This is a genomic window from Enhydrobacter sp., assembly GCA_025808875.1.
Taxonomy (GTDB): Bacteria; Pseudomonadota; Alphaproteobacteria; order Reyranellales; family Reyranellaceae; genus Reyranella.
This window is the reverse complement of record CP075528.1, coordinates 3100244-3157582: the sequence shown is the minus strand read 5'-3', so window position 1 is coordinate 3157582 and position 57339 is coordinate 3100244. Positions and strand designations below refer to the sequence as shown.

The 57339-nt window shown below is 68.4% G+C and carries 49 protein-coding genes, 1 tRNA gene and 1 CRISPR repeat array (2 of these 51 only partly in view); of the genes, 25 read left to right on the top strand and 25 right to left on the bottom strand.

The genetic code is table 11. From position 1 onward, the window contains the following. The 3 genes in view from folP to thiD are tightly spaced (at most 12 nt apart) and all read left to right on the top strand, a layout consistent with a single transcriptional unit that may run on beyond the window. Positions 1-124: the end of a dihydropteroate synthase gene (gene folP / locus KIT25_15655; protein ID UYN93486.1), read on the top strand. 650 nt of this gene lie to the left of the window's left edge; the window shows 124 of its 774 coding nt (coding positions 651-774); the start codon falls outside the window, past its left edge; its stop codon occupies positions 122-124. 12 nt (positions 125-136) lie between these two features. Continuing rightward, a complete protein-coding gene (locus KIT25_15650; GenBank protein ID UYN93485.1) occupies positions 137-1486 on the top strand; it encodes a phosphoglucosamine mutase in 1350 nt (449 codons plus the stop codon). A 10-nt stretch (positions 1487-1496) separates the two neighbouring features. Then, positions 1497-2294, top strand: a complete 798-nt coding sequence (thiD, locus tag KIT25_15645; GenBank protein ID UYN93484.1) for a bifunctional hydroxymethylpyrimidine kinase/phosphomethylpyrimidine kinase — start codon at positions 1497-1499, stop codon at positions 2292-2294. Positions 2295-2328: 34 nt separating this feature from the next. Here the strand turns inward: thiD and KIT25_15640 are convergent, their stop codons facing one another. After that, a complete protein-coding gene (locus KIT25_15640; GenBank protein UYN93483.1) occupies positions 2329-3201 on the bottom strand; it encodes an alpha/beta hydrolase in 873 nt (290 codons plus the stop codon). A 9-nt stretch (positions 3202-3210) separates the two neighbouring features. After that, positions 3211-4515 (bottom strand): aminotransferase, encoded by a 1305-nt coding sequence (locus KIT25_15635; GenBank protein UYN93482.1) that lies wholly within the window; start codon positions 4513-4515, stop codon positions 3211-3213. 141 nt (positions 4516-4656) lie between these two features. On the opposite strand from KIT25_15635, the gene KIT25_15630 reads away from it, so the two are divergent. The 5 genes from KIT25_15630 (at position 4657) to KIT25_15610 (ending at position 9822) form a co-directional block, all read left to right on the top strand. After that, entirely contained in the window at positions 4657-6000 is a 1344-nt protein-coding gene (locus KIT25_15630; protein ID UYN93481.1) for an extracellular solute-binding protein, read from the top strand. An 80-nt stretch (positions 6001-6080) separates the two neighbouring features. Then, the gene (locus tag KIT25_15625; protein UYN93480.1) at positions 6081-7010 is read left to right on the top strand and encodes a sugar ABC transporter permease; all 930 of its coding nucleotides are present in this window, start codon (positions 6081-6083) and stop codon (positions 7008-7010) included. Next, positions 7010-7918, top strand: coding sequence for a carbohydrate ABC transporter permease (locus KIT25_15620; protein UYN93479.1), 909 nt, complete (start codon positions 7010-7012; stop codon positions 7916-7918). Before KIT25_15625 ends, KIT25_15620 begins: the two co-directional genes overlap by 1 nt. 6 nt (positions 7919-7924) lie before the next feature. Further along, positions 7925-9025, top strand: coding sequence for a sn-glycerol-3-phosphate ABC transporter ATP-binding protein UgpC (gene ugpC / locus KIT25_15615; GenBank protein ID UYN93478.1), 1101 nt, complete (start codon positions 7925-7927; stop codon positions 9023-9025). A 32-nt stretch (positions 9026-9057) separates the two neighbouring features. Then, complete coding sequence (locus tag KIT25_15610) at positions 9058-9822, top strand: SDR family oxidoreductase (GenBank protein ID UYN93477.1); 765 nt, start codon at positions 9058-9060, stop codon at positions 9820-9822. Positions 9823-9849: 27 nt separating this feature from the next. Here KIT25_15610 and KIT25_15605 read toward each other — a convergent pair whose 3' ends face one another. The 8 genes from KIT25_15605 to KIT25_15570 all read right to left on the bottom strand — a co-directional run bounded on the left by KIT25_15605 (position 9850) and on the right by KIT25_15570 (position 21270). After that, the gene (locus KIT25_15605; GenBank protein ID UYN93476.1) at positions 9850-11535 is read right to left on the bottom strand and encodes a hypothetical protein; all 1686 of its coding nucleotides are present in this window, start codon (positions 11533-11535) and stop codon (positions 9850-9852) included. A gap of 77 nt (positions 11536-11612) precedes the next feature. Further along, positions 11613-12191 carry a hypothetical protein gene (locus tag KIT25_15600; protein UYN93475.1) on the bottom strand — a complete coding sequence of 193 codons (579 nt, stop codon included), beginning with the start codon at positions 12189-12191 and terminating at the stop codon, positions 11613-11615. Positions 12192-12401: 210 nt separating this feature from the next. Beyond that, a CRISPR array of direct repeats spans positions 12402-13376; the repeat unit is 37 nt; unit sequence GTCCGGTTGACCTCGCAGCTACCAAGTCGATAGCCTC. 68 nt (positions 13377-13444) lie between these two features. Next, positions 13445-13750, bottom strand: coding sequence for a CRISPR-associated endonuclease Cas2 (gene cas2, locus KIT25_15595; GenBank protein UYN93474.1), 306 nt, complete (start codon positions 13748-13750; stop codon positions 13445-13447). Between the two features lie 22 nt (positions 13751-13772). Beyond that, positions 13773-14675, bottom strand: coding sequence for a type II CRISPR-associated endonuclease Cas1 (cas1, locus tag KIT25_15590; protein ID UYN93473.1), 903 nt, complete (start codon positions 14673-14675; stop codon positions 13773-13775). Then, positions 14593-18273 (bottom strand): hypothetical protein, encoded by a 3681-nt coding sequence (locus KIT25_15585; GenBank protein ID UYN93472.1) that lies wholly within the window; start codon positions 18271-18273, stop codon positions 14593-14595. The genes cas1 and KIT25_15585 overlap by 83 nt, the downstream gene beginning before the upstream one ends. Positions 18274-18534: 261 nt before the next feature. Next, on the bottom strand, positions 18535-19464 hold the full coding sequence (locus KIT25_15580; GenBank protein UYN93471.1) for an AAA family ATPase: 930 nt from the start codon (positions 19462-19464) through the stop codon (positions 18535-18537). A gap of 654 nt (positions 19465-20118) precedes the next feature. Beyond that, positions 20119-20194, bottom strand: a tRNA-Glu gene (locus KIT25_15575). Positions 20195-20247: 53 nt separating this feature from the next. Next, positions 20248-21270, bottom strand: a complete 1023-nt coding sequence (locus tag KIT25_15570) for a methyltransferase domain-containing protein (protein UYN93470.1) — start codon at positions 21268-21270, stop codon at positions 20248-20250. A gap of 36 nt (positions 21271-21306) precedes the next feature. Between KIT25_15570 and KIT25_15565 the strand changes: the two genes are divergently transcribed. Continuing rightward, on the top strand, positions 21307-22104 hold the full coding sequence (locus tag KIT25_15565) for a class II aldolase/adducin family protein (GenBank protein ID UYN93469.1): 798 nt from the start codon (positions 21307-21309) through the stop codon (positions 22102-22104). Between the two features lie 14 nt (positions 22105-22118). Here the strand turns inward: KIT25_15565 and KIT25_15560 are convergent, their stop codons facing one another. Genes KIT25_15560 through KIT25_15545 form a run of 4 tightly spaced genes read right to left on the bottom strand, consistent with a single transcriptional unit; the run spans position 22119 to position 26692 of the window. Continuing rightward, positions 22119-22952 (bottom strand): phytanoyl-CoA dioxygenase family protein, encoded by an 834-nt coding sequence (locus tag KIT25_15560; protein ID UYN93468.1) that lies wholly within the window; start codon positions 22950-22952, stop codon positions 22119-22121. Positions 22953-22970: 18 nt separating this feature from the next. Further along, entirely contained in the window at positions 22971-25271 is a 2301-nt protein-coding gene (locus KIT25_15555) for a molybdopterin-dependent oxidoreductase (GenBank protein ID UYN93467.1), read from the bottom strand. A 9-nt stretch (positions 25272-25280) separates the two neighbouring features. Continuing rightward, on the bottom strand, positions 25281-26324 hold the full coding sequence (locus KIT25_15550) for a low specificity L-threonine aldolase (protein UYN93466.1): 1044 nt from the start codon (positions 26322-26324) through the stop codon (positions 25281-25283). A gap of 38 nt (positions 26325-26362) precedes the next feature. Continuing rightward, positions 26363-26692, bottom strand: a complete 330-nt coding sequence (locus KIT25_15545) for a hypothetical protein (protein ID UYN93465.1) — start codon at positions 26690-26692, stop codon at positions 26363-26365. Positions 26693-26713: 21 nt separating this feature from the next. On the opposite strand from KIT25_15545, the gene KIT25_15540 reads away from it, so the two are divergent. From KIT25_15540 to KIT25_15530, 3 genes are all read left to right on the top strand, one after another. Next, positions 26714-27682, top strand: a complete 969-nt coding sequence (locus KIT25_15540; protein UYN93464.1) for an RluA family pseudouridine synthase — start codon at positions 26714-26716, stop codon at positions 27680-27682. A 133-nt stretch (positions 27683-27815) separates the two neighbouring features. After that, positions 27816-28751 carry an RNA polymerase sigma factor RpoH gene (rpoH, locus tag KIT25_15535; protein ID UYN93463.1) on the top strand — a complete coding sequence of 312 codons (936 nt, stop codon included), beginning with the start codon at positions 27816-27818 and terminating at the stop codon, positions 28749-28751. Between the two features lie 45 nt (positions 28752-28796). Further along, a complete protein-coding gene (locus tag KIT25_15530) occupies positions 28797-29690 on the top strand; it encodes an enoyl-CoA hydratase (protein ID UYN93462.1) in 894 nt (297 codons plus the stop codon). Here KIT25_15530 and KIT25_15525 read toward each other — a convergent pair. Next, on the bottom strand, positions 29669-30340 hold the full coding sequence (locus KIT25_15525; protein ID UYN93461.1) for a class I SAM-dependent methyltransferase: 672 nt from the start codon (positions 30338-30340) through the stop codon (positions 29669-29671). The genes KIT25_15530 and KIT25_15525 overlap by 22 nt on opposite strands. A gap of 154 nt (positions 30341-30494) precedes the next feature. Between KIT25_15525 and KIT25_15520 the strand changes: the two genes are divergently transcribed. Beyond that, positions 30495-31550 carry an aspartate-semialdehyde dehydrogenase gene (locus KIT25_15520; GenBank protein ID UYN93460.1) on the top strand — a complete coding sequence of 352 codons (1056 nt, stop codon included), beginning with the start codon at positions 30495-30497 and terminating at the stop codon, positions 31548-31550. A 69-nt stretch (positions 31551-31619) separates the two neighbouring features. Then, positions 31620-32957 (top strand): Rieske 2Fe-2S domain-containing protein, encoded by a 1338-nt coding sequence (locus KIT25_15515; GenBank protein ID UYN93459.1) that lies wholly within the window; start codon positions 31620-31622, stop codon positions 32955-32957. A gap of 7 nt (positions 32958-32964) precedes the next feature. On the opposite strand, the gene KIT25_15510 is transcribed toward KIT25_15515, so the two are convergent. The 5 genes from KIT25_15510 to KIT25_15490 are packed head-to-tail and all read right to left on the bottom strand — an operon-like array spanning position 32965 to position 40172. After that, the gene (locus KIT25_15510; protein UYN93458.1) at positions 32965-33579 is read right to left on the bottom strand and encodes a glutathione S-transferase family protein; all 615 of its coding nucleotides are present in this window, start codon (positions 33577-33579) and stop codon (positions 32965-32967) included. Positions 33580-33585: 6 nt separating this feature from the next. Then, positions 33586-34839 (bottom strand): hypothetical protein, encoded by a 1254-nt coding sequence (locus KIT25_15505; GenBank protein ID UYN93457.1) that lies wholly within the window; start codon positions 34837-34839, stop codon positions 33586-33588. Further along, complete coding sequence (locus KIT25_15500; protein ID UYN93456.1) at positions 34836-37403, bottom strand: response regulator; 2568 nt, start codon at positions 37401-37403, stop codon at positions 34836-34838. Before KIT25_15500 ends, KIT25_15505 begins: the two co-directional genes overlap by 4 nt. Beyond that, complete coding sequence (locus KIT25_15495) at positions 37400-37804, bottom strand: response regulator (GenBank protein ID UYN93455.1); 405 nt, start codon at positions 37802-37804, stop codon at positions 37400-37402. The genes KIT25_15500 and KIT25_15495 overlap by 4 nt, the downstream gene beginning before the upstream one ends. Next, the gene (locus tag KIT25_15490; GenBank protein UYN93454.1) at positions 37797-40172 is read right to left on the bottom strand and encodes an MASE4 domain-containing protein; all 2376 of its coding nucleotides are present in this window, start codon (positions 40170-40172) and stop codon (positions 37797-37799) included. Before KIT25_15490 ends, KIT25_15495 begins: the two co-directional genes overlap by 8 nt. Positions 40173-40343: 171 nt before the next feature. Here KIT25_15490 and KIT25_15485 point away from each other — a divergent pair, with 171 nt between their 5' ends. Further along, on the top strand, positions 40344-41123 hold the full coding sequence (locus tag KIT25_15485) for a hypothetical protein (GenBank protein UYN93453.1): 780 nt from the start codon (positions 40344-40346) through the stop codon (positions 41121-41123). Between the two features lie 51 nt (positions 41124-41174). Here KIT25_15485 and KIT25_15480 read toward each other — a convergent pair whose 3' ends face one another. The 3 genes from KIT25_15480 to KIT25_15470 all read right to left on the bottom strand — a co-directional run bounded on the left by KIT25_15480 (position 41175) and on the right by KIT25_15470 (position 44855). Continuing rightward, positions 41175-42482 (bottom strand): DUF3987 domain-containing protein, encoded by a 1308-nt coding sequence (locus KIT25_15480; GenBank protein UYN93452.1) that lies wholly within the window; start codon positions 42480-42482, stop codon positions 41175-41177. 148 nt (positions 42483-42630) lie between these two features. Further along, on the bottom strand, positions 42631-43122 hold the full coding sequence (locus KIT25_15475) for a hypothetical protein (protein ID UYN93451.1): 492 nt from the start codon (positions 43120-43122) through the stop codon (positions 42631-42633). Between the two features lie 23 nt (positions 43123-43145). Then, positions 43146-44855 carry a thiamine pyrophosphate-binding protein gene (locus tag KIT25_15470; GenBank protein UYN93450.1) on the bottom strand — a complete coding sequence of 570 codons (1710 nt, stop codon included), beginning with the start codon at positions 44853-44855 and terminating at the stop codon, positions 43146-43148. Between KIT25_15470 and KIT25_15465 the strand changes: the two genes are divergently transcribed. The 6 genes from KIT25_15465 to KIT25_15440 all read left to right on the top strand — a co-directional run bounded on the left by KIT25_15465 (position 44854) and on the right by KIT25_15440 (position 50567). Then, a complete protein-coding gene (locus KIT25_15465; protein ID UYN93449.1) occupies positions 44854-45693 on the top strand; it encodes a phosphotransferase family protein in 840 nt (279 codons plus the stop codon). The two genes, KIT25_15470 and KIT25_15465, sit on opposite strands and share 2 nt — an antisense overlap. 92 nt (positions 45694-45785) lie before the next feature. Beyond that, positions 45786-46571: an alpha/beta hydrolase gene (locus KIT25_15460; GenBank protein UYN93448.1), complete on the top strand. Its 786-nt coding sequence runs from the start codon at positions 45786-45788 to the stop codon at positions 46569-46571. A gap of 4 nt (positions 46572-46575) precedes the next feature. Continuing rightward, complete coding sequence (locus tag KIT25_15455; protein UYN93447.1) at positions 46576-47817, top strand: LLM class flavin-dependent oxidoreductase; 1242 nt, start codon at positions 46576-46578, stop codon at positions 47815-47817. A gap of 6 nt (positions 47818-47823) precedes the next feature. After that, positions 47824-49005, top strand: coding sequence for an LLM class flavin-dependent oxidoreductase (locus KIT25_15450; GenBank protein UYN93446.1), 1182 nt, complete (start codon positions 47824-47826; stop codon positions 49003-49005). Positions 49006-49017: 12 nt separating this feature from the next. Then, positions 49018-49641: an NIPSNAP family protein gene (locus tag KIT25_15445; GenBank protein UYN93445.1), complete on the top strand. Its 624-nt coding sequence runs from the start codon at positions 49018-49020 to the stop codon at positions 49639-49641. Positions 49642-49652: 11 nt separating this feature from the next. Then, positions 49653-50567, top strand: a complete 915-nt coding sequence (locus KIT25_15440; protein UYN93444.1) for a TauD/TfdA family dioxygenase — start codon at positions 49653-49655, stop codon at positions 50565-50567. Here the strand turns inward: KIT25_15440 and KIT25_15435 are convergent. Both KIT25_15435 and KIT25_15430 read right to left on the bottom strand, forming a co-directional pair. Beyond that, the gene (locus tag KIT25_15435) at positions 50542-52686 is read right to left on the bottom strand and encodes a xanthine dehydrogenase family protein molybdopterin-binding subunit (GenBank protein ID UYN93443.1); all 2145 of its coding nucleotides are present in this window, start codon (positions 52684-52686) and stop codon (positions 50542-50544) included. The genes KIT25_15440 and KIT25_15435 overlap by 26 nt on opposite strands. Then, a complete protein-coding gene (locus tag KIT25_15430) occupies positions 52683-53153 on the bottom strand; it encodes a (2Fe-2S)-binding protein (GenBank protein UYN93442.1) in 471 nt (156 codons plus the stop codon). Before KIT25_15430 ends, KIT25_15435 begins: the two co-directional genes overlap by 4 nt. A gap of 119 nt (positions 53154-53272) precedes the next feature. Between KIT25_15430 and rfaE1 the strand changes: the two genes are divergently transcribed. From rfaE1 to KIT25_15410, 4 genes are all read left to right on the top strand, one after another. After that, a complete protein-coding gene (gene rfaE1 / locus KIT25_15425) occupies positions 53273-54784 on the top strand; it encodes a D-glycero-beta-D-manno-heptose-7-phosphate kinase (GenBank protein ID UYN93441.1) in 1512 nt (503 codons plus the stop codon). Between the two features lie 7 nt (positions 54785-54791). Beyond that, complete coding sequence (gene rfaD, locus KIT25_15420) at positions 54792-55772, top strand: ADP-glyceromanno-heptose 6-epimerase (protein ID UYN93440.1); 981 nt, start codon at positions 54792-54794, stop codon at positions 55770-55772. Between the two features lie 126 nt (positions 55773-55898). Continuing rightward, positions 55899-57059: a phytanoyl-CoA dioxygenase family protein gene (locus KIT25_15415; GenBank protein ID UYN93439.1), complete on the top strand. Its 1161-nt coding sequence runs from the start codon at positions 55899-55901 to the stop codon at positions 57057-57059. Next, positions 57043-57339 carry the beginning of a hypothetical protein gene (locus KIT25_15410; protein ID UYN93438.1) on the top strand. Its footprint extends 1386 nt past the window's final position, so only the first 297 of its 1683 coding nucleotides appear in the window; its start codon is at positions 57043-57045; its stop codon lies beyond the right edge, outside the window. The genes KIT25_15415 and KIT25_15410 overlap by 17 nt, the downstream gene beginning before the upstream one ends.

Below are 57339 nucleotides of genomic sequence, written 5' to 3'. Positions count from 1 at the left end.
GCGCCGCGATCCGGCGTCGGTGTGGCTCGCCGTCGAGGCGGTGCGGCGCGGCGCCGCCATCGTGCGCGTGCACGACGTCGCCTCGACCCGGCAGGCCCTCGCCGTTTCGGCGGCGATGCTGTAAATTGCGCGCGACATGTCGCGAACTCTCTTCGGCACCGACGGGGTGCGTGGCCGCGCCAACACCGCGCCGATGACCGCCGAAATCGCCATGCGAATCGGCATGGCGGCCGGCCTGGTGTTCAACCGCGGCGACCACCGCCACCGCGTCGTGGTCGGCAAGGACACCCGGCTTTCCGGCTACATGATCGAGCAGGCGCTGACCGCGGGCTTCCTCTCCGTCGGCATGGACGTGCTTCTGCTCGGGCCGCTGCCGACGCCCGCCGTCGGGTTCCTCACGCGCTCGATGCGGGCCGACGTCGGGGTCATGATCTCGGCCTCGCACAACCCCTACGAGGACAACGGCATCAAGCTGTTCGGGCCCGACGGCTTCAAGCTCTCGGACGCGGTCGAAGGCACGATCGAGAGGCTGGTCGCCGCGCCGGGCGACGCGGAACTCGCGGCGCCCGCCGCGATCGGCCGCGCCAGGCGGCTCGACGACGCCGAGGGCCGCTACATCGAGGCGGTCAAGGCCTCGGCCCCGCGCGGCCTCGATCTCACCGGCCTGAAGATCGTCGTCGATTGCGCCAACGGCGCCGCCTACAAGGTGGCGCCCACCGTGCTGTGGGAGCTCGGCGCCGACGTCGTTCCCGTCGCGGTCTCGCCCGACGGCTTCAACATCAACGGCAATTGCGGCTCGACGCATCCGGCCGTCCTGCAGGAGCACGTCGTCCTGCACGGCGCCGACATCGGCATCGCGCTCGACGGCGACGCCGATCGCGTCGTGCTGGTCTGCGAGCACGGCAACCTGATCGACGGCGACCAGTTGATGGCGACCATCGCCGATCAGTGGAAGGACGACGGCCGGCTGAGGGGCGGCGGCGTGGTGGCGACCGTGATGTCCAATCTCGGCCTCGAGCGCTTCGTCGGCGCCCGCGGCCTTTCCCTGGTGCGCACAAAGGTCGGCGACCGCTACGTGCTGGAGCGCATGCGCGCCGACGGCTTCAATCTCGGCGGCGAGCAGTCGGGCCACATCATCATGACCGACCATGCCACGACCGGCGACGGCCTCATGGCGGCGTTGCAGGCGCTGGCGGCCCTGAAGAAGAGCGGCCAGCCGGCCAGCCGCACCTTCCGCGCCTTCGAGCCCGTGCCGCAGCTTCTCAGGAACGTCAGGGTCGGCGACGCCGGTGCGGCGCTCGCCGCACCCGCGGTGGTGTCGGCGATCGCCGCCGCCGAGCGCGAGTTGGGCCGCGGCGGCCGCGTGCTGGTGCGCAAGTCGGGCACCGAGCCGCTGGTCCGCGTCATGGCCGAGGGCGACGACCCGGAGCTGGTGAAGCGCGTCGTCGGCCAGATCGTCGACGCGATCCCGCGGCCCGCCGCGTGAAGAGGTTGGCATGAAGGGCCGCGTCCTGATCGTCGCCGGCTCCGATTCGGGTGGCGGCGCGGGGATCCAGGCCGACATCAAGGCGGTCACCGCGATGAATGCCTTCGCCGCGACGGCGATCACGGCGCTGACGGCGCAGAACACCGAGGGCGTGCACGGCGTCGTGCCGGTCGAGCCGGCCTTCATCGCGCAGCAGATCGAGGTCGTCCTGACCGACATCGGCGCCGACGCGCTCAAGACCGGCATGCTGCACAGTGCCGAGGTGATCGACACGGTCGCCGGGGCGCTGCGCCGGCATGCGCCCGATGTGCCCCTGGTCGTCGATCCGGTGATGGTCGCCAAGGGCGGCCATCGCCTGCTGCTGAGCGCGGCCGAGCAGGCGCTGCGCGACGTGCTGCTGCCGATGGCCGCCGTGGTCACGCCCAACCTGCCCGAGGCGGAGGTGCTGGCGGGCTTCCCCGTGCGCGTCGAGGCCGACATGCGCCGCGCCGCCGAGGCGCTCGTCGCGCTGGGCGCGCGCGCCGTGCTGATGAAGGGCGGCCATCTCGCGGGCGAGCGCGTGGTCGACCTGCTGTTCCATGACGGCAGGGTCGAGCGCTTCGAGGATGCCCGCATCCCGAGCCGCAGCACGCACGGCACCGGCTGCACGCTCGCCTCCGCCATCGCCGCCGGGCTCGCCCAGAAGATGACCCTGCGCGATGCGGTGGTCCGCGCGCGCGCCTATGTCCGACGCGCCATCGAAACCGCGCCCGGCTATGGCCGCGGCCACGGCCCGCTCAACCACTCGGTGACGGTGAAGGCGGAGTAGGGAGACCTGCCGGGCCGCGCCCCGGCGATGCGAGTCAGATCAGGCTGGCGCCGGGCGCCATGGCATGGCCCGGCGTCCACTTGCCGGCCTCGGCCAGCGCCAGGAAGTTCCACAGCTCGCGATTGAAGGCGTCGGGCTCCTCGATGTTCACCGTGTGTCCGGTCTTGGCGAACATGGCGAGACCCGCGTTCGGCAGCACGCGCTTCAGCCACAGGCTGGGCTGCAGGCAGGGCTCGTCCTCGTCGCCGCAGACGATCAGGGTCGGCACGTCGAGCTTCTTCCACTCGTCCTCGAAGTCGTAGAGCGACGGCCGCTTGCCCTGGTAGTTCTCCATCGTGTTGGCGGCGCCCGTCACCGGGTGCTCGCCGAGCTGCCTGACGAACTCGGCGAAGCCGCGCGGATCCTTCTGCTTGAAGCGCGAGCGCGTCGGGTTGGTGGTCAGTCCCTCGGCGTATTTCAGCGTGCCCTCGGCGCGGATTCGCTGCGCCGTCGCCTGGGCATCCTTCTTGAACTGCTCGTGCCCGGCGCGGTCGGCGCCGGAGCCGATGCCGGCCAGGGTGAGGGTGGTCGCACGATCCGCGTGGCAGCGGCCGAAGTGCGCGGTGGCGAAGGCGCCCTGCGAGAGCCCGACGACGTGCGCCTGGGCGATCTTCAGATGGTCGAGCATGTGCTTGACGTCGTCGACCGCGTGCTGCTGGCCGTACTTGTCGGCGCTCTCGGGCACGTCGGAGCCGGGGTAGCCGCGGAAGGAGTAGGTGATGCAGCGATACTTGCGCGAGAAATGGCGCATCTGCGGCTCCCAGCTCCGCCAGTCGCCGCTGTATTCGTGCACGAACAGGATCGGCGCGCCGCTGCCGGCCTCCTCGTAGTAGAGCTTCACGCCGTCGGGGGTGGTCGCATGCGGCATATCCGTCTCCTACGCGCCGAAGCGCTCGAGCCGTTCGAGCACGGCGGGGATTTTGTCGTCGCTGACGTTGGCGAAGGCGAGGCGGATGAAGCGCTCCTGGCCGGCGCCGAACATGTCGCCGGGGATGGTCAGCAAATTCTCCTCGTCGGCCAGCCGCCGGGCGACGGCCGTCGAGCGCTCGCCGCCGAAGGGATGCTCGACATAGGCAAAGTAGGCGCCGATGCTGACCAGCCGCCAGCGGTTCGAGCGCTGCAGCCCGTTGCCCAGCAGATCGGCGCGCGCCTTCAGCCCCTCGGTGTTGCGGCGCGCCCACGGCAGCAGGGTGCGCAGCCCGTACAGCGCCGCCTCCTGCGCCAGCCGCGGCGGGCAGATCGACACGCAGTCCATCGCCTTCTCGATCTCGGCGATCAGCGCCGGCGCCGCCGTCACCGCGCCGACGCGGTAGCCGGTCAGGGCGAACACTTTGGAGAAGCTGTAGAGATGGACCAGCGTGCCGCGCCACTGCGGGTCGGCGAAGAGATCGTGCGGCCGCTCGCCCTCGGGCAGGAAGTCCTTGTAGGTCTCGTCGAGGATCAGCGCGATGCCGTGTCGCCGCGCCACGTCGTGGAAGGCGCGGATCGTCGCCGCCGGATAGACGGCACCGGTCGGATTGTTGGGCGAGATCAGCACGATCGCGCGCGTCTTCGGCCCGATCAGCCGGGCGGCGTCCTCCGCCGACGGGATCGCGCCCGAGCCCGGCCGGAAGTCGAGCGGCACCGGCTCGATGCCCTGCATGCGCATCCACATGTCGTGGTTGAAGTAGTGCGGGCGCGGCAGGATCACCTGGTCGCCCGCCCGGGCGAGGCTCATCAGCGCGAGGCAGAAGGCCTGGTTGCAGCCCGACGTGATGCCGACCTCGCCGGCGGCGATCGGCGCGCCGTAGAACGACGAGAGATGCGCGGCATACTGCTCGCGCAACGCCGGTATGCCGAGGATGGGGGTGTAGCCGTGCATCGCCGGATCGAGCAGCAATTCGCCGAGATGCCGGCGCAATTCGAGTGCCGGCGGATAACCCGGCACCGCCTGGCTGAGGTCGATCAGCGGCCGGTCGGCGGGAAAGCTGCGCCCGAGTACCCAGCGCTTGGTCTCGCCGATCGGCGAGGGCTCGACGGCGGACAGCCAGGGGTTGGCGATCGGAACGGTCCTCGACGACTCGACGCTGTCCTTCACTCCCTGCACCTTGCGTCCCTTTCGTTGCGCTGCGGCGGCGCGAGCATCTGGCGGCTTTCGTTTCGTGTCAAACACAAGGGCTGCAGTCACAAGGGCTGCAGTCATGCGGGGTGGTTTGGCATTGCCGGGTCCGCGCGTTTGCGCTTAGAGTTCGCGCAAGGCTCCGCTCGAGAGTCACCGCGCCGTGTTCGTGGCGATCGACATCCAAAACTGGCCGCACAAGACGGCCATCACGGAGGAAACCCCATGGCTTTCAGAAAAGTCGGGCGTCGTCGTTTCGTGGGCGGTACCGCCGCCCTGTCCACCGCCTTGGTCGCCGCTCCGTTCGTGCGCGGTGCCCACGCCGCGGGCAAGCTCTCGGTCGGCATCTGGGACCATTGGGTGCCGGGAGCCAACAAGGCGAGCGAGGCCGTCGCACGGAAGTGGGCCGAGAAGGAAAAGGTCGAGCTGCAGCTCGACTACATCACCTCGCAGGGCAACAAGCTGGTTCTGACGGCGGCGGCCGAATCGCAGGCGCGATCGGGCCACGATATTCTGAGCATTGGAAGCTGGGATTGCGCCCGTTACGCCGAGCAGCTCGTGCCCGTGGACGATCTCATGGGACCGCTGATCAAGCAGAACGGCGAGGCCAGTGCGATCACGCAGTACCTCGGCAGGATCGGCGGCAGGTGGCTCGCCGTGCCGCAAACCCCCGGTGCCCAGTTCAAGGGACCCGCGTCGCGTATCGATTTGATGAAACAGCATGCCGGCGTCGACGTCCAGGCGATGTATCCGGTCGGTGCCGCTCCCAAGGCCGACAACTGGAACTACGACACCTTCCTCAAGGCCGCCGCCGCCTGCCACAAGGCGGGCTTCCCGTTCGGCATCGGGCTCGGCACGACACCGGATTCGGTCGATACCTGCGGCGCCATCTTCCAGGGGTTCGGTGCCGAGCTGGTCAATGCCAAGGGCGACATCACGGTCAAGAGCGACAACGTCAAGAAGGCGCTCGAATACTGGAAGCAGCTCGTCCAGTATCTGCCGCCCGACGCGCCGTCGTGGGATGACGCCACCAACAACCGGACATTCGTCGCCGGAAAGACGGCGCTGATCATGAATCCGCCGAGTGCCTGGGCGGTGGCAAAACGCGACAAGCCCGAGATTGCCGCGCAGACCTGGCACCACGGCATGGCGGCCGGGCCGGCCGGGCGTTACGGCCCGTTCACGACGAACTTCTGGGGAATCTGGAATTTCGGCAAGAACCAGTCGGCGGCCAAGGCGCTGGTGAACGAACTCTCGCAGCCCGCGGCGATCGAGGAGATGGTCAAGGCCAGTGCGGGCTACGACATCCCGGCTTTCGCCAACCTGACGAAGCTCAAGGTGTGGGAAGAGGTGGAGCCGCCCAAGGGCACGCTCTATCACTATCCCAACCCCTACAATCACCAGATCCTCTCGATCGCGGCGGCGCCCGCGCCGCACAAGATCGCCGTGCAGATCTACCGCCAGGGTCTGCAGACCCAGATGGTGGTCCGCTACGCCATGAGGGGCGAGAAGATGGACCAGGTGCTGAACTTCGCCGCTGGCGAGCTCGAAGGCTACATGCGCACCTGAGCCGGGCCGACGGGTGGGGCGGCGGCCATCCGGCGGCCGCCCCGGCCCCGTGCGGTGATGGACAGCAAGCGGAGTAAGCGATGGCCAATATCGCCGTTAGAGGGGTCGGCACCGCAGCCGCGGACAGCCGCAGCGGGCTGCACAAGCTTCTCCAGCGCAAGTCGACCATCGCCTTCCTGATGACCCTGCCGCTGCTGGTGCTGATCTTCGCGCTGGTGGCCTATCCCGCCGGCTACGCCATCTATCTCGCGATGCTCAACAAGGGCATGACCAGGTTCGTGGGTTTCGCGAATTTCGAATTCCTGTTCGGTCGCGACACCTTCTGGATGGTGGTCTATCAGTCCTGCCTGTTCGCGATCACCGCGGTGATCTTCAAGGCAATCATCGGCTTCATCGTGGCGCACCTCGTCCACAACATTCCGGCCAAGGGGCAACGGAAGTGGCGCGGCATGCTGCTCGTGCCGTGGGTCATCCCGGCGGCGATGAGCACGCTTGCCTGGCTGTGGTTGTTCGATCCGGCCTACAGTGCCTTCAACTGGCTGCTGGCGCCGCTCGGCATCGGCCCGATCCCGTGGATCGGCGAGACCGGCTGGGCCCGCTTCTCGGTCATCCTGGTGAACGTGTGGATCGGCGCGCCATTCTTCATGATCATGTACCTGGCCGCGCTGAAATCGGTGCCGGAGCAGCTGCACGAGGCGGCGGCGATCGACGGCGCGAACTGGTGGCAGCGCATCTGGTACATCAACCTGCCGATGATGCGCAACATCATCGCCATCACGGCGCTGTTCTCGACCATCGTCACCTTCGCCAACTTCGATATCGTGCGCGTGCTGACGCGCGGCGATCCGCTCAACACCACCCACATTTTCGGCACCTGGGCCTTCCGCCTCGGCATCGAGAGCGGCGACATTCCCCTGGGCGCGGCGGTCTCCCTCTTCATGGTGCCGATCCTCGCCGTGGGCGCGGCTCTCATATTGCGGGATGTCAGCAAGCGCGGGAGCGAGGTCTGATGGCCAATCTTGCGATCGCGGCGGGGGCCGCCAGACGCCCGGGATACGGCAGCATCAGCCGGGACCGGCGCTGGGCGCTGCGCTGGTCCTACTTCTTCCTGGTGCTGTTCGCGATCTTCTTCCTGACGCCCCCCGTCTACATGTTCATCACCTCGCTGAAGACGAGCGCGGAGATCTCGGCCGAGACCAATCCGTGGTGGGTGTTCGACCCGACGCTTGGGAACTACGTCGCGCTGCTGACCGACAACGTCTTCATCACCTTCTTTCGCAACTCGGCGCTCATCTCGGTGTGCGTCGTCGCGGTCACCATGCTGATCAGCGTGGTCGCCGCCTTCGCGCTGGCGCGCATGAAGTTCTGGGGCTCGGCGACGCTCGCGACCGGCGTCTTCCTGACCTACCTGATCCCCGAGACCCTGCTGTTCATTCCTCTCTTCAAGATGTTCGCCTGGGTGAACGAAACCCTCGGAATCCAGTTGCTCAACAACTGGTGGACGATGATCATCCTCTACCCGACGCTCACCGTCCCGTTCTGCACCTGGATCATGATCGGCTATTTCGCCTCGATCCCGAAGGAGCTCGACGAGGCGGCGCTGATCGACGGCGCCACGTGGTTCCAGACGCTCACTCGGATCTTCATCCCGGTGGCGCTGCCCGGCATCATCGCCGCGACGATCTTCGCCTTCACCGTGTCGTGGGCCCAGTTCCTCTATCCGCTCGCCTTCACCACCTCGACCAGCGAGCTGGTGCTGCCGGTCGGGATCATCACGACGCTGATCAAGGGCGACGTGTTCAACTGGGGTCAGATCATGACGGGCGCGCTGCTCGGCGCGGCGCCGCCGCTCGTCATCTACGCCTTCCTGATGGACTACTACATTTCCGGCCTGACGGCGGGCGCGACCAAAGGGTAGGGGACGATGGCTCAAGTCACGTTGCGTAAGGTCGTCAAGAAGTACGACGAGGTGCTGGCGGTCCGCGGCATCGACCTCGACATCGTCGACAAGGAGTTCATCGTCCTGGTCGGGCCGTCCGGCTGCGGCAAGAGCACGACGCTCCGCATGATCGCCGGGCTGGAGGAGATCTCCGACGGCGACATCGCCATCGGCGGGGACGTGGTCAACGACGTGCCGCCCAAGGACCGCGACATCGCCATGGTGTTCCAGAACTACGCGCTCTATCCGCACATGAACGTCTACGAGAACATGTCGTTCGGTCTGAAGCTCAAGCGCACGCCGAAGGACGAGATCGACCGGCGGGTCAAGCAGGCGGCGCAGATTCTCGACATCACCGAACTGCTCGACCGCAAGCCCAAGCAGCTGTCCGGCGGCCAGCGCCAGCGCGTCGCCATGGGCCGGGCGATCGTGCGCGATCCCAAGGTGTTCCTGTTCGACGAGCCGCTCAGCAACCTCGACGCCAAGCTGCGCGTGCAGATGCGCACCGAGATCAGGAAGGTGCACCAGAAGGTGCGCACGACGACGGTCTACGTCACGCACGATCAGGTCGAGGCGATGACCCTGGCCGACCGCGTCGTGGTGATGAACGCCGGGCTGATCGAGCAGGTCGGCACGCCCAACGATCTCTATCATTCGCCGGCCACCAAGTTCGTCGCGGGATTCATCGGCTCGCCGGCGATGAACTTCATCCCCTGCCGGCTCGAACGGGCGGCCGGTGCGCTGCGCGTGCGGCTGACCGACACGCTGGCCTTTCCCGTGCCGGAGGCGCGCAGCGCCCGCTACGACGGCCATGTCGGCAAGCCCGGCCTGCTGATCGGGCTGCGGCCCGAGCACATCGCCGAGACGCGCCCGCACGTCGAGCCCAACCAGCACGACTTCGAGCAGATGATCGACGTCGTCGAGCCGATGGGCATGGAGACGCTGGTTTATTTCACCATCGCCGGCACCGAACTGTGCGGCCGGGTCAATCCCAACGCCGGCGCGACCGAAGGGAAGGCGATGAAGCTGCGCGCCGATCTCAACAACATGCACCTGATCGACGACGGCAGCGGCAGGGTGCTCTAATCGCGGCATTCGCGTCGCTCGGGGGAATTTCGATGGTGTCGTTGAAGGGCAAGGTCGCCTGGGTGACCGGTGCGGGGTCGGGGATCGGTCAGGCGGCGGCGATCGCTCTGGCGCGGGAAGGCGCCACGGTCGTGCTGACCGGCCGGCGCCGCGAGCCGCTGCAGGAGACGGCTTCGGTCATCACGAAGGCCGGCGGCAGGGCCGAGGTCAAGCCCGGCGACCTGATGAAGGCGTCGGCGGTGGCGCGCATCGCCCGCGACATCGAGAGAAAGCACGGCCGCTGCGACGTGCTGGTCAACAACGCCGGCCTCAACATCCTCGAGCGCAAGTGGAGCCAGCTCACGCCGGCCGCCGCCGAGCAGGTGATCGACGGCAACCTGTCGAGCGCCTTCTACTGCGTCAGCGCGGTGCTGCCGATGATGCGCAAGCGCGGCGACGGCGTGCTGATCCACACCTCGTCGATGGCCGGCCGCAACCCCAGCATCCTCTCGGGCGCGGCCTATTCCGCCGCCAAGCACGGCGTGGTGGCGATGAGCCACACCATCAACATGGAGGAGTGCGTCAACGGCATCCGCTCCTGCGTCGTCTGCCCGGGCGAGGTGGCGACGCCCATCCTCGACAAGCGGCCGGTGCCGATCACGCCGGCCGAGCGCAAGCGCATGGCGCAGTCGGAGGATGTCGGCGACCTCATCCGCTACGTCGCCTGCCTGCCGCCGCATGTCTGCATCAACGAGGTCTGGATCACCCCGACCTGGAATCGCGGCTACGTCGCCAGCCTGCAGCGCGGCAAGTCGTAGGCTTCGGGCCCGGCGGTCGCCCTTCCGCTATCGCGCGGCCGGCCGCAGCCGGTGCACCGGGCCGGCCATCGGGTCGTCGAAGGCGGGCGTCGCGGTGTAGCGCTCGTGCAGCAGCGCGCGCAGCGCCTCGAGCTGGCGGCTCGACGCGATCATGCCGGTCGCGGTCTCGAGCTCGCCCAGGCTCATGCCCCACAGCCGCACCACCAGCACGTCGTAGCCGAGCGCCAGGGCGCGGTCGATCTGGTCCCGCAGCGCCGCGACCTGCCGCTCCACCGTCCAGTCGGGATGGCGCAGCACGTCGCCGGTGAAGCCGATCCACTTGAAGCGCGGCCGCGCCTGCGGCGCCGGGCCGAGCGTCTCGCTGCCCGGCTCGGCGAGGCCCCAATGCAGCGCCGCATGGACCATGGTCCAGTCGAAATCGTGCAGCAGGAACACCGTGCGCGACGGGTCGGCCTCGCGCTCCAGCCGCTCGACCGTGTGGCGCCACTTGGTGTCCTGGCCGCGCAGCGGCGCCAGGCTCCACAGATTGTGGGTGAGCAGCAGCATCGTGGCGCCGCCGGCGATCGCCAGCCCGCGGATGCCCCAGCGCCGCCGCGCCGCGACCAGCGCCAGCACCCAGCCCATGGTCAGCCAGGCCATGACGTTGACCTGCATCTGCGGATCCTGCGGCTGGGCGTAGAGGTTGAAGATCTCGCCCGCCACGAAGGTGCCGCCGAACACCGCGAGCGGCGCCCGCACGCGGCTGTCGTGGCGCCGCGGCCAGGCCAGGCGGAGCGCGGCCGCGGCGATGGCGGCGGCGGCGGCCAGCGAGAGCACGCGCCAGGTGTCCCAGCCCGCGGCGCCCAGCACGCGCGTGAGGCCGGTGCCCAGCAGGTAGGCCGCCATGCCGTCCCACAGATAGCCGACCTTGGCCGAGCTGAAGCCGGCCCACACCGAGATCACCGCCTTGCCGGTCCACAGCAGGCCGAGCGGCCCGACGGCGCCGGGATGGCCCGAGGCGGCGAGGGCGGCGATCGAGGCGCAGGCCGCCATCGTCGAGACGAACAGCGCCGGCCACAGCACGCGGTGCCGCGGCCGCGCCTCGCACAGCCACAGCGCCAGCAGCATCGCCGGCAGGGTGGGGAACATCAGCCGCCATTCGAACAGCCAGCCGAGGCTGAACAGCGCCGCCACCGCCACCACCCGCGGCGCGCTCGGCGCGGCGAACCACACCGCCGCCAGCGCCATCGACGCGAAGGTCAGCGTGTAGGACGGCATGATGTCTTCGTTGGTGATGGCGAGCAGCAGCACGAAGCTGCAGGCGCCGTGGAACAGCGCCGCCAGCAGCGCGATCGCGCGGTCCTCCGTCAGCCGGCGCGCCATCAGGTAGACCGCGACCAGGCAGAGGCCGGCGCTCGCCGCGTTGAGCACGGCGATCTGGCGCCGCGGGTCGCCGGCGAACACGCCGAGCCCGTCCAGTACCCGGCAGAGCGCGCCGTAGACCGGGTAGAACAGGAAGTTGGCGGGATAGAGCGGCGCGTTGGCCGGATCGTCGATCCACGGCCTGAGCTCCATGCTCTTGAACACGCCGTTGCCGGTCAGCCCGCCCTGGGCGTTGTCGAGCCACAGGATGACGCCGATCAGGAAGCCGGTGCCGCCCAGCAGCAGCAGCGCGGCGTCGGCGACGTGGCCCGACTCGCGGGACGACGGCGCGGGACTGGGGGCGAAAACCAAGGAGGTCGGCTGCTCTTCTGTCTCTTCCGGCAGCCGACCCTTAGCACGAATCGGGCGCGGGCGGGGGCCCGCCGCCGCTACAGCGGCTTGATGTCGACGATGGTGCGTTCGGTGAAGACGAGGTTGGCCTTGTCGCCGGGCTGCAGCGTCTTGAGCGCCGCCAGCCCCGCCTCCGAGCGGATGGTCGGCGACAGATAGATCATGCCGCCGTTGGCGACCGCGACCTTCTTGCCCGGCAGGTCGACGCGGGCGACCATGCCGGCGACGCCCCACAGCCGCGCGCGGCGCTGGGTGCCGGGCAGCGTCGGCGCCTGGTTGGGGTCGGACAGCAGGGTGCGGACCTGCGCCAGCACCGGCGGGCTCGTCTTGCCGACCAGCACGTCGACGATGCGGTAGTAGCGCACCTCGACCTTGGCGCCCGGCATGAGCCGGGAGAAGTTGGGCGCGCCGTCCATCACGTTGAAGGCGAGCTCGCCGCCGCGCGCCTCGAAGTTGACGACGACGGTGCGGGTCTCGAAATCGAGCGCCAGCACGGTGCCCGTCTCGGTCCTCAGGTCCTTGGGCCCGAACGGCTGGGCCACGGCGCCGAACGGCGCCAGCACGAACGCGATCAGCGCGCCCACCGCGACGCGGCGGGCCATTCTCGATGTCGGCATGTCCACCCCTTTCAGGCCGCGTCTCGAGGCGCGGTTCCCGGTTCCCACGGGGCAAGCTTAGCAGAAGGGCACCCCGCTTCGGCAAGGGAACGCCGATGCGCTCGCGACTCACTTGCGTTGACGGGAGGAAGAGGGCGAAAGGACGAAAGACCTTGGCGAGCCGCGCAACGCGCATGATCGAGGCGGCCCTCAATGGGCCACCTCGATCATGTCCGGTTGACCTCGCAGCTACCAAGTCGATAGCCTCTGATACGAGCCGGCGGTTGATGTACCCCATGTCCGGTTGACCTCGCAGCTACCAAGTCGATAGCCTCCAATTCGGCCGGCTCATCGCAGCACCACCGGTCCGGTTGACCTCGCAGCTACCAAGTCGATAGCCTCTGGCAGGCGATGCCGGCGGCGCTCAAGGTGGTCCGGTTGACCTCGCAGCTACCAAGTCGATAGCCTCTAAGGAGACGCGCAAGATGCGGGCCGCCCAGTCCGGTTGACCTCGCAGCTACCAAGTCGATAGCCTCCGCAGAGGCGCGCCAGCAGCGCGCCGACTTGTCCGGTTGACCTCGCAGCTACCAAGTCGATAGCCTCTCAGCGTGAGGCCGGTGTAGCCGCTCGGCCGTCCGGTTGACCTCGCAGCTACCAAGTCGATAGCCTCCGGACGCATTCGAGGCCCTTCCTACGCTCTGTCCGGTTGACCTCGCAGCTACCAAGTCGATAGCCTCCTTTGCCATCAGCGGGTCCTTCTTGATCAAGTCCGGTTGACCTCGCAGCTACCAAGTCGATAGCCTCCATCCAACCGCACTCCTTGGCGAGCTGACTGTCCGGTTGACCTCGCAGCTACCAAGTCGATAGCCTCATACGGACGGTGGTTACCCCACCCCAAGAGGTCCGGTTGACCTCGCAGCTACCAAGTCGATAGCCTCGCGCCGACGGCGCGAGCGCGAGGCCGCTGGGTCCGGTTGACCTCGCAGCTACCAAGTCGATAGCCTCGCGTGCGCGGATCGGGCCTGTCGCCATAGAGTCCGGTTGACCTCGCAGCTACCAAGTCGATAGCCTCAGGTTGCCGTGCAAGGCGCCCATGATCGCAGTCCGGTTGACCTCGCAGCTACCAAGTCGATAGCCTCGAACACGTTGGGTTCCACCCATGCGAACAGGTCCGGTTGACCTCGCAGCTACCAAGTCGATAGCCTCAAGCCGGCCACAACCCATTGGCCGGCTTGAGTTTTCTGGGTCGTGGCGAACTGCATTCATGTCATCAGTCAGATAAGCACGAGTTGTTCGGGACGTGGTTTCTCGGTTTGTTTCTCACCGTTCCACATCGTGGTCATGCGTCCCATCTGCTTTTCCGTTACCTGCATCACCGAGATCGCCCCTTTCTCGGGGCAGATCCGCGTCAGACGCTCCAACTCACGCTCTGCGCGATCCGCTGTGCCGACGAACTTACGATAGACGGAAAACTGCATCATCTCATATCCGCTCTTGCGGATACGCTTGTGGAAGCGAGCATAAATTTTCCGATCGGCCGCCGTTCCCACGGGCAGATCGTAGAAGACCATGGACCACATGAAGCGGGGTCTCCCCGAAACTTCAGGCGACGAGCGGGCGGTCTGGATAGGGGACGCGGGACTCGTTTCCATGATCGAGGAACTCCCGATAACCACGCACAGTTTCGACGATCTGCGATTTCGCCGGACCGTCGAGCGCAAACAGCGCGAGGATATTTGCCTTCACGATTTTTGGATCGCTGAATAGGCCACCCCGACCGGCGTCGGCGACAAGGCGGTCGATGCTGGGGCGATAAGGCTCCATGAGATCGCAAGCCAACGCCCAGGAGTTCGATTGTCCCGAATGGCCGAAGCCGAGGGCTGGATCGAGTCCGAGGGATGTCAAAGCCCTGCCTATGCTGGCCAATAGGACGGCGTATCCCCAGTTCAGAATCCCGTTACGGGGGTCGCCTTCGTTCTGGCGTTCGAAGCCGACGAGCAGCTCCCGCCAGTAGATTGCGGCCGCTTGTGCCTCGACCGTTTCGGCGCCGTCGAGTCGCACGGAGTCGGCGAGCCGCTTGAGCCGCGCTACGGCGCCAGCGCCAATCATGTCCAAGGCGCCGGCTTGCGCGAATATCTTGGCGCGGACCGTTCGTCGCCACAGGCGGCGGGCGGCGGCTTCGCCGCGCAGCGCATGAGATTGAAGGCGTCTAACCTCCGCGGCATTCCAACTCGCGTCCAGTGGCAACGACATGCCGACGGGCAGGTGCTTGCGGCAGACCACGACCGGAATTGCGCGCTCCGCGCAGGCGGCGAGGACAGCAGAGGTCACGGTCGATTGTTCGCTCTCTAACATGATCACGAGAACATCGTCGCACGGCACCTCGAACTGCGCATTGTCGTCGCGGCGTTCGATTGCGAATCTATTTCCCGAAAAGGCGATATGGCACCGGCTGGATATCTCCAGCACTCTTTCGGCGCCGATGAAGTCGTTGACCGAGGACATCGTTATGAATCTTTCGGACAGGATTTTGCTTGCCAACTTTCGCGGGAATCGTGACGCGCTCTTCTTTGTCTCGGAGAGTGCTATCGACATGAAACAGCGAGACGCGTCCATCGCCTCGTAGTGCGGTCACCACCCACGCAGCGAGGCAACCTTCCTTCAGGAAGGACACGGTATCCCCTGGTCGAAAGACCGAGCGGTCCCGGGGAAAAATAGCACGGCGCTCTACGTCTGTTCGCTGAGAGAAGTCGGCGACCCCGACGATCTCTCGTCCATGGTCGGCGCTCGGTGCGGCAATTGCGAACTTTGCTTCGATGTTGACGAAGGTGTTTTTCGTCGATTCGATGGTCTGTGAGATGTCGCGAGCGGCTCCCGTTATACGACCAGGGCCATCGGCTCTCGTCCGATATCGGAGTTTTACGTTCTCCTGAAGGACGCGCTTCACCTTCGATCCGTCTGGATCGTTGTGTTTGGAAACGTCGCGCTCCATCAGTTCCAGGAGTTCGGCCTTGGAGAGAAGCTCATCGCTTTTGGACTTACTTGCCTTCCAAACCAAGGCCGATAGCCGTGCTCTTTCGGTCTTGTCAGGTCGAAATGCGTAGATATTCTCGCCGCCGAACGATCCGTAGCTGCCGCCGGTAGTGTCGCCGGGATTCCACTTGTGATCGGGTCTGTGGGCGGTGGCGATATAGCGCAGCGTCGCATCCAGCGACGTCAGGTTGTCCTTCAGGGCCTGAAACACGCCATCCGAAGCCGAGACGCCATCGAGTGCAACACGCAGGAACTCGCTGTTGTATAGATCTTCGTAGTGCTGACCGCGGAGTTTCTGAAAGGCAGGGCGCATCACGCGTTCGTCGAAATGCGCAATCAGGAAAGCGTCGATGGCGTGATTGCGCAGGTCCTGTCGATCCTTGTTGATATCGAACATGCATCGCAGCGCATGCACGGCCCATGGCTTGACGGAAACCACGTTGGCGCCGAGATGCGTCAGGTAGCGGATGGCCAACTTGGAAGACCATCCGATGTTCGAGACGTCACGTGCCGCGAAGTCGCCCTCTGGAACGGTCGCATCAGGTCCCAACCGCTTGAACAAGGCCGCCTGCTCACCAGGGCGAAACGCCATCACCTTGCCGCGCTTGAATTCGCCATCGCCGCCGGACGGCTCGAGGAGGCGTTCGATCTCGCTGGTTTGGGTCCGTTGCAGGCGAACAAGGACGTCCGGCCGCGCAGCTGGCCGCAGCACATCGTAGGAAGCCAACCTCTCGTCGAGCTGCGCGACGCGCCTCTCCAACCTCTCTCTGCCGCGAACGCCCGATCGCTTGAGCACCGCTTTCAGGCTGTCGCGCTGACTCTCCAGGCCGAATTGGGCGAAGGCGAGTAATGCAGCTCTGAAGGCCGGGAACGCCTGCCACGGGAGCTGCCTTCCCTTCTGCTGATTGAATTGAGAGACGAAGAGATTCCCCTGCTGGAACTCACCGAAGGCGGCCGGGCTGACGTGATCGAGCTGGTACGTCGTGCCTTCGCAAAGGAGGCTGCGCTCGATCGAATTGCCATCGTAGTCGCGCCATCCTTGCCGAATGGCCGCGATCCAGCGATCCACCAGTTTGTCGAGCCGTGGCCCGACCGGAAGGGGCTTCTCGCCCAATGCGCGCTGAATGTCCGTGACGATGGAACCGCGCAATCTCTCCCGAGCGCGCATCTGTTGGTCGCGCTTCTCGGCGGCGTCTTCCGATAGGGCTTCACGTGCGACTTCCACCGTGCAACTCGTGGGCAGGATGCCGCCCATCATGTCGACGATGGCATTCGTCACCTTGCGCAAGCGATTCAGGACGATATGGACATCCGGGTTTGGCGCGCGGCCATGCTCCAGCTCTTCGGGGGCGGTGCGCTCGCGCGGAGCGAAGCGGTCCGCCTCCACCACGAGGTCGGGCATGACTTCGCCATAGTAGGGAAGCCGCTCGAACAGTCTGATGGCGTCGACCGCGGCACCTTCTTCCTTGGCGAGGAGGTTCATCCGTGTGTCGTGGTCGAGGCGCTGCCGCAAGCCATCGGACAGGATTTTGGCGGCCTTGACGGACAGATCGGCAAAGCTGTCCTCGAAGATGTTGGCGTTGGCGCGAACCTTCTGAAGTGCGCCCATTCCGAAGGTCTTGGCGCAGTCGACCTCCAGCTTGGACTCGTCGTCCGCGGTCCAGGGTTCGGGCTCGCGGTCGGCGAGGGCCATCGTCTTTCTCGAAAGCAAACGCATGACCCATCGGTCGCGCTCGGCGATGTCCGCGATGGTCTGCCATGCCGCGCCGAGGGTGTCGGCCAGACCGATATCGGTCCTCGCGCCGACCAATGTCCGGGCGTCGTCCTTTTCATGCCGGCCGAGACGTGGCTCCCCCATTCGCTTGGCCAACTCTTTCAATGAAATCTTGTCGACGCCGCGCAGTATGTCCGCAGCCAAGGCGAACTGCTTGTCGTTCAGAGCGGAGCCGCCGACACGAAGGTTGTCGACTTGTTGCAAGATGCGAAATTCTTGGAAGGTCGGCAGAGCTCGAATGCAGCGCCATTCGTTGCGCAAGAACTGACAACGGCCGGGCTTGGTGGGCTTGAGCAGCCGCCGGAACTGAGCCTTGCGCTTGATGTCGGCCCAGACATCATCGGGAATCGGTACCTTGCTCTTCTGGGCGACCCGCAGCGCTTCGGCTTCTTCCCACATCAATTCGAAGGTCGGGGAGAGGAAGGGAAACACCTCGTAACTCTTCGGCGCGGCGCCTTCCTTGGGTTGCTCCTTGGCATGAGTCTTCTGCCATGTCAGCGGCTTGTGCCGCTTGCGAATGGCATTGCCATCGGCTCGGGCGTCGGTTTGGCATCGATCTAGAAACTGCCCCACTGTGCGGCAGCCGAACGACGCCAATACCTGCCGGTACTTGGCCGTGGCGCCGCTGCCGAAAGTAGAGTCTTCCCGGACGCCGGCACGTCCCACCGGTTTCATCCAACCTCGTCGCTTGAGGGCGGCATAGAGGGCACGACCGAGATCATATTGATGGGATGCAACGCCGGGTTCGAGAAGGCGAACACGCAGCACATCGGCCTTTTCGAGGCGTCCTTTGTTGTCCTTCAGTCCGGGGTCTCGCTCGAGTTCCTCCTTGCCCTCGGGCTCACTTGCCGGGAGTAGACCCTTTTGCACCAGCAGTTCGCGCAGATGCCACCGCCGCCATTGTCGGGCGTCGAGGGTGCGACGTCGGGCACGCGCGCTGGCGCGCACCTTGGACAACGATTTGCCGTCATTGTCGCGGGCCGAGAATTTGTGTGTGCCCAGCGGGACGAACAGGTCGAGGTTGGGAAGCTGGGTCTTCGGCAATCCGACAGCGAGCGCAGCATTGTGGTCGGCGATGGCTTCGGCCGTCAGGAAGTGCGCTACCGGACCGCGCTCGAAGAGGATGCACCAGCCGATGTTGCCATTGCCGATGTCGAAGCCGATGCGATAGCCGGTGAAAACGCCAAGATTGGCAAATCGGGTCGAGTGGCGGCGTTTGCCGACCGCAGCGTCGATGGCCTTGCGGCGCGCGCCGTCATCATAGCGTCCCGGAATGGTGGCAATGGGTTCAGTCATGCGATCCCCTACAGTCGCAACGTTCAGTTGTACTGCAATCTTTTGCTTGACCGCAACAGGTCGGGCGCTAAAGTACAACCGTTATCGACTTGGTAGCTGCGAGACTCACAACCCGATAAGAGTTCGTCTCGTGAGATGTTTCCCGGCGCTGCGGCAATGGGATCAACGGGCGGATGAGTAGTCCGCCCGTTTTGATTCTTGAGCGACTTTGGGACGCTATGCGGCACTGCCAATGAATGCGTCTCAATCGTGACAAGTGCCTCACCCGTCAGGCGCCGCACTCTTCGCGTCGCCCAGCAACCCCGCCTCCATCGCCGTCTCCCTCATGCGATAGGCCGTGCTCCGCGGCAGGCCGAGTTCGCGCGCGGCCTGGCCGACGCCGAGGCCGAGCTTCAGCAGCCCGGCGAAGCGTTCGAGGTTGCCGCGCGCGGCGGTCCGCCAGTCCCACGTCATCGTGCCGTCGGCCCCGCGCACCAGCCGCGCCTCGATCGGGTCGAGCGCGGTGCCGTGCACGCTGCGCGCCTTCTCCACCTCGAGGATGAAGTGGGCGCCGTCGCGCGCGCGATGGCCGGATGGCCGGCGCAGGCCGATGACGACGTCGAGCAGGTCCTCGCGCCGGTTGGTGCCACGCTGGAAACCCTTGCGGTTGGAATGGTGGATCAGCAGCACGGCGAAGCCGATCCGCCGGAGGCGGAGCAGGAAGAGCTGCAGCTCGGTCCAGCGGTCGGGGTCGTTGGTGCTGAAACTGGTCAGGCTCGCCAGGCTGTCGAACACGAGCAGCGCCGGTGGCCGCAGCCGGCTCAGCATCGCCCACAGGATCTGCTGGCCGTCGCGATAGGCGAAGTCGGGCAGGGCGACGGAGCTCAGCTCGGCGACCAGGAATTGCAGCAGCGGCGGCGGCGGGCCGAGGCTCGCCAGCCGCGTCTTCATGTCGTTCCCCGTCATCTCGCCGTCGAAATAGAGCACCGGGCAGGGCTGGGGCGGCGTCCAGCCCAGGATCGGCTCGCCGGCGGCGACGGCGCGCGCCAGCGCCATGGCGAACCAGCTCTTGCCCAGCCCGCGCGGGCCGTGCAGCAGCGCCAGGGTCTGCGTGCCGAGCAGCGGCGGCAGCAGGGTCTTCGCCGGCATCGCCCGCACCTGGAGCAGCTCGGGCGCGGTCATGGGGCGCGGAACGGAATCGGGATCGAGCATCGGCGGCGGAACTCCTGGCCCGGGATTGAAAGCCGGGCCGTATGAACGTATGTGGGGAATATGTATGATGATGTCAAGCGCCGCGATCCGCGGGTCCCGCCGGGGCAGACCGGGTCCGTTGTCCCGGGGCGTGTCCCGGGAAGTGTCCACCTCGGTGTCCCACGGCGTGTCCAGGGGGCGGGGGGTGGCGAGACATGGGACACTCGCGGACAAAAGCCTCGTGGCATCGGCGTCGGACGTGTCCCAACCGGGTGGGACAGCGGGACACGCCGGGCGCTCGCCGGGACGGGCCGGCGAATATTTTCCCTTTTTTTAATTCGGGAGGCGGCGCGACGGCCCCCGGGTCGGCGCGCGACCGGCGGCACGGGCGCCAGAATATTTTCCCGTTTTTTAATTCAGGAGGCAGCGCGGCGGCGATCCGGTCCGCGCGCGGCCGGTGGGACGGGCGCCGGAATATTTTCCCGTTTTTTAATTCAGGAGGCGGCGCGGCGGCGGTCCGGTCCGCGTGCGACCGGTGGGGCGGGCGCCGGAATATTTTCCCGTTTTTTAATTCGGGAGGCGGCGCGGCGGCGGTCCGGTCCGCGTGCGGCCGGTGGGGCGGGCGTCGGAATATTTTCCCGTTTTTCAATTCAGCCGGCGGCGCCCGAGGGCGGCTGGCGCTCCCTACGGGATTCGAACCCGTGTTTCAGCCTTGAGAGGGCCGCGTCCTGGGCCTCTAGACGAAGGGAGCGAGGCCGGAGGGCGACAGATAGTCGAAGGGCCGGGTTGGCGCAACCGGCCAGATCAGCCGGGCTTGCGGCCGGTCACCCTCGACAGCACGCCCGGCACGAAGGCATGGACGGCGACGTCGGCGAAGCCCGCGCCGGCCAGGTAGGATTTCACCTCGGCCTCGGTGTGGGCGACGCCGGTGCTGCCGTAGACCGCCTCGTTCAGCCCCCACAGCGCCGCCGAGAGCGGCCCGCGGCGGTCGTCGTGCAGGGTCTCGCCGATCAGGTGCATCTCGCCGCCCGGCACCAGCGCGGCGAAGGCCTTGCCGACCACCAGCCGGATCAGGTCGGGCTCGTATTGCGGCAGGTTGCTCGCCATCACCACGACGTCGACATCGGGCGGGAAGGGCGTGCGGGTGAAGTCGCCGGCCAGGGTGGAGACGCGGTCGCCGGCGCCGTTGGCGGCGATGTACTCGTCGGCCACGACGGCGACCGGCGGCAGGTCGAGCACGATCGCCTTCAGGCCGGGCCAGGTCGCGGTGGCGACGATGGAATAGGCGCCCGAGCCGCCGCCGAGATCGAGCAGCTTCCGGCGGCCGGCGAGATCGACCTGGCGGCTGAACAGGCGGGCCGCGCCCATGCCGATCGAATAGGTGGCGGCGTGGTAGCGCCGCGCGTCCTCGACCGTGAAGCTCTCGTAGGAGCCGAGCCGGTTCTCCTCGCGCCGGCGCAGGCGCTGGCTCAGCTCGCCATAGGCCGTCCAGCGCGGCTTGGTGAACAGGATCCACGGGCCGGCGTAGCGCTCGCCGTCCTTGACCAGGAAGCGCTGGACGTCGGCGGCGTTGCCGAAGCGCTCACCGCTGCGCTCCAGCAGGGTCATGGCAACGAGCGCCGTCAGCAGCCGCTCGGCGTTGCGCTCGGTGATGTCGACCGCCTTCGCCAGCGTCGGGATCGTGTCGTGGCCGCGCGCGATGGCGGTGAAGATCTCGAGCTCGACCGCCGCCATCAGCGCGGCGCTCTCCCAGTAGGCCTGGGCGATCTTCTGCAGGCGCGTCGTGTCGAGCCGCGGCCCGTCGGTCTTTCTCTGGTCGTCGGCCATCTGGCGTTCCCCCCGATTTTGATGGATCATACCCCGATGAACGCACCCATCGCTGCCGATCTGCCGGTCACCGGCGTCGACGTCTATTCCCTGCCGCCCGCCGAGGGCGAGGCGGTGCTGCGCCGCCAGCTCGCGGCGGCCTATCGCCTGGTCGATCATTTCGGCTGGACCGAACTGATCTACGGCCATCTGACGGCACGCGTGCCGGGCGACCAGCCGCACTTCCTCATCAACCCGTTCGGCCTCAACTACGACGAGGTGACGGCCTCGAACCTGGTCAAGATCGACCTCGACGGCAACACCATCGGCGAGGCGACGCATCCGGTGAACTACGCCGGCTTCGTCATCCATTCGGCGATCCACATGGCGCACCAGGACCGCCATCGCGCCGTCATGCACACCCACACCCGCGCCGGCATGGCGGTGGCGGCGACGCGCGAGGGGCTGCTGCCGATCTCGATGAACGCCACGGCGTTCCACGGCAACCTCGCCTATCACGACTACGAGGGCGTCAGCCTCGAGCTCGACGAGCGCTCGCGCCTGCTGGTCGATCTCGGCGACAAGACGGCGATGATGCTGCGCAACCACGGGCTGCTGACCACCGGCCGCTCGGTGGCCGAGGCGTTCCTCCGGCTCTATCGCCTCGAGCGCGCCTGCCAGACCCAGATCGACGCCGGCGCCGCCGGCACCATCGCGGTGATGGGCGACAACGTCGCCGGCAAGTCGCGCGCCCAGCTCGAGGGCTTCTGCGACGACAACACCGGCGGCGGCGACCTCGAATTTGCCGCCCTGATCCGCAAGCTCGACCGCATCGACACGAGCTGGAGACACTAGGCGCTTTGCGGCCTTCAGGCCCGGAACCTCGTCCGATCCGTGCCTGAATAGAGGGCCTTCGCCGAGCGTTCCGTCGCGTCGCGGTGGGCGGCGAGCGCGGCGGCATCGAGATCGGCCCGGGGCGCGGGCTCGAGGTCGAAGTTGCCGTGCGTGTCGCGGCCGCGCACGAGGGTCGCCGAATCGCGCACCTTGAGCTGGCGCACGTGCGGCGGGATGTAGCGCACGGCGAAGCCGATGCGCCGGTCGTCGGTGGTGTTGGGGCCCGAGCCGTGCACCAGCAGGACGTGGTGCAGCGACATCTCGCCGGCCCGGAGCGGCACGTCGACGCCTTCGCCCGCCGGCACCTCGACGGCGATCTCCTGGCCGCGGGTCAGCAGGTTGTCCCTGTCGAAGGTGTCGCGGTGCTCGAGCTGGCGCCTGAGATGGCTGCCCGGCCAGAACTTCATGGCGCCGCTCTCGACCGGCGCGTCGGCGAAGGCGATCCAGGCGGTGACGACGTCGTCGGTCGAGAGGCCCCAGTAGGTCGCGTCCTGGTGCCATGAGACGAAGGAGGGCGAGCGCGCCTCCTTGGTGAAGAAGGTCGTGCTCCAGCACAGGATGTCGGGGCCGATCACGTCCTCGACGGCATCGAGGATCGCCGGATGGCGCACCAGCTCGTTGGCCCAGGTGAAGAGCAGGTGCACCTTGTGGCGCATCTCGCCCTGCAGCGGCCCGCCGAGCGCGCGCTCCTGCGCCTCGAGCCGCTCGCGGCAGGAGCGCGCCTCGCCGGCCGACAGGACGCGCAGCGGAAAGTGGTAGCCGTCGCGGCGGTAGCGCGCCACCGCCTCGTCGCTGAGACGCTTGCCCATGGCGCCGATACTAGCCGGCTAGCGCCGGCCGGCAAACACCGGCAGGCGGTGCGCCGTCACCGGCGGCGCCGGCCCGTCGAAGCGCTCGATCTCGACCAGGCAGGTCTGGGCGATGCAGCCCTGGCTGAGCTTGGAGGCACCGATGTCGAGCGTGAGCGCGTTCGGGTTGCCGTGCTTCTCGAGCGGGCGGTTGGAGCCGGCATCCTCCGGGTCGAACCAGGCGCCGGTCGACAGCCGCACCACGCTGCGCCGGATGCGGTCGCTGAGCCGCGCCGCGGCGAGGCAGGCGCCGCGGTCGTTGAAGACGCGCACCAGGTCGCCCTCGGCGATGCCGCGCGCGGCGGCGTCCTGCGGGTGCAGCGTCACCGGCTGGCGTCCCCTGACCTTGGTGGCGCGCGCGTGCGGCGAATGGTCGAGCTGGCTGTGCAGCTTGTCGGTCGGCTGGTCCGACAGCATGTGCAGCGGGTGGCGCCCGGCGGCGGGCGAGCCCAGCCATTCGGCCGGCTCGATCCAGGTCGCGTGGCCGGGGCAGTCGTCGTAGCCGAACGAGGCGATGGTCTCGGAGAAGATCTCGATCCTGCCGGACGGCGTCTTGAGCGGATGCTTCGCTGGGTCCGCGCGGAACCTCGCGAGCATGACGGGCTCGCGCGTCTCGCCCCTGGCCTCGGCGATGCCGGCCTGCCAGAACTCTTCGAACGGCGGGATCGCGACGCCCGCCTGCGCCGACTTCTCGCGCGACAGCTCGTAGAGATGCCGCAGCCAGCCCATCGTGTCGCGACCCTCGGTGTAGACGTCTCTGGCGCCGAGACGGCGGGCCAGTTCACCGAAGATCCAGTAGTCGTCGCGCGCCTCGCCGATCGGCTCGCGCGCCTTCTTCATGGCGACCAGGAACGGCTCGCGGCTGCCGTAGCCGATGTCGTCGCGCTCGAGGCTGGTGGTCGCCGGCAGGACGATGTCGGCCATGCGCGCGGCCGGCGTCCAGAACTGCTCGTGGAAGACGATGGTCTCGGGCTTGCGCCAGGCCGTCATCAGCCGGTTGAGATCCTGATGGTGATGGAAGGGATTGCCGCCGGCCCAGTAGACCAGGCGGATGTCGGGATAGGTGAGATCGCGGCCGTTGTAGCTCACCTTGCCGCCGGGATTGAGCAGCATGTCGGCGAAGCGAGCGACCGGGATGAAGTCGCTCACCGCGTTGCTGCCCTGCGGCAGGGTCGGGCCGGAATATTTCGGGAAGGAGCTGCCCATCAGGTTGACCGGGCCGTAGCCGACGCCGAAGCCGCCGCCCGGCAGCCCGATCTGACCCAGCATGCAGGCGAGCGTCACCAGCGCCCAGAAGGGCTGCTCGCCGTGATGGCTGCGCTGCAACGACCAGCCGATGCTGACCGTCGTGCGCGTCGCCGCCATCTCGCGCGCGAGGGCTGCGATGCGCGAGGCGGGAATGCCGGTGATCTTCTCGGCCCATTGCGGGGTCTTGTCCTTCAGCGACGGCGCGAAGCGGTCGAAGCCCACCGTGCAGCGGTCGAGGAAGGCGCGGTCGTGGAGCTTCTCCTCGTGCAGCACGTGGCAGAGCGCGAGGATCAGGGCGGCGTCGGTGTTGGGCCGGATCGCCAGCCATTCCACCGCGCCGCCGGTGTCGATGTCCTCGCCGGTCGGCGTGACGTTGACGAAGCGCACGCCCTTCTCGCGCATCCGGTGGAGCCCGCCCTTGACGTGATGCAGGGTGGCGCCGCCGGCGTTGATCTGCGCGTTCTTGTGCGGCACGCCGCCGAAGGTGACGAACAGCCTGCAATGGTCGGCCAGCACGTCCCACGGGGTATGCATGCTCATCAGGTCTTCCATCGTCGCCACGATGTGCGGCATCAGCACGCGCGCCGCGCCCAGGCTGTAGGAATCCTGGTGGCGCACGTAGCCGCCGACGGAATTGAGGAAACGGTGGACCTGGCTCTGGGCGTGGTGGAAGCGCCCGGCGCTCGACCAGCCGTAGGACCCGCCGAAGATCGACCGGTTGGAATGGACGCGCTTCACGCGGGTCAACTCGCCGGCCACCAGATCGAGGGCTTCATCCCAGGGCAGCTCGACGAACGGCTCGCGGCCGCGCTTCTCCGGTGCCGCGCCCGGCCCCTTCTCGAGCCAACTGCGGCGCACCGCCGGCCGGCGCACGCGCAGGCGCGCCACCTCGTCCGACAGCATGTGCAGCCCGATCGGCGACGGATCGGGATCCTTCGAGAACGGATGCAGCTGCAGGGCGTTGCCGCGGTCGTCGTACTCGACCTCGTAGACGCCCCAATGGGCGGTGGTGAAGGTGCGCTGATGGGTCATCGGCCAACTCTAGGCGGCTTCCTTGGCGATGGCGAGAAAGCGGTCGATGTCGGCCGGATCGGTGTCGAAGGCGGTGACGAGACGGAAGGCGCGCTCGCCCGGCCGGTCGGACGGCCACGGATGATACTGCGCGCCCGCCTCCTGCAGGCTGTCGTGGATGCGGGCCGGCAGGACGACGAAGATCTCGTTGGCATCGACGCGGTACAGCATCTGAACGCCCTTGAGCGGCGTCAGGCCGGCCACCAGCCGGCGGGCCATCGCGTTGGCGTGGCGCGCATTGGCGAGCCACAGGCCGTCGCACAGATAGGCGTCGAGCTGGGCCGACAGCAGGCGCATCTTCGAGAACAGATGCCCGCCGCGCTTGCGGCGGAACTCGAACTCGCGCGCCAGCTCGGAGTCGAAGAAGAGGACGGCCTCCGCCGCCATGGCGCCGTTCTTGGTGGCGCCGAAGCTCATGACGTCGACCCCGGCCTTCCACGACAGCTCGGCCGGCGAACAGTCGACGAAGGACAGCGCGTTGGCGAAGCGCGCGCCGTCCATGTGGAGCTTCAATCCGTGGCGGTGCACGCAGGTCGCGATCGCCGCGATCTCCTCGGGTGCGTAGACCGTGCCGCACTCGGTGGCCTGGGTGATGCTGACGACGGCCGGCTGCGGGTGATGCACGACGCCGTACACCGGCTGGGCCAGTGCTTCCGCGAGGCTCTTGACGTCGATCTTGCCGGCCGGGCCGTCGATCGGCAGGAGCGCGGCGCCGGAGGTGAAGAACTGCGGCGCGTTCGCCTCGTCGACGGCGATGTGCGACGCGGGATGGCAATAGATGGCGCCCCAGGGCGGCGTGCAGCAGGAGATCGCCAGCACGTTGGCCGCCGTGCCGGTGGCGACGGGGTAGGCGGCGAGGTCGGGGCGCTCGAAAATCTCGCGCAGCCGCCCTTCCACCCGGCGCGTCCAATCGTCGTCGCCGTAGGACGGTGCGGTGCCGGAGGCGAAGGCCCGGCCAACCGCCTCGATCACGAGCGGATGCGCGCCCGTCTCGTTGTCGCTGCGAAAATTCATCGAGGCTCCTCGGGGCGGCGTTCGTTCGGTCGTCGGGGTCAGCGCGCGACGCCGGGCGGAAACTCGATGGTGCCGAGCAGGACGCCGTTGCGGGGGTCGACGACATAGGCCGCCGGTCCGGAGGGCGCCTCGACATGGACGACCAGCCGCTCCCCGACCGTCGTCATCGACACGACCCGCGCGCCGGCGGGCAGGGCGATGCGCTCGTGGAAGGTCGCCGCTGCTGGCGGTCGCGACGGCGCCGGGCTAGACATGCGGCGGGCGATTTCGGCTGCGACGACGACGAAGCCTGCGACGATCAGCAGGCCCATCACGATCACCAGCACCTTCAGCCACATCGGTGCGTAGGCCTGGGAAGGGGGCGCCAAGACAACTCCCATGAGACACGAATGAACGAGGCCGGACGCCACGTCGTGACCGTCGATGACAGCGCCGCCGGCGACCGGCTCGACCGCGCCCTCGCGGCTGCCCTGCCGGCCCTCACGCGCAGCCGCGTGAAGGCGTTGATCGAAAGCCGCCGCGTGGCGTTGGCTGACGGCACGACGATAGAAGAGCCCTCCCGCAAGGTCAAAAGAGGCGAGCGCTTCGTCGTCGACATTCCCGAGCCCGAACCGGCAGAGCCCCGGCCACAGCCGCGCGATCTCGACATTCTCTATGAAGACAACGACCTGCTCGTGCTCGACAAGCCGGCCGGACTGGTGGTGCATCCCGCGCCCGGCAACCCGGACAATACGCTGGTCAACGCGCTGCTGGCGCATTGCGGCCCGAGCCTCGCCGGCATCGGCGGCGTGCGCCGGCCGGGCATCGTGCATCGCCTCGACAAGGATACCTCGGGCATCATGGTCGTGGCCAAGAACGATGCCGCCCACCAGGCGCTGTCGAAGCTGTTCGCCGCCCACGATCTGGTGCGCGAATACAAGGTGCTCGTCTGGGGAGCGCCCCAGGCAAAGACGGGAACGATCGAAGGAGCCATCGGCCGCCATCCCCGGGATCGCAAGCGCATGGCCGTCCGCCAAACCGGTGGCCGTCCGGCACGGACCGACTACCGGGTAGATAAGGTGTTCGGCCCGTCTCTCTCGCCCGTGGCGAGCCTCCTGACCTGCCGGCTTCACACCGGAAGAACCCATCAGGTGCGGGTGCATCTGGCCCATCTCGGGTGCCCGGTGGTCGGCGATCCCGTCTACGGCGCGCGCCGGAACAGGGCAGGTCCCCCGCCGTTAAGGTCCTTTGCCAGACAGGCGCTTCATGCCGCCGCGTTGGCTTTCCGGCATCCGACAACCGGGAAGGAAATGAAGTTCGCCTCAGAATTGCCGCAAGACTTCGGGAGCTTGCTCACGGAACTGAACGGCGTTAAGTAATCTCCCCAATATCCGAGGGGATTAGTCGGATTTTCTTGACCTGCCCGGCACGGCGTCCTTACAGTGCTTAGCAGTCTGAGGGTGAGAGTGCTAAACGCATGTTCACCCCGCGTACCCAGAAAGGGGGAGCACAATGGCTGCAGCCACCGCCAATCTTCCCGCCCTTCCGTCGGCGCTCTCGCCGGAAGGCAATCTCAGCCGCTATCTCCAAGAGATTCGAAAATTCCCCCTGCTCGAGCCGCAGGAGGAATTCATGCTGGCCAAGCGCTGGCGCGAGCACGGCGACAGCCAGGCGGCGCACAAGCTCGTCACGTCGCATCTGCGTCTCGTGGCCAAGATCGCCATGGGCTATCGCGGCTACGGACTGCCGGTGGCCGAGCTGATCTCCGAGGGCAACGTCGGCATGATGCAGGCGGTCAAGCGCTTCGACCCCGACCGCGGCTTCCGCTTGGCGACCTACGCCATGTGGTGGATTCGCGCCTCGATGCAGGAATACATCCTGCATTCCTGGTCGCTGGTGAAGATGGGCACCACGGCGGCGCAGAAGAAGCTGTTCTTCAACCTGCGCAAGCTCAAGGGCCAGATGCAGGCGATCGAGGAAGGCGACCTCTCGCCCGAACAGGTGACCAAGATCGCCACCCGCCTCGGTGTGCCGGAGGAGGAGGTGGTCAACATGAACCGCCGCCTCGCCGCGCCCGATTCGTCGCTCAACGCCTCGGTAAAGGCCGACGGCGACATGGAGTGGCAGGACTGGCTGGTCGACGAGTCGCCCAATCAGGAATCCAAGCTCGCCGACAGTCAGGAGCTCGACCAGCGCAAGCGGATGCTGGCGCAGGCCTTGAAGGGCCTGACCGAGCGCGAGCGCCACATCATCGTCGAGCGCCGGCTGGTCGACGAGCCCAAGACGCTCGAGGACCTCAGCGCCCAGTACGGCATCAGCCGCGAACGCGTGCGCCAGATCGAGGTGCGCGCCTTCGACAAATTGCAGAAGGCGATGAAGAACATGGTGGTCGAGGCCGCCGCCGGTGCGGCCGAGAGGGTCGCGGAGCGGAGCCAGGCGGCGACGTGACCTGCGCCTTCGGCTAGGCTTCCGGGAACGTCCCGGGAGCCCGCCATGTCCGAAGATCCGATCCTCTACGACGTCCTGCCGAGCGGTATCGCGCGCATCGTCCTCAATCGTGCCGAGACGAGGAACGCGCAGGACACTAACTTCCTCTATGCCTTGAACGAGGCCTTCGATCGCGCCGCGCACGACGACGCCGTCAAGGTGATCGTGCTGTCGGCCAACGGGCCGCACTTCTCGTCGGGCCACGATCTGCGCGAGGTCGATGGGCACGGCAACATGCGCAAGCACGAGACAGTCGGGACCTGGTCGGGTTTCGGGCGACCGGGGGCGGAAGCGCAGTACGCCCGCGAGCAGGAGATCTACGTCGGCTTCTGCGAGCGCTGGCGCAACATCCCCAAGCCGACCCTGGCGCTGGTCCAGGGCAAGGTGATCGCCGGCGGGCTGATGCTGATCTGGCCGTGCGACCTCATCGTCGCGGCCGACGATGCGGAGTTCCTCGATCACACGGTGGCGATGGGCGTGGGCGGCGCGGAATTCTTCGCCCATCCCTGGGAGCTCGGCGTGCGCAAGGCCAAGGAGTTTCTGTTCACCGCCGACTGGCTCAAGGCCGAGGAGGCGCATCGGCTCGGCATGGTGAACCACGTCGTACCGCGCGCCGAGCTCGAGCGTTTCGGCCTGGCAATGGCCGAGCGCATCGCCCAGAAGCCGCCGTTCGCCCTCAAGCTGGTGAAGCAGGCGGTCAACGCGGCGCAGGATGCGCAAGGCAGGGTCGGCGCCATGCAGACCTCGTTTGCCCTCCATCACCTCGCGCACGCCCACAACATGCTGGCGCACGGCAGGCTGATCGATCCGTCCGGCCTGATGCCGGCGATCAGGAAGCGCGAGACGTCCGCGGAGGACGCGCCGCCCGCGCCGCCCGTTCAATCGGCGCGGCGCGTGTAGAACTCGAAGACGTGCGGGTCGCCGGCGAATTCCCGGCGCACTCCCCAGGGAGTCGAGGCGCGTTCGAAGCGGCTCTCGAAATGCGGAAACGGCGACTCGGGCCGGTCGCGCAGATTCCAGCCGACGAGCAGCAGCCCTCCCGGGCGGATGACGCGGTGCATCGCTCCCGCCAGCCGATCGAGCTCGCGCTCCTCCACGCCGAAGTCGTTGAGGACCGGAATGCGATAGGACAGGACGCCGTTCATCACGACGCAGTCGAAGAATCCCTCGGGGCGCAGCCCGTCGACTTCGACGATGCTGGCCAGCATGTGGTTGTTCGAGCCCCAGATCCGCGCCGCCGGGTTCTTGTCGATCGTGTGGTAGCGGGCAGCATCGTCGGCGAACAGGCGCTCGTAGTGATAGGTGTAGGGTGCCGTGCCGACGAACAGCACGCGTCGCCAGGTGCGGGCGACCCAGGGCATGGCCTCGTCGTTGAGGAACACCCGCTCGGGATTGCTGCGCAGCATCTCGCGGTAGCCGTCGTTGGCCCGCATGACGTGCAGCACCACCCAGCGGATCGCCCGCCGCGGCACCAGCCTCTTCAGGAAGGGAAAGGCCGCATTGGCGCGACTCAGGGCGGTCGCGACCGCCTCCCGGAACGAAGTTTTCATTGTTACTGCAGCATATAGCGCATCTCGCGCGAGATGCAATCGCACGTCCGCGGCGGCCCAGAAGGGCTAATGGCGACCTCCAAAAAAGCGCAGTCGCGCATCGATGCGCCGTGCTTCTCGCACGTTCAGTGCTCCTGTATATGTCTCGCCCATCATGAACGCCCAGAACATCGCCATTGTCGGCGCCACCGGCGCGGTGGGAGTCGAAATCCTTCGCGTCCTCGAGCGGCGGAACTTTCCCGTCGCTTCGCTCAAGCTGCTCGCCTCGGCCCGTTCGGCCGGCAAGACGCTCGAGTTCAAAGGCAAGCCGCACAAGGTCGAGGAACTGAAGGCCGACGCCTTCAAGGGCATCGACATCGCCTTCTTCTCGGCGGGCGCCACGCGCAGCCGCGAGTTCGTGCCGGCCGCCAGGGCGGCGGGTGCCATCGTCGTCGACAATTCGTCGGCCTTCCGCATGGATCCGGACACGCCGCTGGTCGTGCCGGAGGTCAATCCCGGCGACCTCGCGCGCCACAACGGCGTGATCGCCAATCCCAACTGCACGGCGGCGATCCTCGCCACCGCCGTGTGGCCGATCCATCGCGCCGCGGGCATCCGCAAGATCGTCGTGGCGACCTACCAGTCGGCGTCCGGCGCCGGCGCCTCGGCGATGCAGGAGCTCGAGGACCAGGTCCGCGAGTACGCCGCCGGCAAGGACGTCACGCGCAAGGTCTTTCCGCACCAGATCGCCTTCAACCTCTTCTCGCACAACACCAAGGTCGCCGAGAACGGCTACAACGAGGAGGAGAACAAGGTGGTCGAGGAGACGCGCAAGATGTTCCATCTGCCCAATCTCGCCATCGTGCCGACCTGCATCCGCGTGCCGGTGCTGCGGGCCCATGCCGAGGCGATCACCCTCGAACTCGAGCGGCCGCTCTCGCCGGAGGAGGCGCGCAAGATCCTCGAAAAGGCCCCAGGCGTGAAGGTGGTCGACGATCCGGTCGCCAACCACTATCCGATGCCGCTCGAGGCCTCGGGCGATCTCGACGTGCATGTCGGCCGCATCCGCCGCGACCTCTCCAATCCCAACGGACTGGTGCTGTTCGTGGCCGGCGACCAGCTGTTGAAGGGCGCTGCCTGGAACGCCGTGCAGATCGCCGAGGAACTCGGCAAGGCGGGGCTCGCCAAATCGGGGCTCGCCAAACAACACAGGGCGATGGCGGCCGAGTAGCGCGGCTTCCCCTTGCCCGCCGGACCGTCCGGCGGCACCCTTGGTGACCTCCAGCATCGGGCGGTCACCATGACGACAGCGAGCGAAGGCAGGGAACTCACCGAGATCGGCCCGGGCACGGCGATGGGTTCGCTGATGCGCGAGTACTGGATGCCGGCGCTCCGGTCGTCCGAGCTGGAGCGCGATGGCGCGCCGGTCCGCCTGATGCTGCTGGGCGAGAGGCTGATCGCCTTTCGCGACAGCGCCGGCCGCGTCGGGGTCATGGACCATCGCTGCCCGCATCGTTGCGCGTCGCTGTTCCTCGGTCGCAACGAGGAGGGCGGGCTGCGCTGCCTCTACCACGGCTGGAAGTTCGACACGGCGGGCAATTGCGTCGACATGCCGAGCGTGCCAGGCCACCAGGATTTCAAGGCGAAGGTGAAGGCGCGTGCCTATCGCACGGCCGAGCGCGCGGGCATCGTCTGGGTCTACATGGGCGCGCGCGCCGACGCCCCGCCGCTGCCCGGCTTCGAGATCCTCGACATGCCGCCGGACGAGCTCAACGTCCACTTCATCCAGCGCGACTGCAACTGGCTGCAGGCGATGGAAGGCGAGATCGACACCTCGCATTTCGGCTTCCTGCACGGCGGTCATGTCGACCCCGACGACCTGCCCGAGGACGAGCCGTTTCGCTTCACCATCGTCAATCGCGCGCCGGAGTACCACGTCGCCGACACCGACTGGGGCACGCAATATGCCGGCTACCGCGAGGCCGGCCGGGGCCGGACCTACTGGCGCTTTGCGAATTTCCTGCTGCCGTTCTGGACGCAGGCACCCAACGGCGAGTTCGCGAGCCACATGCACGCGCGCGCCTGGGTACCGCTCGACGACGGCCACACCATGTTCGTCTTCATCTGGTGGAAGCGCGCGGTGGCGGCCAACTCCCAGCCGCAGCCGCGGTTCAAGGACGGAAGGCCGATCGGCGGCACCGGCCGCGGCAACCTCAACTTCCTGCCCAACACCACGGACTGGCTCGGTCGCTGGCGTCTCGCCGACAACGAAGGCAACGACTGGGGCATCGATCGCGCCGCGCAACGCAGCAACGCGATCTTCAGCGGCATCGACGGCGTCCATCTCCAGGACCAGGCCGTCACCGAGAGCATGGGACCGGTCACCGACTTCGAGTTCGAGCACCTCGCACCGTCGGACCGCATGATCACCCGCACGCGCCGGCGCCTGCTGCTGGCGACACGCGCGCTGCGCGAGCGCGGCGAGGTCCCGGCCGGCGTCGACCGGCCCGAGGTCTACCGCGGCGCACGCAGCGGCTATTTCCTGAGCGACGACCGGAGCGAATGGCATGAGCTCTATCGCCGCCAGTTCGCCGCCGCGGTCCATCCCGGCGCGCCGCCCGCGCAGGCGGCGGAATAGCGGCACCTCATCGCGGATGCTCGGCGACCTGGAAATCGGGTCGCACGCCGAGGCGCTTCGTGAGCGCGGCGAGACGCGGCACCTGCCTCGCGGTGTCGAGTCCGAGCCCGCCACGCGCGAAGCGCTCGGCGACGACGGCAGCGACATCGGCATGGGTCAACCGATCGAACAGGAGGAACGGTTGCGTCGCATCGAGCGTCTGCTCGATGGCGACAAGAGCCGCCCCGGCCTGCGCGGCGCAATCGTCGATCCACGGCTGATGGCGCTTATCCGGGGGCACGTGGTTGCGGTGATAGGCGGCCTGCAGGACCTTGTCGCAGACGCCCATCAGGATCGCGCACGCCCGCAGCACCGCGCGGCGCTCCGTCCCCGATCCTGCGATCAGCGCGCGCTCGGGACCGACCAGCTCGTCGAGATGATCGAGAATGGCGTTGCTGTCGACCAGCGTCTCGCCCGAGTCCAGAACGAGCGCCGGAATGCGGCCCAACGGATTGAAGGAGCGCACCGCGTCGCGGTCGTCGAAGCCCGACAACGGCCGCTGCTCGCAGGGCAGGCCATAGACCTTGAGCACGATCGCGACTCGACGCGTGTAGGGCGAGCGATTGGGGCCGATCAGGAGCATCGGGGTTCAGCGCGGGCGCGGGTTGATGATCGTGTTGCGGTCATAGAGGAAGAGCTTGCGTGCCTTGTCGGGCGGGTCCCTCGGCGGGAACGCGAGGCCGCGCTCGCTGCTCACCACGACGTCGAAGATCTCTGAATCGTCCGGCGAGAGGCTGACATAGCAGGTCACCTGCAGGCTACCGCGTTCCTCGCCCAGGATCTCGTAGGTCGGACCGACGATGTCGGGCAGGGCCATGCCGGCGGCGCGCAGATCCTCGTACAAGCGGTCGATTTCCTCGGGGACGCGCATCACCGCGCCGCTCGCCAGCAACCCGGCCAGCCGGCCGCGCGCCCGCGAAGCCTGCATGGTGGCCTGCACGCGCTCGAGGAGGTAGCGCTTGACGTACTGGGCCGGCAGCAGCCGGGCCTGCAGCTGCGCCGGCGCGTCCTCGTCGGTGGAATTGCGGCAGGCGTTCAGCGCCTGCTGCTCGAGCGCGACCGATGGGCGAGCGAGCCCGATCGGGCAGACGCCGAACTTCAGGAACTGGCCGACCGTCTCGATGTACTGGAAGTCGTCGATCGGACGCCCCATCAGGCTGGCGGCGAAGGACGGCGGCAGGCCGAGGTCGGCGGCGTAGCGCACCAGACTCGCCGCGCCGCCGCGCGCGTCGGAGAAGCCCTGCAGACGGCTCTCGACGGCGTCTGTTGCCGTGGTCGGGCGCAGCAGCTGCGGATTGAGGAAGAAATTATGGAACGCGACCTTGGCGCCGAGTTCGAGGTTGCAGCGCGTGGGATAGGCCGTCGGCACGTCCGGTTCGTTGCCGCCGAGGAAGGCCAATGCACAGGACGACAGGCAGAAGTCGCGCTGCCGCACGACGGCGACCATGCGATGCTTCTTCAGCAGCCGACCGATGGCGATACCGTCGAACAGGCTGCCGCCCATGCTGCTGAGCTCGATCGCAGTGAGCGGCGTGTCGGGCCGGATCGCGGTGGATCGGCTCAGCCGGCCGATCGCCTGCTCCAGCTTGGCCGCGTCGCCGACCTCGATCACGCCGGTGAGGCGCAGCGCCGGGACGGTCGCGGCGCTTCCGGACGGTCCCCGCGACGCTGCCTGCGCGGGCGGGATGAGCGAGAAGCCCGGCTGCGCCGGCGACGCGGAGGGCGGCGTCTCCCGGTGCACCGCGCCGGGCCTGTCGAGGATCGTGATATCGGCGGCCGCGCCTTCGCGGGGCGCCAACGCGAGCGCCACCCAGGCCACCGCGAGCAGGCACCGTGCCGTCATGACGACGGTCCGCCGGCCGCGCCCGGCCGCACGTCGAGCGCCTCGCGGATCATCTGTGCAAGGTCGCGCTTGCGGAAGGGCTTGCCGAGCAGCCGAATGTCGTCGGCGATCGCTCCACCGAAGATCAGCGCGTTGTCGGTGTAGCCCGACATGAAGACGACGGCCATGGCCGGCCAGCGTCGTGCCGCCTCGTCGGCCAACATCTTGCCGTTCATGCCGCCCGGCATGACGACGTCGGTCAGCAGCAGGTCGAAAGCGGCCTGCTCCAGCGCGGCCATGCCGGCCGCGCCGTTCTCGGCCGACGTCACGTCGTAGCCGAGGCTCTGCAATTGGCGCACCACGGCGGCGCGCACATGGGCGTCGTCCTCGACCACCAGGACGCGCTCGCTGCCGCCGGTCATGGCGGCCCGCGACGGTGCGACGGTCAGGACGGCTGAGCCGCGATGCCGCGGCAGATAGAGCGTGAAAGTGGTGCCGCGATCGAGCTCGCTTTCGACCTCGATGTGGCCGTTCGACTGCCGCACGAAGCCGTAGACCATGCTGAGGCCGAGACCCGACCCCTTGCCGCTCGCCTTGGTGGTGAAGAAGGGCTCGAAGATCTTGTCGATGTCGCCCGGCAGGATACCGTGGCCGCTGTCGCTCACGCGGATCGCCACGAAGTCACCGGCGGCGGGGCCGGATCGCGCGGCCGCCGGCGCCGCGTCGAGCCTCACGTTCGACGTCTCGACCAGCACGCGCCCGCCCCTGGGCATGGCGTCGCGCGCATTGAGGCAGAGATTGACCAGCGACGTCTCGAGCTGGACGGGGTCGACCTCGGCCGGCCACAGATCATCCGCCAGGATCGAATCGATCTCGATCTGCTCGCCGAGCGTGCGCCTCAGCAGCTTGCCGGTGTCGGCCACCAGGTCGTTGACGTCGACCGGGCGCGGCCTGAGCGGCTGTCGGCGCGAGAAGGCGAGCATCTTGCGCGTCAGCTCCTCGGCCCGTCCGGCGGAGTCGGAAATGCGCGCGGCAGCCCGGCGCGCCTCCGCCGGCAGGTTCTCGATCTCGGATATCTCGTCGGCGGTATCGACGATCACCATGAGCACGTTGTTGAAGTCGTGCGCGATGCCGCCGCTGAGCTGGCCGAGCGTGTCCATCTTCTGCGACTGGCGCAACTGGTCCTCGGCCGCGCGCCGCGCCCGCTCCGCCTTCATGCGGTCCGTGACGTCGACCGCGACCGTGAGATCGGCCGGCCTGCCGTCGTGATCGACCAGACGGACCATCAGCTCGAGGTCGATCGGCCGGCCGTGCCGGTCGATGTGGCGCTGGTCGCCGATGAAGCAGGCGAAGTCGCGGGACAACTCGCCGCGCCGCGCGCGCAGCACCGCGAAGTCGGACGGCAGGAGTGCGGTGTCGCCGGCCGTGCCGTCGAACGGCGCACCGTAGGTGGCTGCCGCCGCCTCGTTGCAGGCGAGCAGCCGTCCGCTTTCGTGATCGGACAGGATCACCGGATGGGGGATCGAGTTGAACAGTGCCTCGTAGCGGTTCTCGAGCGCGCCGCGCGCCTTCATCTCCCGCACCAGCCACAGGCCGAGGCCGCCCAGCGCCAGCGACGCCAGCACCCAGCAGCCGCCCGAGATCCAGGCGATGCGCCGCCAGTCGGCCAGGGCGGCGTCGAGCGGCTGCGCCACCAGCACGACCAGCTCGGGGTAGGCGGTGAGTCGACGATAGGCGACGAGGCCGTTCCCTCCGTCGGCGGGATCTGCGAGATCGAGTGCGCCGGCAGCACGCTCGCGCGCGAGTTGCGCGACCAGTTCGGGGCCGCCCAGCGGCCGTCCAGCCAACGAGTCGACGAACGGCCGGCGCATGATCGCCCGCCCTCCGTTGTCCACGAGCGCGATGCTCAAGCCGTCGACCTCCGCGTCGAAGGTCCAGCTCTTGTCGAACACCTCGGGGGCCATCAGGCCGACGATGGCGCCGGCGAACTGGCCCTCCTTGCGCCACGGCTGGATGACCGGGATCGACCAGCCCTGGGCCGCGCCGGCCGCGCCGTCGCGCGTCGGCGCCGCCAGTTCGAACCGCGCCGAAGCGCCGCGCGCCCGCTCGAAATAGGATCGGTTCGACCAGTCGCGTCCGACGGCGCCAGTGCCGACGGCCTGGAAGATCACGCGGCCGCGCGCATCCAGCACGACCACGTCCTCGAGCGCGCGAGAGCCGCGCACCACCTCGCGCAGCATGGGTCCGATCGTTTCCTGCGTCGCGGCGCCCGATTCCGTGGCCACCGTGAGGGTGAGCTCCGCCAGCCTCAGCGACTGCTCGAGCGCCAGCGCCACCTCGAAGGTGTGGCTCGCCGTCAACTGGGCGAAGGCGGCGAGCTCGCGCTTGCGTGCGTCGATCGCCTCCTCGCGCAGTTGCATCAGCAGGGCCAGCAGCATGCCACCCGTGACGACGAGGTAGGCGACCGCCAGCCAGATGCCGCGCGCCAGCAGGCTGGGCCGTCGTACGGCCGTGCGCGACGCGACGGCCGACGGGGCGGGAGATGCGGCCGGGCGGGGATCGCGGGCGAGGTCGAGGGCGGTCATGGTCGGGCCCCTGGCTGGAGTGGATGTGGTCCGGACGGCAGGATCTCGTGCAGCTTCCGGGCAAGCTCTTCCTTGCGGTACGGCTTGACGATGAAATCCTCGCTCGCGGCGATCTGCTGATCGACGTTGCCCGAGGCGAACAGCACCTTGAGTCCGGGCCGTGTGCGGCGGGCGTGCTCGGCGACCTCGGGACCGTTCATGCCGCCCGGCATCGAGACATCGACCAGCAGCAGCGCCACGTCGCCCGTCTCGGCCAGTCGGGCGAGCGCACCGGCGCCGTCGGCTGCCTCGACCGTCCGGTAGCCCAGCCGGGCAAGCTGCCGCAAGACGACACGGCGTACATTGTCGTCGTCGTCGACCACGAGCACACAGGGGGCGGAGGCGGGTGCGCTCTCAGGCATCGAGCGTCTCGCGTACGCGCAAGGCGAGGTCGATCTTGCGGAAGGGCTTTGACAGGATGCGATCGGTTCCGTCGATCAAGCCGAACGACCTGGCCCCACGCTCGCTGTAGCCCGACATGAACAGGCTCTTCATGCCCGGCCACCGCTCCGCCGCCTCCCTGGTCAGGCTCACGCCGTCCATCTCCGGCATGATCACGTCGGTCAGCAGCAGGTCGAACGGCGCCGACTCGAGCAGGTCGAGAGCGGCGCGGCCGCTCGCCGCGTCGGTCACCGAATAGCCGAGGCTGCGCAGCTGACGTATCACCGCCTCCCGCACGTGCGGTTCGTCCTCGACCAGCAGGATGCGCTCGCGCCCGCCCGGCATGTCCGCGGGCGCTGGCGGGTCAGCAGCGAGCGGCGTGTCGCTGCGCGGCAGGTACATGCGGATGGTCGTGCCGCGGCCCGGCTCGCTGTAGATCTTGATGTGGCCCTCCGACTGCTTGATGAAGCCGTAGACCATGCTCAGCCCGAGCCCGGTGCCCTTGCCCGTCTCCTTGGTGGTGAAGAAGGGGTCGAACACCTTGTCGAGGATGTCGCGCGGGATGCCGGTGCCGGAATCGGTCACCGCCACCATGACGTACGCGCCGGCGGTCACGCCGGGATTGAGGGTCGCGTAGTCCTCGTCGAGATGCACGTTCGCCGTCTCGATCAGCAATTGGCCGCCCTCGGGCATGGCGTCGCGCGCGTTCACCGCCAGGTTGACGATGGCCGACTCGAGCTGGGAGCGATCGACGTCGGTCGTCCACAGCTCGTTCTCCAGTATTGTCTCGATGCGAATCTGCTGGCCGAGCGTGCGCTGCAGCAGCTTGTCGATGCTAGCGACAAGTTTGGTGAGATCGGTCGGCTGGGGATTGAGGCGCTGCTTGCGCGAGAAGGCGAGCAGGCGGCGGGTCATCTCCGCCGCGCGCTCACCCGACGTCGCGATGCTGGCGAGCAGTTCGCGATGCTCGGCCGACAGGGATGGATCCTCGAGCAGTTCCTCGACGTTGGCCTGGATCACCATGAGGATGTTGTTGAAGTCGTGCGCCACGCCGCCGGTGAGCTGGCCCACCGCCTCCATCTTGTGCGCCTGCCTGAGCTGGGCCTCCTTCGCCTCCATCGCCGTCATGTCGCGGCCGATGAAGAAGTGGAGGCGGTCGGCCTCCGACCACACCGCATTCCATTCCATCGTCACCACGCGGCCGTTCTTGTGGCGATAGCGGCAGCTATAGTGGCGCGCTTCGCTGTTCTGGCGCGCCTCGCGCATCTCCTGCCGCGTCGCTTCGAGATCGCCCGGGAAGACGAACTCCATGCCGTTGCGACCGATCAGCTCGTTGGGCGCGTAGCCGATCGCCTCCGTGCAGCTCGGGCTGATCTCGACCACCGTGCCGTACGCGTCGGTGACGAGGATGACGTCCTGCGACGTCTCGAAGACGCGCCGGCTCCGCCGCTGGGCGGCCTCACGCTCCCGGGCGAGGTTACCCGCCAACCTCGCGTAAAGCGCCCGCGTCTCGAGCAGGAGCATCATCAGCACGAAGCCGGCGGCGAGCAGCCCGTACGCACGTCCGAAATAGAAGCCGACGTCGAAGCGCTTGGCGTTGAAGGTCGCGCTCAGCCCGACGTCGCCGATCCACGCCACCATCACCACCATCAGCCACAGGTCGAGGGTCCGGTGGGGCGGCCGCGCCAGCAGCGCCGCCAGCGCCACGATGTTCAGTGCCCAGATCGAGGTGATCACCACGTACATCGCGGTGGTGTAGGTGTTGTCGGGCTTCAGCAGGACGGGCAGCAGGTCGTGTCCCGCCGTCGTCATCAAGGTGCCGGCGACGACCGCGGCGAGGGCGCCCGCGACGGCGAGCGGGATCCAGAGGCGCGCGGGCTCGAGCCGGCGGTCGGCGCTCTTGGTCAGGGCATAGGCCGCGACCATCAGCGGAAAGACGCCGTGCCACAGCATGTAGAGCCACACCGTGGTCTGCGTGCCGCCGCCGATCGCGCCGCCGGGCGCGAACAGGCCGGGGAAGGACAGGGTGTGCGGAACGATGGCGAAGGCGGTGAAGAGATAGGCGGTGGCGAGGATCAGCAATCCCGGCGAGCGCTGGATGGAGAACTGGCCGAACAGCACGGCCGCCGTCATCAGGTCGCACAGCAGCAGGGCGGACTGATACGACGGGATGAACGGTGGCAGCGGCGCCAGCGGTTCCTTGGCGAAGGGAACCAGCGCGACGAAGGCCACGACGAGAAACACGGCGACCGCGAGCGCAACACGCCGATCCGTGCGCGACGGGGGCAGAAGGGAGAGAAAGACAGTCGACCGACCCAAACCCTGGTCGACGTCTGCAGCCAGCGCCATTGCTGTCACCCCACAAACCGCAGATAAGGTGAATATAGTCGATTTGTGCGTCTCGCCCCTGTTCATTCGTGCATACCCACAGTCACATGAACGAGAGCGCGCGGGATGAATGCAACGGACTGCAATTTTCGCGAGTATTCGATGTGGAATGATGCGCAGGGGAGTGACGAGATGGAACAGACATCGCAACGCGAACTCGTCGATTTGCTCTGCGCATTGCGACGCGACGGACGACAGCAGAGCGGTCTCGCGCCGAAGCTGGTGCCGCCCGACAACGACACGGCCTACCGCATCGCCGCACGAGTTGCGGAAAGGCTCGGCTGGCCGGTGCTCGGCTGGAAGATCGCAGCCGCGAAGGAGGAGATGCAGAAGGCTCTACGAACCGATTCGCCGATCTACGGCAGAACTTTTTGCATCGAACCCTCGCCTGCGCGCGTCGCGCATGCCCGGCAGTGCAGTCCGATCCCCGAGGTCGAGTACGTCGCGCGTCTCGGCGCCGACTTGCTGCCGCGCGCGACGACGTACACGGTCGAGGAGGTGAGTGCGGCGGTGGCCTCGCTGCATCCCGGCCTCGAGCTCGCCGAATGCCGCTTCGTGCACGACGACAGCTTCCCGCCGCTCGCTGCCATCCTCGCCGACGGCGCGGGCTCGGGCACGATCGTCCACGGGCCCGCCATCGAGGGCTGGCGCGAGCGCGACATCGCGGGCCAGCGGGTGACGCTCCATTGCAACGGCGTGGAGCGTCGCTCGGGGACCGCGGCCGCCGCGCTCGATCATCCGCTCGTGCCGCTCACTTGGCTTGCCAACGAGCTGTCGCGCACCGGCGTCGGCCTGAAGGCCGGGCAGTTCGTCAGCACCGGCACCCTGACCGGCATGCTGCGACCGAGAGCGGGCGAGACCTACGTCGCCGACTTCGGACCGTTCGGAACGGTCGAGGCGACCTACGGATAGTCTCGCTTCGGATCTAAAACGGTTCGCCAAAATCGCCAAAATCGCCAAAACTCAACGCAGCGCCGGATTGACTTCCCACTGGCGTGACTTCCTCCCGGGCCCCGGGACGGTGGGCGGCGGTAGGCGCAGCACGCCTCCGGCTTCGAGCAGCGCGATGACGGTTTCGGTGTTCTCGGCATCGACGGCTTCCGCGAGAGCCTCGCGCCGGATCGTCCTCGCCGAGACGCGGGCATGGCGCGTCCGCTTCAGCCAGCGCACGACGCGGCGACCCAGCCGGTCGAGATCGGTCGAGCCGACGCGGCCGAACACGTCCTCGGCCTGCGGCAGGAGATACTCCGACCACAGGGTCCAGGCATCCTCCAGGCGCGCCAGCGTCACGCCCTCCGGATAGGCGCGCGTCTCGTCCGGCGCCCAGTCCATCAGTTCGAACATCGCCGCGATCCGCGCGATCGCCGAGGCGCCCTTGCCGACCCAGGCGGCCTCCAGCCCGTCGCACTGCCGGGCATGCTGTCGCAGCAATCCGACGATCTCCTCGAACTGCGCGCGCGTCGGATCCTCCAGGCCGATGACGGACGGCTCTCCGGCCGGCCCCATGAGGCCGCCGATGCGGCGCAGCATCGCCACGACGGGGGCGTCGTCGACGTCGGGCTGTGTGAGCGACACCCGGTCCGACGCTTCCGGCCAGGCGAACAGCAGGCGCGAGGCGGCGGCCTCGGCGCCGACGAGGCTGTCGAGCCGGGCCGCGTCGAGTGTGCCGGCGAGGGCGAGCGCCAGCGGCTCGGCCGCTTCCTCGACCGGGTTCTCCGCGCGCAGGACCCGGCCGGCGCTCCAGCCCGCGACCATGTCGGCCTGGTGCTCGCCGCGCGCCCTGGTGCGGAGCCAGTCGGCGAGGTCGTCGCGCCACAGCATGACGCCGCGCGGATTGCGCCGCGCGCTGGCGCGGATCAGCCAATGGTCCGGATCGGACAGCAGCATGCAGCGCGGAAAGCAGGTGTCGCCCTCGTCGGGCTGGAGCGGATCGAGCAACCGGCGGCCGGCCGCGAGCGCCGCCGACTTGCCGCTCGACGCCTCGCCGACCAGCGCCAGCCAGAGCAGCAGCGGCTCCCTCCAGTGCTGCGTCACGTGCACGACGACACCGCCGCCGCACACCGCGCTGACGGCCCCCATCATCGCGAGGGCGAGCGGGTCGGGCGCGGGCTGCGCGTGCGCTCCCAGCTCTACCCACTCGCGCCAGCGCCCGGGCAGCACCCGCAACGGGAAGGCGGGCGGCCGGCGCCGCGGTACGCCGAGCAGGTCGGGCGCGATCGTCTGCCAGGGCAGCGTGTCGGCGGTCGGTCCGGTCTTTTCGTCGGGCGGCATGGTCGAATCTCCTGGAAGTTGTATGGACGCCTCCAGTGAATGTATTAATGTTTGGTCGATTTGTCTGTACAAATCGACAGCCCACCGTCGACACGATCATGCGTGGCGAGGCTTCACGGCGGGTGTCCGCTTCAGCGGGTAGCGGCCGCTAGGGCGCGATGTAGCCGTAGCCCTTGGCCTGGTAGGCGGCGATGGAGATCCAGCCGTTGCCGACCACCTTGATGCCCGGTGCGATGTTCTGCGGCCGGGCGCCTTGCGACGTCAGCGCGATCTCGCATTGTTCGATGCCGTCGATGCCGCTCGCGGCGCTGAGCGCCCGGATCCTGTCGCGCACCGGGCCGGCGCCGGCCCGCTCGTCGGCCGTCAGCAGGCTGGCGTCGGTCTGCACCAGCCGCGAGGCCGGGCCGCGGAAGGCGAGCACGATGTGCGGCGTGACGCCTTGCCGGATCAGCGACAGGCGGGTCTGGTCAATGACGTCGAGCGTGCGCGCCAGCGCCCTGGGATCGCCGTTGGTGAGGTCGAAGACGATCCTGACCTCCTTCAAGCCGGTGAGCGCCGCCTTGTCCGACGCGTCCTGCGCCTGCGCGGCCATCGTCCAAAGGCCGGCCAGTGCCAGCACGACACTGCAAAGTATCCTCATTGCGCGTTCCTCCGCCGCTCGCCTCAGCTCCTCACCATCGCCTCGATCAGGGTCGGGCCGTTCGACTTCAGCGACTTCGCCAATGCCGCGTCGAAGGCGGCCGCACTGTCGACCCGCTCGGCCGGCACGCCGAAGCCCTGGGCGAGCGCGCGGGCGTCGATCGGCGGGTCCTTGAAGTCCATGCCGATCGGCTTGTCGTTGCCGTGGAACAGCTTCAGGCGGTTCTTCAGGATCTGGTAGCCGCCGTTGTTGCAGAGCAGGAAGGTGACCGGCAGCTTCATGTTGGCCGCGCTCCACAGCGCCTGGATCGAGTACATGGCGCTGCCGTCGCCGATCACCGCCACGACGCGGCGCCGCGGCAGGGCGAGCTGGATGCCGACGGCGGCGGCGATGCCCCAGCCGATGCCGCCCGACACGTTGCCGAAGAAGGAGTTGCGGTCGCGGTAGGGGAAGTAGTGCTGCAGGGTGGTGGCGCTGGTCAGACCCTCGTCGACGACGACCGCGTCGGCGGGCAGCGCCTCGCAGAGCCGCGCCATCACCCATTCCGCCGGCAGCGGCTGGCCCGACGCGGGCTGCGGCACGGCCTTCAGCCGCTGCGCGCGCTGGGCGCTCCAGTTCTTCGTCGCGAAGGAGGCGAGGCTGGCCCTGGCCTTGTCGGCGAGCGCGGCGCCGCCGAGCTTCTTCAGCACCGGAACGAGCGCCTTCAGAGTCTCCTTCACGTCGGCGCGCAGCGCGATCTCGGCCGGGAAGTTCTTGCCCATCTCCCAGTCGCGCAAACCGATCATCGCCACGGCGGTGCCGGGCGGCAGCGGCTCGACCTCGCTCCACACCGACATCTTCAGCGCATCGGCGCCGACGCACAGCATCAGGTCGTAGTCGGACAGGATCTGGCGCACGCGCTTCTGGTCGCGATTGAGTGCGCCGAGGTAGCACGGGTGCTCGCTCGGGAAGTGGGCGCCCCAGCTCACCGTCTGCTGCAGCACCGGCGCGCCCAGCACCTCGGCGAGCTCGGCCGCCTCGGCGAAGGCGTCCGACGTGGCGATCTCGTGGCCGGCCAGGATCACCGGGTTCTTCGCCGCCAGCAGGCGCCGGGCGAGCTGGTCCAGCGCGGCGTCGGTCGGGCGCACGGCGGTATCGACGCGCGTCGCCTCGCCGAGGTCGATCGCGGCCTCGTTGTTCAGGATGTCGCCCGGCAGCGAGATGAAGACCGGCCCGGTCGGCGCGGTGAGCGCCACCTTGGCGGCGCGGCGCAGGATGCGCGGCAGGTCCTCGATGCGCGCCACCTCGGTCGCCCACTTCACCACCGGCTGGGCGATCGGCACCAGGGGCGCGTAGAGCAGCGGCTCGGTGAGGCCGTGGCCCTGCTCCTGCTGGCCCGCCGTGACGATCATCGGCGTGCCCGACATATAAGAGGTGTAGATCGAGCCGATGGCGTTGCCGAGGCCGGGGGCCACGTGGACGTTGCAGGACACGAGCCTGCCCGAGGCGCGGGCGTAGCCGTCGGCCATGGCGATGACGACCGCCTCCTGCAGCCCGAGCACGTAGCCCATCTCCGGCGCCGAGGTGAGCGCGTGCATGATCGGCAGCTCGGTGGTGCCGGGATTGCCGAACATCTTGTCGACGCCCTCGTCCTTCAGCACGCGCAGGAAGGCGTCGCGGCCGGTGATGGTGTTCGATACGCGCGCGTCGGGCATGGTTTCCTCCTGGTTGGGCGGCACGGTAGCATAGGTCATGGCGGGGAACGGACTCGAAGGGAGGATCGCGCGCCTGCCGTGCTGGCGGGGCAGGGTTGCGCTCGAGCCGCTGAAGGGCGGGCTGAGCAACATCGCCTTCGTGGCGACCGACGGGGCGGGCAAATTCGTCGTGCGATGCGGCGACGACATCCCCGTGCATCATGTCTTCCGCGAGCGCGAACGGGCGGCGGCGCGCGCGGCGTTCGCCGCCGGCATCTCGCCCGAGATCGTCCATGTCGAGCCGGGCATCACCGTGCTGCGCTTTATCGAGGGGCGCACCTTCGAGGAGGCCGACCTGCGGCGCGACGTCGTCCGGCTCGCCGCGTTGCTGAAGGCCTGTCACCGCGACGTGGCGCGGCATGTGCGCGGGCCGGCCAACGTGTTCTGGCCGTTCCATGTCATTCGCGACTACGTGCGGCTGATCGATGGCGACCCGGCCCATCTCGCGCTCGCCGACCGGCTGGAGGCGCGGCAGGTGCCGCTGCCGATCGTGTTCGGCCACCACGACCTGCTGCCCGGCAATTTCATCGACGACGGCCGCCGGCTGTGGTTGATCGACTGGGAGTACGGCGCCTTCGGCACGGCGATGTTCGACCTCGCCAATCTCTCGTCGAACGGCGGCTACGATCCGGCACAGGACGCGCTGCTGCTGGGCGCTTACTTCGGCGGGGCGGTGGGCGACGACCTGCGCGGCGCCTTCGAGGCGATGAAGGCGGCGAGTCTCCTGCGCGAGGCGCTGTGGGCGATGGTCTCCGACGTCCATCTGCGCACGCCGGGCGTCGACTACCGGGCGCACGCGCGTGAGTATCTGGGGCGGCTGGAGCGGCTGGGCGTCTGATCGCCTCCGCCTCCGGAACCACGCATCGCCAGTCGGAAGTTTGACTCGCGCCGCGCGCGTTGTGACGATCCTCCCCACGGGAGGAAGAAGGAATGGCGAGAGTCGACTGGGTTTCGTCCACCGTCGAAGCGGCCGGCACCCGGCTCCATCTGATGCGCGCCGGCAAGGGCCGGCCCGTGCTGGTGCTGCACCACGAGACCGGCACGCTCGACCGCCTGCCGTTTTATGACTTGCTCGCCGGCTCGCACGACGTGCTGGTGCCGCATCATCCGGGCTACTCGCGCTCGCCGCGGCCGGACTGGATGCGCTCGGTGCGCGACATCGCCGTCGTCTATCGCGGCCTGCTGAGCGAACTGGGACTATCGGACGTGGCGCTGGTCGGACTGGGCTTCGGCGGCTGGATCGCCGCCGAGATGGCGACCATGGCGCCGTCCGACGTGCCGCGGCTGGTGCTGGTCGGCGCGATGGGCGTGAAACCCGGCGAAGGCGACATCCTCGACCTGGCGATCACCGGCTACATCGACTACGCGCGCGCCGGCTTCCACGACCAGAAGGCGTTCGACCGCGTCTACGGCGCCGAGCCGACGACCGACCAGCTCGAGATGTGGGACATCTGTCGCGAGATGAGCTTCCGCATCGCCTGGAAGCCCTACATGTACAGCCAGACGCTGCCGCACCTGTTGGGCTCGGTGAAGGCGCCGTCGCTCGTCGTGTGGGGCGACGCCGACAGGGTCGTGCCGCTGTCGGCCGGCAGGCGCTACGTCGAGGCGCTGCCCGATGCCAGGCTCGAGGTCGTCGAGGCGTGCGGCCATTGCGTCGACATGGAAAAGCCCGAAGCCCTTGCCGGGCTCGTCACTCAATTCATCGCCGGGAGGTGACGCCATGCACCTGATGTATTTCACTGAGCAGCCGATGTCGGCCTATCCCGAGGAGGAGGGCCGCAAGTTCGGCGCCACGGCGCTGATGTTCCCCAACAGGCACTTCGATCCGGTGGCGGGCTCGCGGCTCTACAACGAGTACATCGAGCAATACATGCTGGCCGAGGAGGTCGGCGTCGACGGCATCATGCTGAACGAGCACCACAACGCGCCGTTCTGCATGCAGGCCAAGGCCAACATTTTTGCCGCGATCCTCGCCGGCATGACCGAGAAGGCGAAGATCGTCATGCTGGGCAACCCGCTGCCGCTCGCCGAGAACCCGGTGCGGCTCGCCGAAGAGCTCGCCATGATCGACATGATCTCCAAGGGCCGGCTGGTCTCGGGTTTCGTGCGCGGCGGCGGCCAGGAGCAGCTCGCGACCGGCGTCAATCCCGCCTTCAACCGCGAACGCTTCGAGGAGGCGCACGATCTCGTCGTCAAGGCGTGGACCCGGCCCGGTCCGTTCCGCTACGAGGGCACGCACTACCAGCACCGCGTCGTCAATCCGTGGGCGGTGCCCCTGCAGAAACCCTATCCGCGCGTCTGGATCCCCGGCGTCATCAGCAAGGAGACGATCGTCTGGGCGGCGCAGCAGCGCTATCCCTACATCGCGCTCAACACCTCGATCGAGCAGACCAAGAAGATCTGGGAACTCTACGACCAGACCGCCGCCCAGGCGGGCTATGTCGGCGGGCCGGAGAATCGCGGCTACCTGATCCAGGTCCACATCTCCGACAACGAGGAGAAGGCGATCGAGAACGCCCGGCAGTTCCGCTGGATGCAGGGCGAGTTCACCGGCCTCGCGCATCCGGTGTGGAGCACGCCGTCGGGCTACGGCTCGCCGACCAACCGGCGCGCCTTCGTCGAGTTCGCCTCCGGCCGTGCCAGGAATCCGCGCGGCGAGACCAGCTTCGAGCAGCAGATGGCCGACCTGCGCATCATCGCCGGCACGCCCCGGACCGTGGTCGCCAAGCTGCGCCGCATCCTCGAGGAGACGCGGCCCGGCATCCTGGCGCTGTGGGGCAACGACGGCCGGGTCAGCCAGAAGGACGCGCTGACCTGCATCCGCCTCATGGGCACCGAGGTCTTCCCGGCCCTGCGCGAGATCGCGAAGGAACTCGACCTCAAGAGCCCGTTCGAGGCCAATGCGCCGGTGCATCTCGACTATTCGACCGATCTGAAGCGCGCCAAAGCCGCGGCGGAGTGAGGACGCATGATCACCAGGTTCGACAGCTCCTATGTCGGCACCGTCGACATGGAGAATCTCGGCTACCTCGGCACGCCGACAAACGACCGCTTCTACTCCAACGAGCAGCTGGCCGGCGCGCTGCACAAGGCGGTGGCCTACGCCAAGCACATGGACCGGCTGGGCTACGACACGTTCTGGATGGCCGAGCACCATTTCCAGCCCGAAGGCACCGAGTGCATTCCCAACCTGCTGATGATGGCGATGCACCTGGTGAACCAGACCACGAATCTCCGCATCGGCTGCGGCTTCAACGTGGTGCCGATGTGGCACCCGCTGCGGTTGGCCGAGGACTATGCCGTCGCCGACATCCTGAGTGGCGGGCGGGTGATCTTCGGGGTGGCGCGCGGCTATCACACGCGCGAGGTCGAGAGCTTCGGCGCGCCGCTGATCGACCAGGCGGCCAACCGGGAGATGTTCGAGGAGGGCGTCGACATCATCTTCAAGGCGTTCAACGAGGAACGCTTCAGCCACAAGGGCAAGTACTACACCATCCCGCCCGAGGTGCCGTACCGCGGCTACACGCTGAAGGAGCTGACCCTGGTGCCGCGGCCGATGCGCCGGCCGGTCGAATGCTGGCAGCCGATCCAGAGCGGCTCGGCACGCGCCTTCGATTTCATGGCCAAGCACGGCATCTGCGGCACGATCGGCGGCGGCTCGGCCGAGGGCGGCGCGGTCGACCGTCACATGACCGAGTTCCAGGCGGCCTACGCGCGGCGCGGCATCGCGCTCGCGCTCGGCGAGCGGCTGTCGCTCGGCTACCAGTTCTACATCGCCGAGAGCCGCGAGGCGGCGATGCGCGCGGCGGCGAAATACTACGAAGAGAACATGAAGATGTTCGGCGAGCTGCGGCTGGTGCGCGCCATCACCGACGAGCAGATCGCCGCCATGCGCGACCCGCGGCTGGTGCCCAACACGAAGCTGCCGCGCATCGAGGACGCGGTGAAGGCGGGCGGCTTCCTGGCGGGCACGCCCGCCGACATCATCGAGCAGCTCAAGGCCGTCGAGAAGCGCTACCCCGGACTGGAGCGCGTCACCTGCAGCATGGCGCTCGGCACGCCGCTCGAAGTGACGCTGGAGCAACTCGAGCGCTTCGCCGGGGAGGTCATGCCGGCCTTCAAGCCGGCGGCGCGCGCCGCAGCGGAGTGAGGGAGGGCGCCCGTGATCTTCGAGATGCGCACCTATCTGCTGAAACCCGGCACGGTCGGCGAGTTCGAGGCGCGCTTCGCCGCGGGATTGCCGGCGCGGGCGAAGCTCTCGCCGCTCGCCGGCCTGTGGCACAGCGAGGTCGGCCCGCTCAACCAGGTCATCCATGTCTGGCCCTACGCCGACCTCAACGAGCGCGAGCGCATCCGCGCGCGGGCGATCGAGACCAAGGTCTGGCCGGTCAAGGTGCAGGAGTTCATCCTCGAGATGGAGAGCAAGATCCTCCATCCCGCGCCGTTCTCGCCGAACTTCCCGGTCGGCGCGCACGGCCCGCTCTTCGAGTTCCGCACCTACACCTACAATCCCGGCGGCATCCCCCGGGTGATCGAGGCGTGGGCGCCGCGCATCGAGGCCCGCAGCAGGATCTCGCCGCTGATCTTCGCCGGCTTCACCGACCTCGGCCCGCTCAACCAGTGGATCCATGTCTGGGCCTACGCGAACATGGGCGAGCGCGAGCGGCTGCGCGCCGTCGCCATGCCGCCGGGCGGCAACTGGCCGCCGCCGCGCCACGAATCGGTGACGCTGCACCGGCAGGACGCCGTCTTCGCCCTGCCGGCGGCGTGCTCGCCCTGCCGCTGAGGGAGATCGTCATGGCCATCGCCATCGATCAGGTCGGTCCGTGCTTCGCCGGCGAGGTCTCGGGCCTCGACATGCGCCGGCCACTGGCGCCCGAGGAGGCGCGGGCGATCCACGCCGGCATGGATCGCTACGCCGTGCTGGTGTTCCGCGACCAGAAGATCGACGACACGCAGCAGCTCGCTTTCACGAGGAGCCTGGGCGAGATCGAGCACGCCATCGGCACCAGCCTGCGCGCCGCGACGGAATATCGCCTGCCGACGACCTTCGCCGACGTCTCCAACCTCGACAAGAACGACGCGCCCTTCGCGCGCGACGACAGGCGCCGGCTGTTCGGCATCGGCAACCGGCTGTGGCATTCCGACAGCTCGTTCAAGGCGACGCCCGCCAAGTATTCGCTGCTGCGCGCCGTCAGCCTGCCGTCGACGGGTGGCGACACTCAGTTCGCCGACATGCGGGCGGCCTACGACGTGCTCGACGGGGAGACCAAGCAGGCCGTCGAGGGCCTGGTGTGCGAGCATTCGCAGATGTACTCGCGCCGCCAGATCGGCTTCACCGACTTCACCGACGAGGAACGCGAGCGCTTCAAGCCGGTGCGCCAGACCCTGGTGCGGACCCATCCCGTGACCGGCCGCAAGTCGCTCTATCTGTCGAGCCACGCCGGTACCATCGTCGGCTGGCCCTTGCCCGAGGCACAGATCTTCCTGCGCGACCTGATCGAGCACGCCACGCAGCGCGAGTTCGTCTACACCCACAAATGGCGGATCGGCGATCTCGTCATGTGGGACAACCGCCAGACCATGCACCGCGCGCGTCCGTTCCCCGCGCACGAGCCGCGCGACATGCGCCGCACCACCCTGGCCGGCGACGGCCCGACGGTGCATCGCGACGTCGGGCGGATCATCACGCCTTCAGCAACGCCGCCATGACGCGCTCGCGGTCGAGTGGCATGTCGTGGATGCGCACGCCGAGCGCGTGGGCGACGGCGTTGCCGATGGCGGCGGCCGTCGGTCCGACCGTGCATTCGCCGACGCCGAGCGGCGGGTTGCCGGCGCCGTCGACCAGCTCGGCCTCGATCTCCGGCACCTCGCTGAATTTCAGGACGGGGTAGCTCGCCCAGTCGAGCGAGGCGATGCCCTGCTCGTCGAAGCGCACCCGTTCCTTCAGGGTCCAGCTCACCGCCTGCAGGATGCCGCCCTCGAGCTGGTTGCGCGCGCCGTCGGGATTGATGACGAGGCCGGCATCGGCGACGCACCACACGCGCTCGACCCTCACCGTCCGATCGACCGTGACCGCGGCCGCGACGGCGGCATAGGCCGCGGTGTTCTTGTAGCGCGCCAGGCCGACGCCCAACCCCTTGCCCGTGCCCGAGGGGCCGCGCGCGCTCCAGCCGGCGCGCGCCGCGACGCGCTCGAGGCAGGCGCGCATGCGCTTTTCCGACAGGAGCGCGAGGCGCCAGGCGACCGGGTCCCGTCCGGCGCGCGCCGCCAGCTCGTCCATCAGCATCTCGATGGCGTAGACGTTGGGCAACGCGCCCAGCCCGCGCAGCGCCGAAGTGCGCACCGGACCCTTCTGCACGAGATGGTGCAGGATGCGATGGGCGCCGACGTCGTAGATCGGCACGGCGTTGCGCGTGCCGCCGCCGCCACGCGCTTCCGGCGGATCGGTCGGCTTCACCTCGGGCGGCGGATCGGCCAGCGCCTCGGTGGCCAGCAGGTAGCCGCTGCCGGTGCCGGGCCGCTGGACGTGCGTGGCGCTCCAGATCTCGGTGGTCCAGTCGGTCGGGCGCCCCTCGGCATCGAGTCCGGCGTGCAGGGTCACCAGCATGGCGGGGCCGACCGGCTCGAAGCCGAACTCCTCCTCGCGCCGCCATTGCAGGCGCACGGTCCGGCCGGGGAACTTCATCGCCACGAGGCAGGCATCGAGCGCGGCATCGTCGGCGCCGTTGTGGCCGTAACAGCCCGGCCCGTGCATGTGGCGGGCCGTGATCCGCTCGATCGGCAGCTCGAGCGCCGCGGCGAGGTTCTTGCGCAACGGATGCATGCCCTGGCCGTGCGACCACACGGTGAGATGCCCGTCACGGAACTCGGCGAGCGCGCAGGAAGGCCCCATCGAGGCGTGCGCGATGTAGGGCCGTGACACGGTGATGCGCGCGATCGTGGCGGGCGGCGTCGCGGGCTCGGGCGCGCCGATGCGGCGATCCTCGCAGGGTTGATCCTTCAGCCACGCGGCTTCCTGCTGGGCCGGCGTGAGCCGCCGCACGTCCAGCCAGCGCGCGTGCGCCGGCGCGGCCGCGGCGGCCGCTTCGGCCACGCTTTCCACCGTGCTGACGAAGGCGACGAAATTGGCCTCGCGCACGATCTCGAGTTCGCCCCCGCCCGCTCGCCCGCCCGCTCGGCCGCCCGCCGCCCGGCGGATCGCCGCCTCGTCGAGCGCCTCGAGGGTGGCGCCGCGGGCGGGCTGGCGCAGGGTGCGCGCGTGCAGCACGTCGCGGGGCAGCAGGTCGTGCACGAAGGCCGCTCCCGCGAGCTTGGCCGGCAGGTCGACCCGCGGCACCGAGGCGCCGACCACTTTATATGAGGTGGCGGGCTTGGTCGGGACGGTGCCGGTGACGTTCTGGGAAAGGTCGATCTCTGCCGCCACGGTCCAGTAGTCCTGGTCGGTCGGCACGCCGTTCTGGTGGAAGCGGCCGTCGACCACGCTGAGCTCGTCGCGGCCGCAGTTCAGGCGCAGCGCCGCGCGCTCCAGGGCCTTGGCCCGCACTTCCGCGCAGACCAGCCGGATCGAGCTGCCCGAGACCATGATGGACAGCGACGACGTCGTGTAGAGTTCGTCGGGCCCGTCGGTGGTGTCGCCGGACAGCATGACGACGCGCTCGAGCGGCAGGTCGAGCTCGTCGGCCGCGATCTGGCCCAGCGCCGTGACGACGCCCTGGCCCATCTCGACCTTGCCGGTGGCGACGCGCACCGTGCGGTCCGGCAGGAAGGCGATCCAGCGGTCGAGTCGCGGATTGTCGATCAGGCTCGGCGGCAGGGCGGGGGCGTTCATGCCGGCCTCCGCAGGGCGGCGGCGGCGCGCTCGACGGCGCGCAGGATGCGATGGTGCGTGCCGCAGCGGCAAATGTGCCCGTCGAGGGCGGCGACGATGTCGGCGCGCGAGGGCGCGGGATTGCGGTCGAGCAGCGCCTTGGCCGAGATCACGATGCCCGAGAGGCAGTAGCCGCACTGGCCGGCCTGCTCGTCGAGGAAGGCCTGCTGTATCGGATGAGGCTTGTCGGCGCCGCCCAGCCCTTCGATGGTCGTGACCGCCTTGCCGGCCAGCGTGCCGACCTCGCGGGTGCAGGCATGGGTCGGCTGGCCGTCGACCAGCACCATGCAACTGCCGCATTGCTCGAGGCCGCAGCCGTAGCGCGTGCCCGTCAGGCCGAGATGGTTGCGCAGCACCTCGAGCAGCGAGGTGGTGTCGGGCGTGGCGACGCTGCGTGCCGCGCCGTTGACCGTGAGTTCGATCGCCATGACATCCTCCCGCCGGCAGTGTGCCACATCGGCTCGTGTTTACGGAATTGAGTGGCGCGGGAAGGGCAAGCCGTGGAGTATGGCGCGCGGGCACGATACGGGTGGCAGGATCTAGAGGCATGGGAGATTCGCCGGGCGGCGCCGCGCCGCTCTCCTTAAGGCAGCTCCTCTCCAGACGATGGGAGCCGGGCGGACTGCCGATCCTGGTGATCGGCGATTCGATGCTCGACGTGTATGTCAGCGGCTCGGTCGACCGCATCTCGCCCGAGGCGCCGGTGCCGGTGATCCGCCAGCTCAAGACGCGCGAGAGCGTCGGCGGCGCGGCCAACGTGGCGGCCAATATCGGCGGCATGGGCGGCATTTGCCATCTGATTTCCTGCGTCGGCATGGATGCCGAGGGCGACCGCATGGCCGGCCTGCTGCATACCGCGGTGACGCGCTTCGACCTGCTGCGCGATTCGGCGCACGGCACGACGGTCAAGACGCGCATGACGGCGGGGCAGCACCAGCTTCTGCGACTGGATCGCGAGGAGTCCGATCCGATCTCGCGCCAGAGCGAGGATGCGGTGCTCGCCACCGTCGCCCAGCGCCTGCAGGAATGCCGGCTGATGGTGATCTCGGACTACAACAAGGGCACGCTCACCGACAAGGTGCTGATGCAGGCGATCGCCATGGCGCGCGCCAACGACGTGCCCGTACTGGTCGATCCCAAGCGCCGGGACTTCACCCGGTATCGCGGCGCCGCGGTGATCAAGCCCAACCGGGCCGAGCTGGCGGCGGCGACCGGGCTGCCGGTCAAGACCGACGCCGAGATCGAGCGCGCCGCCGCCGCCGCCGCGTCCATCACCGGCGCGCACATCCTGGTGACGCGCTCGGAAGCGGGCATGACGCTGTTCCACGCCGACGGCGCGGCCGTCCATCTTCCCACGCTCGCGCGCGAGGTATTCGACGTGACCGGCGCGGGCGACACAGTGATGGCGGCTTTCGCGACGGCGCTGGCGTCCGGCCGAACGATGGAGGAGGCGATGGCCTTCGCCAACGTTGCCGGCGGCCTGGCGGTCTCCAAGCTCGGCACCGCGATCGTGTCGGCGGACGAGATCGAGGCCGAGGCCGAGCGGGCGCGCATGGCCGAGGACCGGTCCACGGTCTCCGGCGGCCTCGCGACCGTGGACGAGGCCGTCGAGCTGCGCGCGCTGTGGAGGAGCCAGGGCCTGACGGTCGGCTTCACCAACGGCTGCTTCGACCTCCTGCACCCCGGCCATGTCGCGTTGCTGCGCGAGGCCGCGGGCGCCTGCGACCGGCTGATCGTCGGCCTCAACGCCGACGCCTCGGTGAAGCGCCTCAAGGGTCCGACGCGGCCGGTGCAGGACGAGGCGGCACGCGCCACGGTGCTGGCCGCGCTCCGGCACGTGAACCTGGTCGTGCTGTTCGAGGAGGACACGCCGCGCCGGCTGATCGAGCGGCTGATGCCCGACCTGCTGGTCAAGGGCGCCGACCACAAGGTCGAGGACATCGTCGGCGCCGACATCGTCGTTGCGGCCGGCGGCCGGGTGATGACGGTCGAACTGGTCGAGGGGCAGTCGACGACGCGGCTGATCGCCCGCGGCCGCGCGCCGGCCGACGCGGACTGAGGCGGCCGTGATCGTGGTCACCGGCGCCGCCGGCTTCATCGGCTCCAACGTCGTGGCCGCCCTCAACGAGCGCGGGCGCTCCGACCTCGCGGTGTGCGACAGGCTCGGCACCGACGACCGCTGGCTGAACCTGCGCAAGCGGATGTTCCGCGAGTTCGTCTTTCCCGAGGAACTGATGGACTTCCTGACGGGACGGCAGGACGTCGAGGCGGTGATCCACATGGGCGCCAATTCCTCGACCACGGCGAGCGACGGCGACGAGATCATGCGCAGCAACTTCCGGTTTTCGCTGGCGCTGCTCGACTGGTGCGCGGCGCGCGGCGTGCCGCTGGTCTATGCCTCGTCGGCGGCGACCTACGGCGACGGCGTGCAGGGCTTCGTCGACGGGCTGGCGCTCGACGGCCTGCGCGCGCTGCGGCCGCTCAACCTCTACGGCTGGAGCAAGCACCAGTTCGACCTGGTGTTCGCCGAGCGGGTCGCGCTCGGCCTGCCGCTGCCGCCGCGCTGCGTCGGGCTGAAGTTCTTCAACGTCTTCGGCCAGAACGAGTACCACAAGGGCGACATGATGAGCGTCGTCGCCAAGAACCACGAGGTGGTGGCGAACGGCGGCACGGTGAAGCTCTTCAAGAGCCATCGCGCCGACTATCCCGACGGCGGCCAGAAGCGCGACTTCATCTATGTCGACGACGTCGTCGACGTCGTGCTGTGGTGCCTTGAGAAGGGGCCGCGCCACGGCCTCTACAACGTCGGCACCGGCCGCGCCGCGACCTTTCGCGAGCTGATCGAGGCGCTGTTCGCCGCCGCCGGCCGGCCGCCGGCGATCTCCTATTTCCCGATGCCCGAGGGGTTGCGCGAGCGCTACCAGTACTTCACGGAGGCGTCGACGACGGCGCTGCGCGAGGCGGGGTACGCGCGGCCCTTCACGCCGGTGAAGGAGGGCGTCGCCAGCTACGTGCGCTATCTCGCCGGCGCCGATCGCTATCGGTAGTCTCGATCAGCCGGCTCGGCAGGCTCGCGTGCCCAAATGGATTGAAATCTGGCCAGGAATTGCGCGGCAAGTAATTTCTGTCATAATGAAAAAACTGGATTTCACACAACGATCCCGGGAGGAGGCATGGACACGCCCATGGCTGCCTCGGGCGCCGACTATGGCACCGAGGAAGCGGCGATGCAGCGCTACCTTCGCGATGGCGAGCGGCGCGCGTTCGCGCTCGGCAATCGCGGTCCCATCCGCCTGACGGCGGCGGGCGAACTGCATCCCGACATCGTCGACGCCTATTGGCGGTGCGGCTTCTATGTCTTCGAAGGCGTGCTGAAGGCCGACGAGCTCGCCGACATCGAGCGGGATTTGCACGACATCCTGGATCGGCTCCCGGTGGCGAAGGGCGCGGCCGTCGACCGTCTCGGCCGGCCGGCGCTGGCGCTGGGCCGCAGCGGGCCGACGCTGCAATGGGCGCGGCCGCTCAGCGATCCGTGGGGCGGCACGTCGGCGGCCAACGGCCGTCATCAGGTGAAGATGTACGAGCCCAGGGCCGCCGACGGGCTGCCGCAGGAAGTCGTCTTCTTGATCCTGGGCTCGCTGCAGTTCTCCGAGGCCTCGCTGCGCGTCTACGGCCATCCGCAGCTCCTGGCGGTGGCGGCGGCGATCAACGGCGTCGACTTCGCGCCCTTCAACGAAGCGCTGTGGATCAAGGAGCCGGGTCGCGGCGCTTCGGTCGCCTGGCATCAGGACGGCACGACGCACTGGGACAGCGCCGCCTGGGACGAGGGCATCCACGGCTTCAACTTCATGGCCCAGCTCTACGGCTGCACCGCCGCCAACGGCGTGTGGGTGGTGCCGGGCTCGCACAAGCGCGGCAAGGTCGACATCCGGCGCGAAGTCGCCAGCGCAGGAAGCGAACGCCTGCCCGATGCGGTGCCCATCGTTTGCGCTCCCGGCGACGTGGCGATGACCAACCGCCAGGCCCTGCACGGGTCCTTCGCCAACACGTCGAAGGATTGGCGGGTCACGGTCAATTTCGGCTTCCATCGCCGCAGCTCCGTGCTCGGCGTGCGGGCCGGCGGCATTCACAACGCGGTCGCCGTCTACGACGCGGAGCGCATTCGCCGCCGCGCGCGCCTGATCGGCTACGCCATCGACGCGCGTCGTCAGCGCTTTCCCGAAGAAACGCCGTTTGTCTACAAGCCCCACGCCGACGAGGGCCTGGCTTATCGCTGGGACGCCGCCGCACGCCGCGACATCGAGGACTACAACCTGCTTGACCTCAGCATCTGAACAAATCGGCCCGACGCGGGCGGAGGCGCGCTGGCGCTCGATCCTCGTCGACGACGCCCCGCCGCTGCCGCTGGCGGTCGCCTCGCTCGTCGTCTTCCTGGCGGCGGCCTGGCTGCTGGCATCGCCCAGCCTCATCGTGTCGCGCCACATGACGTGGGACATGCTGTTCAACCTCGCGGGAGCATGGCACCTCGTCAACGGCCACGAGCCGCATGTGGATTTCCACGATCCCCTGGGAAGCCTGAGCTTCTATCTCAGCAAGATCGGCTTCCTGATCACC

Bases quoted from the DNA above. Each gene is read 5' to 3' on its own strand.
- KIT25_15650 (UYN93485.1), top strand. From the start codon at position 137: ATGTCGCGAACTCTCTTCGGCACCGACGGGGTGCGTGGCCGCGCCAAC.
- thiD (UYN93484.1), top strand. From the start codon at position 1,497: ATGAAGGGCCGCGTCCTGATCGTCGCCGGCTCCGATTCGGGTGGCGGC.
- KIT25_15640 (UYN93483.1), bottom strand. From the start codon at position 3,201: ATGCCGCATGCGACCACCCCCGACGGCGTGAAGCTCTACTACGAGGAG.
- KIT25_15635 (UYN93482.1), bottom strand. From the start codon at position 4,515: ATGACTGCAGCCCTTGTGACTGCAGCCCTTGTGTTTGACACGAAACGA.
- KIT25_15630 (UYN93481.1), top strand. From the start codon at position 4,657: ATGGCTTTCAGAAAAGTCGGGCGTCGTCGTTTCGTGGGCGGTACCGCC.
- KIT25_15625 (UYN93480.1), top strand. From the start codon at position 6,081: ATGGCCAATATCGCCGTTAGAGGGGTCGGCACCGCAGCCGCGGACAGC.
- KIT25_15620 (UYN93479.1), top strand. From the start codon at position 7,010: ATGGCCAATCTTGCGATCGCGGCGGGGGCCGCCAGACGCCCGGGATAC.
- ugpC (UYN93478.1), top strand. From the start codon at position 7,925: ATGGCTCAAGTCACGTTGCGTAAGGTCGTCAAGAAGTACGACGAGGTG.
- KIT25_15610 (UYN93477.1), top strand. From the start codon at position 9,058: ATGGTGTCGTTGAAGGGCAAGGTCGCCTGGGTGACCGGTGCGGGGTCG.
- KIT25_15600 (UYN93475.1), bottom strand. From the start codon at position 12,191: ATGCCGACATCGAGAATGGCCCGCCGCGTCGCGGTGGGCGCGCTGATC.
- cas2 (UYN93474.1), bottom strand. From the start codon at position 13,750: ATGTGGTCCATGGTCTTCTACGATCTGCCCGTGGGAACGGCGGCCGAT.
- cas1 (UYN93473.1), bottom strand. From the start codon at position 14,675: ATGTCCTCGGTCAACGACTTCATCGGCGCCGAAAGAGTGCTGGAGATA.
- KIT25_15585 (UYN93472.1), bottom strand. From the start codon at position 18,273: ATGACTGAACCCATTGCCACCATTCCGGGACGCTATGATGACGGCGCG.
- KIT25_15580 (UYN93471.1), bottom strand. From the start codon at position 19,464: ATGCTCGATCCCGATTCCGTTCCGCGCCCCATGACCGCGCCCGAGCTG.
- KIT25_15570 (UYN93470.1), bottom strand. From the start codon at position 21,270: ATGGCCGACGACCAGAGAAAGACCGACGGGCCGCGGCTCGACACGACG.
- KIT25_15565 (UYN93469.1), top strand. From the start codon at position 21,307: ATGAACGCACCCATCGCTGCCGATCTGCCGGTCACCGGCGTCGACGTC.
- KIT25_15560 (UYN93468.1), bottom strand. From the start codon at position 22,952: ATGGGCAAGCGTCTCAGCGACGAGGCGGTGGCGCGCTACCGCCGCGAC.
- KIT25_15555 (UYN93467.1), bottom strand. From the start codon at position 25,271: ATGACCCATCAGCGCACCTTCACCACCGCCCATTGGGGCGTCTACGAG.
- KIT25_15550 (UYN93466.1), bottom strand. From the start codon at position 26,324: ATGAATTTTCGCAGCGACAACGAGACGGGCGCGCATCCGCTCGTGATC.
- KIT25_15540 (UYN93464.1), top strand. From the start codon at position 26,714: ATGAACGAGGCCGGACGCCACGTCGTGACCGTCGATGACAGCGCCGCC.
- rpoH (UYN93463.1), top strand. From the start codon at position 27,816: ATGGCTGCAGCCACCGCCAATCTTCCCGCCCTTCCGTCGGCGCTCTCG.
- KIT25_15530 (UYN93462.1), top strand. From the start codon at position 28,797: ATGTCCGAAGATCCGATCCTCTACGACGTCCTGCCGAGCGGTATCGCG.
- KIT25_15525 (UYN93461.1), bottom strand. From the start codon at position 30,340: ATGAAAACTTCGTTCCGGGAGGCGGTCGCGACCGCCCTGAGTCGCGCC.
- KIT25_15520 (UYN93460.1), top strand. From the start codon at position 30,495: ATGAACGCCCAGAACATCGCCATTGTCGGCGCCACCGGCGCGGTGGGA.
- KIT25_15515 (UYN93459.1), top strand. From the start codon at position 31,620: ATGACGACAGCGAGCGAAGGCAGGGAACTCACCGAGATCGGCCCGGGC.
- KIT25_15510 (UYN93458.1), bottom strand. From the start codon at position 33,579: ATGCTCCTGATCGGCCCCAATCGCTCGCCCTACACGCGTCGAGTCGCG.
- KIT25_15505 (UYN93457.1), bottom strand. From the start codon at position 34,839: ATGACGGCACGGTGCCTGCTCGCGGTGGCCTGGGTGGCGCTCGCGTTG.
- KIT25_15500 (UYN93456.1), bottom strand. From the start codon at position 37,403: ATGACCGCCCTCGACCTCGCCCGCGATCCCCGCCCGGCCGCATCTCCC.
- KIT25_15495 (UYN93455.1), bottom strand. From the start codon at position 37,804: ATGCCTGAGAGCGCACCCGCCTCCGCCCCCTGTGTGCTCGTGGTCGAC.
- KIT25_15490 (UYN93454.1), bottom strand. From the start codon at position 40,172: ATGGCGCTGGCTGCAGACGTCGACCAGGGTTTGGGTCGGTCGACTGTC.
- KIT25_15485 (UYN93453.1), top strand. From the start codon at position 40,344: ATGGAACAGACATCGCAACGCGAACTCGTCGATTTGCTCTGCGCATTG.
- KIT25_15480 (UYN93452.1), bottom strand. From the start codon at position 42,482: ATGCCGCCCGACGAAAAGACCGGACCGACCGCCGACACGCTGCCCTGG.
- KIT25_15475 (UYN93451.1), bottom strand. From the start codon at position 43,122: ATGAGGATACTTTGCAGTGTCGTGCTGGCACTGGCCGGCCTTTGGACG.
- KIT25_15465 (UYN93449.1), top strand. From the start codon at position 44,854: ATGGCGGGGAACGGACTCGAAGGGAGGATCGCGCGCCTGCCGTGCTGG.
- KIT25_15470 (UYN93450.1), bottom strand. From the start codon at position 44,855: ATGACCTATGCTACCGTGCCGCCCAACCAGGAGGAAACCATGCCCGAC.
- KIT25_15460 (UYN93448.1), top strand. From the start codon at position 45,786: ATGGCGAGAGTCGACTGGGTTTCGTCCACCGTCGAAGCGGCCGGCACC.
- KIT25_15455 (UYN93447.1), top strand. From the start codon at position 46,576: ATGCACCTGATGTATTTCACTGAGCAGCCGATGTCGGCCTATCCCGAG.
- KIT25_15450 (UYN93446.1), top strand. From the start codon at position 47,824: ATGATCACCAGGTTCGACAGCTCCTATGTCGGCACCGTCGACATGGAG.
- KIT25_15440 (UYN93444.1), top strand. From the start codon at position 49,653: ATGGCCATCGCCATCGATCAGGTCGGTCCGTGCTTCGCCGGCGAGGTC.
- KIT25_15435 (UYN93443.1), bottom strand. From the start codon at position 52,686: ATGAACGCCCCCGCCCTGCCGCCGAGCCTGATCGACAATCCGCGACTC.
- KIT25_15430 (UYN93442.1), bottom strand. From the start codon at position 53,153: ATGGCGATCGAACTCACGGTCAACGGCGCGGCACGCAGCGTCGCCACG.
- rfaE1 (UYN93441.1), top strand. From the start codon at position 53,273: ATGGGAGATTCGCCGGGCGGCGCCGCGCCGCTCTCCTTAAGGCAGCTC.
- KIT25_15415 (UYN93439.1), top strand. From the start codon at position 55,899: ATGGACACGCCCATGGCTGCCTCGGGCGCCGACTATGGCACCGAGGAA.